This window comes from Pseudomonas sp. GW821-FHT01D09, from assembly GCF_059422465.1.
The window spans coordinates 1-40,646 of record NZ_JBWKWY010000042.1 but is presented as its reverse complement, the minus strand read 5'-3'; the positions used below and the strand labels follow the sequence as shown (position 1 = coordinate 40,646).

The 40,646-nt window shown below is 60.2% G+C and carries 35 protein-coding genes; 26 read left to right on the top strand and 9 right to left on the bottom strand.

From position 1 onward, the window contains the following. Positions 1-149 precede the first annotated feature (149 nt). Both clpA and clpS read right to left on the bottom strand, forming a co-directional pair. Complete coding sequence (gene clpA, locus AC07W7_RS24915; protein WP_070995983.1) at positions 150-2,420, bottom strand: ATP-dependent Clp protease ATP-binding subunit ClpA; 2,271 nt, start codon at positions 2,418-2,420, stop codon at positions 150-152. Between the two features lie 29 nt (positions 2,421-2,449). Continuing rightward, positions 2,450-2,818 carry an ATP-dependent Clp protease adapter ClpS gene (gene clpS / locus AC07W7_RS24910; RefSeq protein WP_029293391.1) on the bottom strand — a complete coding sequence of 123 codons (369 nt, stop codon included), beginning with the start codon at positions 2,816-2,818 and terminating at the stop codon, positions 2,450-2,452. 224 nt (positions 2,819-3,042) lie between these two features. On the opposite strand from clpS, the gene cspD reads away from it, so the two are divergent. Then, entirely contained in the window at positions 3,043-3,339 is a 297-nt protein-coding gene (gene cspD / locus AC07W7_RS24905) for a cold shock domain-containing protein CspD (RefSeq protein WP_076963821.1), read from the top strand. 78 nt (positions 3,340-3,417) lie between these two features. Here cspD and icd read toward each other — a convergent pair whose 3' ends face one another. Next, a complete protein-coding gene (icd, locus tag AC07W7_RS24900) occupies positions 3,418-4,674 on the bottom strand; it encodes an NADP-dependent isocitrate dehydrogenase (protein ID WP_076963861.1) in 1,257 nt (418 codons plus the stop codon). A gap of 495 nt (positions 4,675-5,169) precedes the next feature. On the opposite strand from icd, the gene AC07W7_RS24895 reads away from it, so the two are divergent. The 24 genes from AC07W7_RS24895 (at position 5,170) to AC07W7_RS24780 (ending at position 32,242) form a co-directional block, all read left to right on the top strand. After that, positions 5,170-7,395, top strand: coding sequence for an NADP-dependent isocitrate dehydrogenase (locus AC07W7_RS24895; RefSeq protein ID WP_495040303.1), 2,226 nt, complete (start codon positions 5,170-5,172; stop codon positions 7,393-7,395). Positions 7,396-7,611: 216 nt separating this feature from the next. Next, positions 7,612-8,058 (top strand): NUDIX hydrolase, encoded by a 447-nt coding sequence (locus AC07W7_RS24890; RefSeq protein ID WP_076963816.1) that lies wholly within the window; start codon positions 7,612-7,614, stop codon positions 8,056-8,058. Positions 8,059-8,117: 59 nt separating this feature from the next. Continuing rightward, positions 8,118-9,242, top strand: coding sequence for a tRNA 2-thiouridine(34) synthase MnmA (gene mnmA, locus AC07W7_RS24885; RefSeq protein WP_099169379.1), 1,125 nt, complete (start codon positions 8,118-8,120; stop codon positions 9,240-9,242). Further along, positions 9,239-9,862, top strand: a complete 624-nt coding sequence (gene hflD, locus AC07W7_RS24880) for a high frequency lysogenization protein HflD (protein ID WP_076963814.1) — start codon at positions 9,239-9,241, stop codon at positions 9,860-9,862. Before mnmA ends, hflD begins: the two co-directional genes overlap by 4 nt. Before the next feature lie 125 nt (positions 9,863-9,987). Continuing rightward, positions 9,988-11,358, top strand: coding sequence for an adenylosuccinate lyase (gene purB / locus AC07W7_RS24875; protein ID WP_076963813.1), 1,371 nt, complete (start codon positions 9,988-9,990; stop codon positions 11,356-11,358). Between the two features lie 84 nt (positions 11,359-11,442). Beyond that, complete coding sequence (locus AC07W7_RS24870) at positions 11,443-12,612, top strand: ribosomal protein uL16 3-hydroxylase (RefSeq protein WP_076963812.1); 1,170 nt, start codon at positions 11,443-11,445, stop codon at positions 12,610-12,612. Beyond that, positions 12,605-13,027 carry a GNAT family N-acetyltransferase gene (locus tag AC07W7_RS24865; protein ID WP_029293368.1) on the top strand — a complete coding sequence of 141 codons (423 nt, stop codon included), beginning with the start codon at positions 12,605-12,607 and terminating at the stop codon, positions 13,025-13,027. The genes AC07W7_RS24870 and AC07W7_RS24865 overlap by 8 nt, the downstream gene beginning before the upstream one ends. Positions 13,028-13,265: 238 nt before the next feature. Continuing rightward, positions 13,266-14,006 (top strand): secretin N-terminal domain-containing protein, encoded by a 741-nt coding sequence (locus AC07W7_RS24860; RefSeq protein WP_076963810.1) that lies wholly within the window; start codon positions 13,266-13,268, stop codon positions 14,004-14,006. A gap of 480 nt (positions 14,007-14,486) precedes the next feature. Continuing rightward, positions 14,487-15,812, top strand: a complete 1,326-nt coding sequence (gene aceA, locus AC07W7_RS24855; RefSeq protein ID WP_003219577.1) for an isocitrate lyase — start codon at positions 14,487-14,489, stop codon at positions 15,810-15,812. 591 nt (positions 15,813-16,403) lie between these two features. Next, entirely contained in the window at positions 16,404-16,817 is a 414-nt protein-coding gene (locus tag AC07W7_RS24850) for an NADH-quinone oxidoreductase subunit A (protein WP_003219575.1), read from the top strand. 10 nt (positions 16,818-16,827) lie between these two features. After that, entirely contained in the window at positions 16,828-17,502 is a 675-nt protein-coding gene (locus AC07W7_RS24845) for a NuoB/complex I 20 kDa subunit family protein (protein ID WP_012724951.1), read from the top strand. 72 nt (positions 17,503-17,574) lie between these two features. Beyond that, positions 17,575-19,359 (top strand): NADH-quinone oxidoreductase subunit C/D, encoded by a 1,785-nt coding sequence (nuoC, locus tag AC07W7_RS24840; protein WP_033896875.1) that lies wholly within the window; start codon positions 17,575-17,577, stop codon positions 19,357-19,359. 8 nt (positions 19,360-19,367) lie between these two features. Next, positions 19,368-19,865, top strand: coding sequence for an NADH-quinone oxidoreductase subunit NuoE (nuoE, locus tag AC07W7_RS24835; protein ID WP_029293358.1), 498 nt, complete (start codon positions 19,368-19,370; stop codon positions 19,863-19,865). Continuing rightward, complete coding sequence (nuoF, locus tag AC07W7_RS24830; RefSeq protein WP_076963809.1) at positions 19,862-21,217, top strand: NADH-quinone oxidoreductase subunit NuoF; 1,356 nt, start codon at positions 19,862-19,864, stop codon at positions 21,215-21,217. Before nuoE ends, nuoF begins: the two co-directional genes overlap by 4 nt. A gap of 135 nt (positions 21,218-21,352) precedes the next feature. Continuing rightward, positions 21,353-24,067 carry an NADH-quinone oxidoreductase subunit NuoG gene (gene nuoG / locus AC07W7_RS24825; RefSeq protein WP_495040302.1) on the top strand — a complete coding sequence of 905 codons (2,715 nt, stop codon included), beginning with the start codon at positions 21,353-21,355 and terminating at the stop codon, positions 24,065-24,067. After that, positions 24,064-25,071 (top strand): NADH-quinone oxidoreductase subunit NuoH, encoded by a 1,008-nt coding sequence (nuoH, locus tag AC07W7_RS24820; protein WP_017737147.1) that lies wholly within the window; start codon positions 24,064-24,066, stop codon positions 25,069-25,071. The genes nuoG and nuoH overlap by 4 nt, the downstream gene beginning before the upstream one ends. Before the next feature lie 11 nt (positions 25,072-25,082). Next, positions 25,083-25,631 (top strand): NADH-quinone oxidoreductase subunit NuoI, encoded by a 549-nt coding sequence (gene nuoI / locus AC07W7_RS24815; RefSeq protein ID WP_014718911.1) that lies wholly within the window; start codon positions 25,083-25,085, stop codon positions 25,629-25,631. A 9-nt stretch (positions 25,632-25,640) separates the two neighbouring features. Continuing rightward, positions 25,641-26,144: an NADH-quinone oxidoreductase subunit J gene (gene nuoJ / locus AC07W7_RS24810; RefSeq protein WP_003219561.1), complete on the top strand. Its 504-nt coding sequence runs from the start codon at positions 25,641-25,643 to the stop codon at positions 26,142-26,144. A 2-nt stretch (positions 26,145-26,146) separates the two neighbouring features. Beyond that, the gene (nuoK, locus tag AC07W7_RS24805) at positions 26,147-26,455 is read left to right on the top strand and encodes an NADH-quinone oxidoreductase subunit NuoK (protein ID WP_003174727.1); all 309 of its coding nucleotides are present in this window, start codon (positions 26,147-26,149) and stop codon (positions 26,453-26,455) included. Further along, entirely contained in the window at positions 26,452-28,305 is a 1,854-nt protein-coding gene (nuoL, locus tag AC07W7_RS24800; protein WP_495040301.1) for an NADH-quinone oxidoreductase subunit L, read from the top strand. The genes nuoK and nuoL overlap by 4 nt, the downstream gene beginning before the upstream one ends. Before the next feature lie 39 nt (positions 28,306-28,344). Then, a complete protein-coding gene (gene nuoM, locus AC07W7_RS24795) occupies positions 28,345-29,877 on the top strand; it encodes an NADH-quinone oxidoreductase subunit M (protein WP_057445263.1) in 1,533 nt (510 codons plus the stop codon). A gap of 7 nt (positions 29,878-29,884) precedes the next feature. Continuing rightward, positions 29,885-31,348, top strand: a complete 1,464-nt coding sequence (gene nuoN, locus AC07W7_RS24790) for an NADH-quinone oxidoreductase subunit NuoN (protein WP_029293335.1) — start codon at positions 29,885-29,887, stop codon at positions 31,346-31,348. Between the two features lie 238 nt (positions 31,349-31,586). Beyond that, positions 31,587-31,931 carry a type II toxin-antitoxin system RelE/ParE family toxin gene (locus tag AC07W7_RS24785; protein WP_076963860.1) on the top strand — a complete coding sequence of 115 codons (345 nt, stop codon included), beginning with the start codon at positions 31,587-31,589 and terminating at the stop codon, positions 31,929-31,931. Then, positions 31,928-32,242 (top strand): helix-turn-helix domain-containing protein, encoded by a 315-nt coding sequence (locus AC07W7_RS24780; protein ID WP_076963806.1) that lies wholly within the window; start codon positions 31,928-31,930, stop codon positions 32,240-32,242. Before AC07W7_RS24785 ends, AC07W7_RS24780 begins: the two co-directional genes overlap by 4 nt. 86 nt (positions 32,243-32,328) lie before the next feature. Here AC07W7_RS24780 and AC07W7_RS24775 read toward each other — a convergent pair whose 3' ends face one another. The 6 genes from AC07W7_RS24775 to AC07W7_RS24750 form a co-directional block, all read right to left on the bottom strand. Then, positions 32,329-34,071: an ABC transporter substrate-binding protein gene (locus AC07W7_RS24775; protein WP_169865107.1), complete on the bottom strand. Its 1,743-nt coding sequence runs from the start codon at positions 34,069-34,071 to the stop codon at positions 32,329-32,331. Between the two features lie 75 nt (positions 34,072-34,146). Then, positions 34,147-34,419: a DUF2160 domain-containing protein gene (locus AC07W7_RS24770; RefSeq protein WP_076965278.1), complete on the bottom strand. Its 273-nt coding sequence runs from the start codon at positions 34,417-34,419 to the stop codon at positions 34,147-34,149. 10 nt (positions 34,420-34,429) lie between these two features. Continuing rightward, complete coding sequence (locus AC07W7_RS24765; RefSeq protein ID WP_076965279.1) at positions 34,430-35,230, bottom strand: carbohydrate ABC transporter permease; 801 nt, start codon at positions 35,228-35,230, stop codon at positions 34,430-34,432. 10 nt (positions 35,231-35,240) lie between these two features. Continuing rightward, positions 35,241-36,107 (bottom strand): carbohydrate ABC transporter permease, encoded by an 867-nt coding sequence (locus tag AC07W7_RS24760; RefSeq protein WP_029293322.1) that lies wholly within the window; start codon positions 36,105-36,107, stop codon positions 35,241-35,243. Then, positions 36,104-37,201, bottom strand: coding sequence for an ABC transporter ATP-binding protein (locus AC07W7_RS24755; RefSeq protein WP_076965280.1), 1,098 nt, complete (start codon positions 37,199-37,201; stop codon positions 36,104-36,106). The genes AC07W7_RS24760 and AC07W7_RS24755 overlap by 4 nt, the downstream gene beginning before the upstream one ends. Continuing rightward, positions 37,201-38,295, bottom strand: coding sequence for an ABC transporter ATP-binding protein (locus tag AC07W7_RS24750; protein ID WP_076965281.1), 1,095 nt, complete (start codon positions 38,293-38,295; stop codon positions 37,201-37,203). Before AC07W7_RS24750 ends, AC07W7_RS24755 begins: the two co-directional genes overlap by 1 nt. Before the next feature lie 328 nt (positions 38,296-38,623). Between AC07W7_RS24750 and AC07W7_RS24745 the strand changes: the two genes are divergently transcribed. After that, positions 38,624-40,444 carry a sigma-54-dependent Fis family transcriptional regulator gene (locus AC07W7_RS24745; RefSeq protein WP_495040300.1) on the top strand — a complete coding sequence of 607 codons (1,821 nt, stop codon included), beginning with the start codon at positions 38,624-38,626 and terminating at the stop codon, positions 40,442-40,444. The last annotated feature ends 202 nt before the right edge of the window (positions 40,445-40,646 follow it).

Sequence of the window (40,646 nt, the reverse complement as noted above, 5' to 3'; positions counted from 1 at the left end):
GTGGAGAAGAGACAGGTGTCAGCCAACAGGCCTGTGACTGACACTCCGCTATCGCAGGCAAGCCAGCTCCCACATTTGATCTTCATTGACTGGGATTTGGCGGGCAGCAAAAAGGCGCCTTTCGGCGCCTTTTCTATTGCTGTCAAGCATCAGGCCATTTCGGCCGTGGTCTCGAACTCGAAGGTCAGCTCGCCGTCCTTCAAGTCGATATGCACCACGCCACCATGGTCGGAAAGCTCGCCAAACAGGATCTCTTCGGCCAGTGGCCGCTTGATCTTGTCCTGGATCAGGCGCGCCATTGGGCGGGCGCCCATTGCCGCGTCGTAGCCGCCCTCGGCGATCCAGCTGCGTGCCGCTTCCGTCACCTCCAGCTGCACACGCTTGTCTTCCAACTGCGCCTGCAGCTCGGTAAGGAACTTGTCCACCACGCTCTTGATCACCTCATGGCTGAGGCGACCAAACTGGATAATGGTGTCCAGGCGGTTACGGAATTCCGGCGTGAAGCTCTTCTTGATCACTTCCATCGCATCGGAAGAGTGATCCTGATGAGTAAAGCCAATGGAAGCCCGCGCGGCCGTCTCGGCACCGGCGTTGGTGGTCATGATCACGATGACGTTGCGGAAGTCCGCCTTGCGCCCGTTGTTGTCGGTCAGGGTCCCGTGGTCCATGACCTGCAGCAGCAGGTTGAAGACTTCCGGGTGGGCCTTTTCGATTTCATCGAGCAGCAGTACGCAATGCGGCTGCTTGGTGATCGCCTCGGTCAACAGGCCGCCCTGGTCGAACCCGACATAGCCCGGAGGCGCACCGATCAGGCGCGACACGGTATGCCGCTCCATGTATTCGGACATGTCGAACCGCACCAGCTCAATGCCCATGGCCTTGGCCAACTGCCGCGCCGCTTCGGTCTTGCCGACGCCGGTAGGGCCGGCGAACAGGAACGAACCCACCGGCTTATCCGGCGACTTGAGGCCGGCCCGGGATAGCTTGATCGCCGTCGACAGCGAATCAATCGCCGCATCCTGGCCAAACACCGTCAGCTTGAGGTCGCGCTCCAGGTTACGCAGCAGCTCCTTGTCGGAACTGGTGACGTGTTTTGGCGGAATTCGCGCAATTTTCGCCACGATATCCTCGACCTGCGCCACTTCAATGCGCTTCACCCGCTTCTCGACCGGCTGCAGGCGCTGGTAAGCCCCCGCTTCGTCGATCACATCGATGGCCTTGTCCGGCATATGCCGGTCATTGATGTAGCGCGACGCCAGCTCAGCGGCCGCACGCAACGCCTCATCGCTGTACTCGATGCCGTGGTGCGCCTCGAAACGCCCTTTGAGCCCACGCAGGATACCAATGGTGTCTTCGACCGACGGCTCGGACACATCGACTTTCTGGAAGCGACGCGCCAGGGCACGGTCTTTCTCGAAGATCCCGCGAAACTCCTGGAACGTGGTCGAGCCGATGCAACGGATATCCCCCGAAGACAACAACGGCTTGAGCAGGTTGGACGCATCCATCACCCCACCGGAAGCCGCACCGGCGCCAATGATCGTGTGGATCTCATCAATGAACAGGATCGCCTGCGGACGCTTTTTCAGCTCGCCAAGCAATGCCTTGAAACGCTTTTCAAAGTCACCACGGTACTTGGTCCCGGCGAGCAACGCGCCCAGGTCAAGGGAGTACACAACGCTATTGGCCAGCAGGTCAGGCACCTGGTTATCAACAATGCGCTTGGCCAGGCCTTCGGCAATCGCGGTCTTGCCCACGCCTGCCTCGCCCACCAGCAGCGGGTTGTTCTTGCGACGGCGCGCGAGGATCTGCGCAACACGCTCAACTTCCATCTCGCGCCCCACCAGCGGGTCGATCCGCCCCTGGCGCGCCAGTTCGTTGAGATTGCTGGCGTAGGCATCCAGCGGGTTGCTTGAAGAAGAAGACTCACCGCCCTCGTCGTCCTGCATATCCTGCTCACCCTCGGAGTGATCGCCATGCCCTGGCACTTTCGAGATGCCATGGGCGATGTAGTTGACGACATCGATACGCGCCACGCTCTGCTGCTTGAGCAGGAACACTGCCTGGCTTTCCTGCTCGCTGAAGATGGCAACCAATACATTGGCGCCGGTCACTTCACGTTTGCCGGAGCTCTGCACATGGAACACGGCGCGCTGCAACACCCGCTGGAAGCCCAGGGTTGGCTGGGTCTCACGGTCCTCGTCATGCACGGGGATCAGTGGCGTGGTGGAGTCGATGAACTCCTGCAGGTCATGCTTGAGCTTGTCGAGGTTGGCGCCACACGCACGCAGAACCGTGGCGGCAGCTTCGTTATCCAAAAGTGCCAGCAGCAGGTGCTCGACGGTCATGAATTCATGACGCTTCGAGCGGGCCTCCTTGAAGGCAAGATTGAGGGTGACTTCGAGCTCGCGGTTTAACATAGCTTCACCTCATACCCAAGTGGTCGGCGTTAACCGTCCTTCTCGATTTCACAGAGTAGCGGATGCTGGCTTTCCCTGGCGTACTGGTTGACCTGCATGGCCTTTGTCTCGGCGATGTCACGGGTAAACACTCCACATACTGCCCGTCCTTCTGTATGAACGGCCAGCATTACCTTGGTCGCCAACTCGCGGTTCAGATTAAAAAACACCTCGAGTACTTCGACGACGAAATCCATCGGCGTGTAGTCATCATTGAACAAAACCACCTTGTACATCGGTGGTGCCTGTAAAGCAGGCTTGGCCTCCTGAACAGCGATGCCTGCAGAACCGTCATCGTCTTCTAGATGATCCGGGCGATCCTGATTGAATGTTAGTCGAATCTGGCTGAATGCATGCATGGAAAGAAAGGTTCGTCAGTTGTGCATTTACAGTGATGGGGGCGACCTGTCAGAAATTCAACTCCGACCGACTGGTCACCTTGACTATCGGCAAAACGGTGTTACAACCAATAGAACCCACAGTGGGTAAAAAAGGTCCGCGCAGTCAACCTTATTTATTCGGGTTAGGACGGATAAACTGGATGATACTCCAGTGATGGAGTCTGGTGCAGAGGGATATGGGTATGTCTGGCGTCAAGATCAGTGGCAAGGTCAAATGGTTCAATAATGCCAAGGGCTACGGTTTCATTAATGAAGACGGCAAGGAAGAAGACCTTTTTGCGCATTACTCGGCGATCACCATGGAGGGTTACAAAACGCTGAAAGCAGGCCAACTGGTGACCTTTGAAGTCATCCAGGGCCCCAAGGGCCTGCATGCTGTCGAAATTTGTGCAGCAACGGCTCCGCCTGGAAAATCCCACGAAGACAAGCACGACAAGGCAGACAACTGCGCTCATTCCAAAAAGAAGCAAACGGCCTGATCAGCCACTGAGTAGCAACCCTGCAAAAAAAACGGCCATCCCGAGCAATCAGGATGGCCGTTTTTTATAGCTTTGGACTTACATATGCGAAATCAACGCATCGCCGAAGCCCGACGACGACACCAGCTTGGCGCCCTCCATCAAGCGCTCGAAGTCATAGGTCACGGTCTTGGCCGAAATCGCCCCGTTGGTGCCCTTGATGATCAGGTCAGCCGCTTCGGTCCAGCCCATATGGCGCAGCATCATTTCCGCCGACAGGATCAGTGAACCCGGGTTGACCTGGTCCTTGCCGGCATATTTTGGTGCCGTGCCGTGGGTGGCTTCAAACATGGCCACGGTGTCAGACAGGTTGGCGCCCGGTGCAATACCGATGCCCCCCACTTCTGCCGCCAGGGCGTCGGACAGGTAGTCGCCGTTGAGGTTCAGGGTGGCGATCACATCGTATTCGGCCGGACGCAGCAGGATCTGCTGGAGCATGGCGTCGGCAATCGCATCCTTGACCACCACATTGCGGCCGGTGCGCGGGTTCTTGAACTGCATCCACGGCCCGCCATCGAGCAGGGTCGCACCGAACTCTTCGGCCGCCACTTCGTAGGCCCACTCCTTGAAGGCACCTTCGGTGAACTTCATGATGTTGCCTTTGTGCACGATGGTCAGCGACTCACGGTCGTTATCCACCACATATTGCAGGGCCTTGCGCGCCAGGCGCTTGGTGCCCTCCTTGGAAACCGGCTTGACGCCAATCCCGCAATCCTGGTCGAAACGGATCTTGGTGACGCCCATTTCCTCTTTGAGGAACTTGATGACCTTGATGGCTTCCGGCGAACCGGCCTTCCACTCGATGCCGGCGTAAATATCCTCGGAGTTCTCACGGAAGATGGTCATGTCCACATCGCCAGGCTTCTTGACCGGGCTTGGCACACCTTCAAACCAACGCACCGGGCGCAGGCAGACATACAGGTCCAGCTGCTGGCGCAGGGCCACGTTCAGCGAGCGGATACCGCCCCCGACCGGCGTGGTCAGCGGGCCCTTGATGGAAACCACGTAATCCTTGACCGCGTCCAGGGTTTCCTGGGGCAGCCAGGTGTCCTGGTCGTAAACCTGAGTGGCCTTCTCGCCGGCATACACCTCCATCCAGGAGATTTTGCGCTTGCCGCCGTAGGCCTTGTTAACAGCTGCATCGACCACCTTGATCATCACCGGGCTGATGTCGACGCCAATACCGTCACCTTCGATGAAAGGGATGATCGGGTTGTCAGGAACATTGAGAGAATGGTCTGCGTTGACGGTGATTTTGTCGCCGACTGCCGGAACCTGAATCTTCTTGTATCCCATGCTGAACTCCGTTTGTGGATTGAACATCTGGCTGTGCCCGAGCCTACTCCAGTTGAATGTGGACTGGAACCTTGCGCCCGGCACATTTGCTGCGAAAAACCTAGATTTAGTGGTCTACAACCTTGAAACAAAAGGGAAAAACGCCAAACTTGAGCACTACGTGCGACTTTAGGCGCAATCCGGTCCCTGCGACCTTTAGACCAATGGACGACCCACCTTTTGTATGAAGGCTCGGCGTAAGCATAGCGACCTATGTATAATGCCGCCGCTGACCAAAGAGTCACGATGGCCGACCGCTCTATATCGAGCACCTGCGCCTGAAAAAGCCGGGCTGCCACCGTAGCCCACCCGCTTGACGCTCGACTGATGCAACCCAACATCACCGCGAAGAAACATCGACATTCGGCTCATGGATGACTTTGAACGAACGCGCTTTACCCGGCGCATCTCGAGTTTCCGCGCACGCTTTTAGCAAAGAAGAGAGTTAATCCGAATATGCCCACCCGCTCGAAGATCATCTATACCTTCACCGACGAAGCCCCAGCCCTCGCCACCTATTCACTGCTGCCTATCGTAGAGGCCTTCACCGCTTCCGCTGATATTGAAGTGGAAACCCGCGATATCTCCCTCGCAGGGCGCATCCTCGCAAGCTTCCCCGAGCAACTGGGCACCAAGGCCGTTGCGGACCACCTCGCCGAACTGGGCGCCCTGGCCGTAACCCCTGAAGCCAATATCATCAAGCTGCCCAACATCAGCGCCTCGACCCCGCAGCTGCAAGCCGCGATCAAGGAACTGCAGGCCCAGGGCTACGCCCTGCCGGACTACCCGGAAACCGTAACCACCGACGCGGAAAAAGAAACCCGTGCACGTTACGACAAGGTCAAGGGCAGCGCCGTGAACCCGGTCCTGCGCGAAGGCAACTCCGACCGCCGCGCGCCCCTGTCGGTCAAGAACTACGCCCGCAAGCACCCGCACAAAATGGGCGCCTGGGCCGCTGACTCCAAGTCCCACGTGGCTCACATGAGCAACGGCGACTTCTACGGCAGCGAAAAAGCCGTACAGATCGAAGCGGCCGATGCTGTCAAAATCGAGCTGGTCGGCAAGGATGGCAGCACCACCGTCCTGAAAGAAAAGACCAGCGCACTGGCCGGCGAAATCCTCGACAGCGCCGTGCTGAGCAAGAACGCCCTGCGCGCGTTCATTGCCGCAGAAATCGAAGACGCCAAGCAACAGGGCGTGCTGCTGTCGGTTCACCTCAAAGCCACCATGATGAAGGTCTCCGACCCGATCATGTTCGGCCAGATCGTTGCCGAGTTCTATAAAGACGCCCTGGCCAAGCACGCGACCGTGCTGGAACAGATCGGCTTCAACCTGAACAACGGCATCGGCGACCTGTACGCCCGCATCAAGGCCCTGCCGGCCGACCAGCAAGCGCAGATCGAAGCCGACATCCAGGCGGTCTACGCCGCTCGCCCATCGCTTGCGATGGTCAACTCCGACAAAGGCATCACCAACCTGCACGTGCCGAGCGACGTGATCGTCGACGCCTCGATGCCAGCCATGATCCGTGATTCCGGCAAGATGTGGGGCACTGACGGTCAGTTGCACGACACCAAGGCCGTGATCCCGGACCGCTGCTACGCCACCATCTACCAGGCGGTCATCGAAGACTGCAAGGCCCATGGCGCCTTCGACCCTACCACCATGGGCAGCGTGCCAAACGTTGGCCTGATGGCGAAGAAGGCCGAAGAGTATGGCTCCCACGACAAGACGTTCCAGATCAAGGCTGACGGCGTCGTCCGCGTCACCGACAGCAAGGGCAAGCTGCTGATGGAACAGTCGGTTGAAGCAGGCGATATCTTCCGCATGTGCCAGACCAAAGACGCGCCGATCCAGGACTGGGTCAAACTGGCCGTCAACCGCGCCCGCGCCAGCAACACCCCGGCCATTTTCTGGCTGGACCCACTGCGCGCCCACGACGGCGTCGTGGTCGAGAAAGTCCAGGCCTACCTGAAAGACCACAACACCGAAGGCCTGGACATCCGCATCATGTCGCCGGTCGACGCGATGAAGTTCACCCTGGAACGCACCCGCAAGGGCCTGGACACCATCTCGGTGACCGGCAACGTACTGCGCGACTACCTGACTGACCTGTTCCCGATCATGGAACTGGGCACCAGCGCCAAGATGCTGTCGATCGTACCGCTGATGAACGGTGGCGGCCTGTTTGAAACCGGCGCTGGCGGTTCGGCGCCAAAGCACGTGCAGCAACTGCTGGAAGAAAACTTCCTGCGCTGGGACTCCCTGGGCGAATTCCTGGCCCTGGCAGCCTCCCTTGAGCATTTGGGTGTGAACTACAACAACCCGAAAGCCCTGGTACTGTCCAAGACCCTGGACCAGGCCACCGGCCAGTTCCTCGACAACAACAAATCGCCATCGCGCAAAGTCGGCAACATCGACAACCGCGGCAGCCACTTCTACCTGGCACTGTACTGGGCCCAGGCCCTGGCCGCCCAGACTGAAGATACCGCGCTGCAAGGGCAATTCGCTCAACTGGCAAAAACCCTGGCCGAGAACGAAGCAACCATCGTTGCCGAACTCAACGCCGTACAGGGCAAGCCAGTGGACATCGGCGGCTACTACGCACCGAATCCTGAGCTAACCAGCAAGGCTATGCGCCCGAGTGCTACGCTCAATGCTGCGATTGCTGCGTTGAAGTAATGCTGTAAGGATGCAAAAAAAACCCGGCCCCGCGCCGGGGTTTCTCTTTGTGCCCAGCACCGTTTTCAATGAAGAAACCCAAGCAAATGTGGGAGCTGGCTTGCCTGCGATAGCAGTCTGCCATCCGTTACAGATGTAGCTGAGTCACCGCCATCGCAGGCAAGCCAGCTCCCACACTGATTGGGTTCCACCAGCCACCCCGGAGTCGAAGCCGCTATGACCTGGCAACCCCACATCACCGTCGCCACCATCGTCGAAGACAATGGCCGCTTCCTCATGGTCGAAGAGCTCAAGGGCGGCCGCGCCGTGCTCAACCAGCCTGCCGGCCATCTCGACCCGCACGAAACCCTGACCGAAGCCGCCGTGCGCGAAACCCTTGAAGAAACCGGCTGGGACGTCGAAGCCACCGGTGTCGTCGGCCTCTACCTATATACCGCCCCCAGCAATGGCGTGACCTACCAGCGGGTCTGCTTCATTGCCAAAGCCCTGCAACACCACCCGGACTATCAGCTCGACGAAGGTATCGTGCGCGCCCGCTGGCTGAGCCGTGACGAGCTGATGGCCCTGCGCGACGACTGGCGCAGCGAGTTGATCATTCGCTGTATCGATGATTATCTGGCCGGTCACTGCCACAGTCTCGAATTGATCCGCCCTTCTCTTTAGCCTTGCGGGCTCGGGCCTGCTAGAATCGCGTCCTTTTTCAAGACACCCGTTGAAATCCTATGCGTGATCCAGCCCCTTCTGACACACAAAAGAAGCGCGTCATCGTCGGTATGTCCGGCGGCGTGGATTCTTCCGTTTCCGCCGTTCTGCTCATGGAGCAGGGTTATGAGGTGGAAGGCCTGTTCATGAAGAACTGGGAGGAAGACGATGGAACGGAATACTGCACCGCCATGGACGACCTGGCCGACGCCCAGGCCGTGTGCGACAAGATTGGCATCAAGCTGCACACCGCCAACTTCGCCGCCGAGTACTGGGACAATGTGTTCGAGCACTTCCTGGCCGAATACAAGGCCGGCCGCACGCCGAACCCGGACATCCTGTGCAACCGCGAAATCAAGTTCAAGGCGTTCCTCGATTACGCCATGATCCTCGGCGCCGACCTGATTGCCACTGGCCACTATGTGCGCCGTCGCGATATCGAGGGCCACACCGAATTGCTCAAGGGCCTGGACCCGAACAAGGACCAGAGCTACTTCCTGCACGCCGTGGGCGGTGAACAGATCGCCAAGACCCTGTTCCCGGTAGGTGAGCTGGAAAAACCCGAAGTGCGCAAGATCGCCGAGAAACACGGCCTGGCCACCGCCAAGAAGAAGGACTCCACGGGGATCTGCTTTATTGGCGAGCGCCGCTTCAGTGACTTTCTCAAGCAGTATCTGCCGGCACAGCCGGGCGAGATCAAGACCACCGAAGGCGAAGTCATCGGCCGTCACCACGGCCTGATGTACCACACCATCGGCCAGCGCCAGGGCCTGGGCATCGGCGGCCTGAAAGACGCCGGTGACGAGCCGTGGTACGTGCTGGTCAAGGACCTGGCAAATAACGTGCTGATCGTCGGCCAGGGCAACGAGCATCCGCTGTTGTTCTCCGGTGCGCTGCTGGCCTCGGAGATCTATTGGGTCAACCCGATCGACCTGAGCAGCCCGCGCCGTCTGACCGCCAAGGTGCGCTACCGCCAGAGCGACCAGCCCTGCACCCTGGAAAAGACCGCCAATGGCTACCGCGCCACGTTCGATGACCCGCAACGCGCGGTCACGCCCGGCCAGTCCGTGGTGTTCTACGACGGTGAGATCTGCCTGGGAGGCGGCGTGATTGAAGTCGCCGAACCCTGGAGCACTCCGGCATGAGCCCGACCCAGGAGCAATTGACGGCACTGGGCGGTGTATTTCTCGCCGCCGTGCTGGTGGACAAGATCGCCAAGACCGGCCAGGTGACCGAGGCCGGCATGACCTGCATGCTCGGCAGCCTGCTGGTGGTCGACCCGAAGGACACCCTGGACGTGTACGGCGGCGATGACCTGAGCCTGCGCGAAGGTTATCGCGCCCTGATCGGCGCCCTGGAGCGCGACCCGAGCACCCTGCAGCGCGAGCCACTGCGCTATGCCTTGTCGATGCTCGGTCTTGAGCGGCAACTGGCCAAGCGCGACGACCTGCTGGAAACCATCGGCAAGCGCCTGCCGCAGATCCAGTCCCAGGTCGAGCACTTCGGCCCGGCCCACGAGAACGTGATCGCCGCCTGTGGCGCTTTGTACCAGGACACCTTGAGCACCTTGCGCCAGCGGATCCAGGTCCACGGCGACATGCGCAACCTGCAACAGCCCAACAACGCCTCGAAAATCCGCGCCCTGCTGCTGGCCGGTATTCGTTCGGCGCGGTTGTGGCGGCAGTTGGGTGGTCATCGTTGGCAGTTGGTCATCAGCCGTCGCAAATTGCTCAAAGAGCTTTACCCGTTGATGCGCAACGAATAAGTCGCAGCCACGGGCCATTTTCAAGCCGTTACGCGTAATACGCCGGTCAGTTGGCAACGGACCGGCGGATTTTTTCATGTATGATACGCGCCCCATTTCGTTGCCCGACTGTCCGAGAACACCCCATGCAGCTCTCTTCGCTCACTGCGGTTTCCCCTGTTGACGGCCGCTACGCCGGCAAAACCCAGGCCCTGCGCCCTATTTTCAGCGAATACGGCCTGATCCGTGCTCGTGTACTGGTTGAAGTGCGCTGGCTCCAGCGCCTGGCCGCTCACCCCGCCATCAGCGAAGTGCCGGCGTTCTCCGCCGAGGCTAACGTTGTACTGAACACCCTGGCGGAAAACTTCTCCCTGGAGCACGCCGAGCGTGTGAAAGAGATCGAGCGCACCACCAACCACGACGTCAAGGCCATCGAGTACCTGCTCAAAGAGCAAGCGGCCAAGCTGCCGGAACTGGCCCAGGTCAGCGAGTTCATCCACTTTGCCTGCACCAGCGAGGACATCAACAACCTGTCCCACGCCCTGATGCTGCGCGAAGGCCGTGATGACGTGATGCTGCCCCTGATGCGCCAGACCGCCAACGCCATCCGCGAACTGGCCATCCGCTTCGCCGACGTGCCGATGCTGTCGCGCACCCACGGCCAGCCGGCCTCGCCGACCACCCTGGGCAAAGAACTGGCCAACGTGGTGTACCGCCTGGAGCGCCAGATCGCGCAAGTGGCCGCCGTGCCATTGCTGGGCAAGATCAACGGCGCCGTGGGCAACTACAACGCCCACCTGTCGGCCTACCCTGAGATCGACTGGGAAGCCAACGCCCGCGCCTTCATCGAAGACGAGCTGGGCCTGGGCTTCAACCCGTACACCACGCAGATCGAACCCCACGACTACATCGCCGAGCTGTTCGACGCCATTGCGCGCTTCAACACCATCCTGATCGACTTCGATCGCGATATCTGGGGCTACATCTCCCTGGGCTACTTCAAACAGCGCACCATCGCGGGCGAAATCGGCTCGTCGACCATGCCGCACAAAGTCAACCCGATCGACTTTGAAAACTCCGAAGGCAACCTGGGCATCGCCAACGCCTTGTTCCAGCACCTGGCCAGCAAGTTGCCGATCTCCCGCTGGCAGCGCGACCTGACCGACTCCACCGTACTGCGCAACCTCGGCGTGGGCTTTGCCCATAGCGTGATCGCGTACGAAGCCAGCCTCAAAGGCATCAGCAAACTGGAACTCAACGCGCAGAAAATCGCCGCTGACCTGGACGCTTGCTGGGAAGTCCTGGCCGAGCCGATCCAGACGGTGATGCGTCGCTACAACATCGAAAACCCGTACGAAAAGCTGAAAGAGTTGACACGCGGCAAGGGCATCAGCCCCGAGGCGCTGCAAACTTTCATCGACGGCCTGGACATGCCAGCCGCGGCCAAGGCCGAGCTGAAACTGCTGACCCCGGCCAACTACATCGGCAACGCTGTAGACCAAGCCAAACGCATCTGATTGCGGCTTGACCCCTTGAGACGCCCGGCAGCGCCGGGCGTTTTTATTCCCGTCTGAAAAGTGCTTTTTTTCAATAGGTTACACATGAATCCTGATATTCCTCTTCAACTTCTGGGCGGCATCACGGCACGGGAATTCCTGCGCGACTACTGGCAGAAAAAACCGCTGCTGATCCGCCAAGCCATCCCTGATTTCGAAAGCCCGATCGATGCCGACGAACTGGCCGGCCTGGCGCTGGAAGAAGAAGTCGAGTCGCGCCTGGTGATCGAGCACGGCGAGCGCCCATGGGAACTGCGCCGCGGCCCGTTTGCCGAAGACGCCTTCAGCACCCTGCCCGAGCGCGAGTGGACCCTGCTGGTGCAGGCGGTCGACCAGTTCGTACCGGAAGTGGCCGAGCTGCTGGAGCAGTTCCGCTTCCTGCCAAGCTGGCGCATCGACGACGTGATGATCAGCTTTGCCGCCCCCGGTGGCAGCGTAGGTCCGCACTTCGATAACTACGACGTGTTCCTGCTGCAAGCCCAGGGCAAGCGCAACTGGAAGATCGGCCAGATGTGCAGCTCGGAAAGCCCACTGCTGCAACACGCTGACCTGCGCATCCTCGCCGAATTCGAGGAGAGCGCCGAATGGGTCCTGGAACCGGGTGACATGCTCTACCTGCCGCCGCGCCTGGCGCACTTCGGCATCGCTGAAGATGACTGCATGACCTACTCGGTTGGCTTCCGTGCACCAAGCGCGGCCGAAGTGCTGACCCACTTCACCGACTTCCTCAGCCAGTACCTGACGGATGAAGAGCGCTACACCGACGCCGACGCCCAGCCCGTCAGCGACCCGCACCAGATCCAGAGCGACGCCCTCGACCGCCTGAAAAGCCTGCTGGCCGAGCACATGAGCGACGAGCGCATGCTGCTGACCTGGTTCGGCCAGTTCATGACCGAGCCGCGCTACCCGGAACTGGTCGCCGGCCCCGAAGAATTGGCGCAGGATGAAGTCATCAGCAGCCTGGAAGACGGTGCAGTACTGATCCGCAACCCAAGCGCGCGCCTGGCCTGGTCGGAAGTGGACGACGACGTACTGCTGTTCGCCAGCGGCCAGAGCCGTTACCTGCCGGGCAAACTGCGCGAACTGCTGAAGATGATCTGCGCTGCCGATGCCCTGCACGTGGACAATCTGGGTCCGTGGCTGGCCGATGAAGATGGCCGCGACCTGCTGTGCGAACTGGTCAAGCAAGGAAGCCTGGGGTTTGCCGATGAATAAAATTCACGTAAGTGTCGCGGACTGGCAAAAGGATATCGCCGAGATTCGGCGCATTCGTGAAGCGGTGTTTATCGCTGAACAATCGGTCCCGCCTGAGCTGGAATGGGACGCAGACGACGCCGGGGCCATGCATTTCCTCGCGTTTGAAGGCGACTTTCCCATTGGCACCGCTCGCTTGCTGCCCAGCGGCGAGATCGGTCGCGTGTCGGTCCTCAAGGACTGGCGCGGGCTGAAAGTCGGCGACAAGCTGATGGAAGCGGTGATTGGCGAGGCCGAGAAACGCGGCCAGACCCGGCAGTTCCTCAGCGCGCAGGTGTATGCCGCGCCGTTTTATGAGCGACTGGGCTTCAAGATCGTCAGCGGAGAATTCCTGGAAGTCGGGATTCCCCATGTTGATATGGAACGCGAGGGTTGATTTAAGACCGTGGCGCGTCCATCGCAGGCAAGCCAGCGCCCATATTTGACCACATATGTCTTGAGCAACGCGGTCGGTGTGGGAGCTGGCTTGCCTGCGATGACCATATCAGCAACACCCCAAAAGGCCCTGCCATCCCCCGATGCCAGGGCCTTTTGCCGTCTACGATTCAACTTGCGCCCCGCCAGGCCGATAAACTGGCACCATCAAGCCCAAATGACTTGCAGAGATCACGGACATGTCCCTACGCACCCTAGTCGCCAGCCTGCTCATGACCGTCAGCTTTTCGGCAATGGCGGCCACCGAAGTCGTCCCCCTGAACAACCGCACCAGCGCCGACCTGCTACCCGTGGCGCAGAATTTCATTGGCAAGGACGGCACGGTCAGCGCCTACGGCAATCAATTGATCGTCAATGCCGAGCCGGACAAGATCCAGGGCTTGCGCGCCCTGCTCGCACAGCTGGACACCCCCTCCAAACGCTTGCTGATCACCGTCGACACCAACGAGAACAACCAGCAAACCAATAGCCACATCATCACCTACAGCACCGAAAGCCGAGACGGCGGGATCCAGCAGATCCAGGCCAGCGAAGGCGTACCTGCGCTGATCCAGGTCGGTCAGAGCGTGCCATTGACCACCACCCAGCCCGATGCCTATGGTCGCCCGCAAAACCAGACCCAGTACCGCAACGTCACCCAGGGCTTTTACGTCACGGCCAGCGTCACCGGCGAGACCGTACACCTGAGCATCAGCACCAATCGTGACCGTATGAGCCAGGAACGTCCCGATGTAGTGAATGTGCAAAGTACCGACACAACCGTCAGCGGGCGCCTGGGCGAGTGGATCACCCTGGCCGGTATCAATCGCCAGACCCAAGCCGACAAACAGGGCGCAACCCGCAGCTACTCGACCCAGGGCCGGGATGACCTGACACTGAGGGTCAAAGTCGAGACCTTGAACTCAAGCACCAAAAACTGACTGATTAGTCGTATTAGACCAAAGATGTAGTGCCACAAAAAAAGCACTACAAAACATTTGACGATCCAAAAAAGCATGGGCATGATGGCCTCGCTCCCGCTAATCAGGGGCCCTGGCAAGGGCCTTCGGATCGTCGCTCCAAGCTACCCACCCGAGCCGATTCGTGTCTGTACCGCCCACAAGGCGTGTTTGACGAGGTTGCGACTGGAACGAAGTTGTCCCGAGGGACGGAAGCTAACCAGGTAACCCGGCAACACACTGATGGATCGTACCAAGGCCCACGACGCCCGAAGACTGTTCTCGGTTCGCCTCTACCTGCTCACTTTCTCCCTTGAGCCCATCGTTCATCCCGTCGCCTTCCCCGCCAAGCCCAACTTGACCGCCTAAGCTTCTGGTCAGCGAGCAGCCAATCCCACGCACTGAATACGTGGCTGGCAAACGGAATTTTCCACCCAGACCTATGCGACGAGGTTTTTCCCCATGGCACTGACACGCGAACAGCAAATTGCAGCCCTTGAAAAAGACTGGGCTGAAAACCCACGCTGGAAAGGCGTGACTCGCGCTTACTCCGCTGCTGACGTCGTCCGCCTGCGCGGCTCGGTTCAACCTGAGCACACCTTTGCAAAACTGGGCGCCGAGAAGCTGTGGAAGCTGGTTACCCAGGGCGCCAAGCCGTCCTTCCGCCCCGAGAAAGATTTCGTCAACTGCATGGGCGCCCTGACCGGCGGCCAGGCTGTGCAACAGGTCAAGGCCGGTATCCAGGCAATCTACCTGTCCGGCTGGCAAGTGGCGGCGGACAACAACTCCGCCGAGTCCATGTACCCTGACCAATCGCTGTACCCGGTGGACTCCGTACCAACCGTGGTCAAGCGCATCAACAACTCGTTCCGCCGCGCCGACCAGATCCAGTGGAAAGCCGGCAAAGGTCCGGGCGACGAAGGCTACATCGACTACTTCGCGCCAATCGTGGCTGACGCCGAAGCCGGTTTCGGTGGCGTCCTGAACGCCTACGAGTTGATGAAGAGCATGATCGAGGCAGGCGCTGCCGGCGTGCACTTTGAAGACCAACTGGCGTCCGTGAAAAAATGCGGCCACATGGGCGGCAAGGTACTGGTTCCGACCCAGGAAGCCGTACAGAAGCTGACCGCTGCCCGCCTGGCCGCTGACGTGGCCGGCACGCCGACCATCATCCTGGCCCGTACCGATGCCAACGCCGCTGACCTGCTGACCTCGGACTGCGACCCGTACGACCAGCCGTTCGTGACTGGCGAGCGCACCCAGGAAGGTTTCTACAAGGTGCGTGCAGGCCTGGACCAAGCCATTGCCCGTGGCCTGGCCTACGCACCGTACGCCGACCTGATCTGGTGCGAAACCGCCAAGCCAGACCTGGACGAAGCCCGTCGCTTCGCCGAGGCGATCAAGAAGGAATACCCGGACCAACTGCTGTCCTACAACTGCTCGCCTTCCTTCAACTGGAAGAAAAACCTGGACGACGCGACTATCGCCAAGTTCCAGCGCGAACTGTCCGCCATGGGCTACAAGCACCAGTTCATCACCCTGGCCGGCATTCACAACATGTGGCACAGCATGTTCAACCTGGCGCACGACTACGCCCGCAACGACATGACGGCCTACGTGAAGCTGCAGGAGCAGGAATTCGCTGACGCCGCCAAAGGCTACACCTTTGTGGCGCACCAGCAGGAGGTGGGCACTGGCTACTTCGACGACATGACCACCGTGATCCAGGGCGGCACCTCGTCCGTGACCGCGCTGACCGGCTCGACCGAAGAAGAACAGTTCCACTAAGTCGCTGAGTACACGGCCATTGCGGGCCCGATAGAAAGCTAACCGCAGTGCCGCACGATCTGACGCCCCGACTGGTTCGGGGCGTTTTTTATCCTGAAAAAATCTCTCCTGACCCAGCGAAGATCAAAATGTGGGAGTGGGCTTGCTCCCACAATGAAAATGCGCTCAGCCTGATGTTTTTGCGCAAAACCTTGATCCAGGGCGGTATTCGCTTAGGAAAAATCCGTTAAAAGTTGCGCGCTGGCAACTTGCGCCAAACGGGCAAGTAACAACAACTTTCCCCGCGACGCACCCAACACCCGCTTAAAACTCTCGCAAACAATATTCATTATCATTTAGAGCAATAAAACTTCGTTACACCCTAAACAAAACACAATTGATTAAAATCAAGCTAATGCCCGCAGCGTCTGGGCTACAGCCCCATAAAGGTGCACTATGTCCTTATTTCAGCGAATAATTTAGCTACGGGAATTTTACTTGCTAGGTGTTTAGCCATAAAATCACCCTGATTGATTGCGCTGCGACATATCGTCACTGCGCCGTTACTTTTTCGAGCTCAGAGACCTTTGCTCTCTGTTAAGGATTTCCAGCATGACCGAAGCGACAGGACTCATGGCCCACAACTGGGGCTTTGCCATTTTCCTCCTCGGTGTTGTCGGCCTCTGCGCCTTCATGCTCGGTGTTTCCAGCCTCCTTGGGTCAAAAGCCTGGGGCCGCAGCAAAAACGAACCGTTCGAGTCCGGCATGCTACCTACAGGTGGCGCCCGCTTGCGGCTCTCAGCCAAATTCTATCTGGTCGCGATGCTGTTCGTGATCTTCGATATCGAAGCCCTCTTTCTCTTTGCCTGGTCTGTGTCCGTCCGCGAAAGCGGCTGGACCGGATTCGTCGAAGCTCTCGTTTTCATAGCAATTCTGTTGGCAGGTCTTGTCTACCTGTTCCGAGTAGGCGCCCTTGACTGGGCTCCAGAAGCTCGTCGCAAGCGGCAAGCGAAGCTGAAACAATGAGGCTTTGGCGATGCAATACAATCTCACCAGGATCGACCCGGATGCTCCTAACGATCAGTACCCCATCGGCGAACGGGAAACCGTCTCCGATCCGTTAGAAGACCAAGTCCACAAAAACATCTACATGGGCAAGCTGGAAGACGTGCTGAGTGGCGCGGTCAACTGGGGGCGCAAGAATTCCCTGTGGCCGTACAACTTCGGCCTTTCGTGCTGCTACGTGGAAATGACCACCGCCTTCACGGCGCCCCACGACATCGCGCGCTTTGGCGCCGAGGTTATCCGGGCATCGCCGCGCCAGGCGGATTTCATGGTTATCGCCGGCACCTGCTTTATCAAGATGGCGCCGATCATCCAGCGTCTCTACGAGCAAATGCTCGAGCCGAAGTGGGTTATCTCCATGGGTTCGTGCGCCAACTCCGGTGGCATGTACGACATCTACTCCGTGGTCCAGGGGGTGGACAAGTTCCTGCCCGTGGACGTCTACGTGCCTGGCTGCCCGCCCCGCCCAGAAGCATTCCTGCAAGGCTTGATGCTGCTGCAGGAGTCGATTGGCAAGGAGCGTCGCCCACTGTCCTGGGTCGTCGGCGATCAAGGCGTGTACCGCGCCGAGATGCCTTCGCAAAAGGAACAGCGCCGCGAACAGCGAATCGCAGTCACCAACCTGCGCAGCCCCGACGAAGTCTGATCCAGCACGCTTCTTTCTATAGAACGAAAACCTGGCCTCATTCTTTACGTTGACCGAAAGCGATAAAAAACCATGACTACAGGCAGTGCTCTGTATATCCCGCCTTATAAGGCAGACGACCAGGATGTGGTCGTCGAACTCAATAACCGTTTTGGCCCTGACGCCTTCACCGCCCAGGCCACACGCACCGGTATGCCGGTGCTGTGGGTGGCGCGCGCCAAGCTCGTCGAAGTCCTGACCTTCCTGCGCAACCTGCCCAAGCCGTACGTCATGCTCTATGACCTGCATGGCGTGGACGAGCGTCTGCGCACCAAGCGCCAGGGGCTGCCGAGCGGCGCCGACTTCACCGTGTTCTATCACCTGATGTCGCTGGAACGTAACAGCGACGTGATGATCAAGGTCGCCCTCTCGGAAAGCGACCTGAGCATCCCGACCGTGACTGGTATCTGGCCGAACGCCAGCTGGTACGAGCGCGAAGTCTGGGACATGTTCGGGATCGACTTCCCGGGCCACCCGCACCTGACGCGCATCATGATGCCGCCGACCTGGGAAGGTCACCCGCTGCGCAAGGACTTCCCTGCCCGCGCCACCGAATTCGATCCGTTCAGCCTCAACCTGGCCAAGCAGCAGCTTGAAGAAGAAGCGGCGCGCTTCCGCCCGGAAGACTGGGGCATGAAGCGTTCCGGCACCAACGAGGACTACATGTTCCTCAACCTGGGCCCCAACCACCCCTCGGCCCACGGTGCCTTCCGTATCATCCTGCAACTGGACGGCGAAGAAATCGTCGACTGCGTACCGGACATCGGCTACCACCACCGTGGTGCCGAGAAGATGGCCGAGCGCCAGTCCTGGCACAGCTTCATCCCGTACACCGACCGTATCGACTACCTCGGCGGCGTGATGAACAACCTGCCGTACGTGCTCTCGGTCGAGAAGCTGGCCGGCATCAAGGTCCCGGACCGCGTCGACACCATCCGCATCATGATGGCCGAGTTCTTCCGTATCACCAGCCACCTGTTGTTCCTGGGTACCTATATCCAGGACGTCGGCGCCATGACCCCGGTGTTCTTCACCTTCACCGACCGTCAGCGTGCCTACAAGGTCATCGAAGCCATCACGGGCTTTCGCCTGCACCCGGCCTGGTACCGCATCGGCGGCGTGGCCCACGACCTGCCAAATGGCTGGGAACGCCTGGTCAAGGAATTCATCGACTGGATGCCCAAGCGTCTGGACGAGTACCAGAAAGCCGCCCTGGACAACAGCATCCTCAAGGGGCGGACCATTGGCGTCGCGCAGTACAACACCAAGGAAGCCCTGGAATGGGGCGTCACCGGTGCCGGCCTGCGTTCCACCGGTTGCGATTTCGACCTGCGCAAGGCGCGCCCGTACTCCGGCTACGAGAACTTCGAGTTTGAAGTCCCGCTGGCAGCCAATGGCGATGCCTACGACCGTTGCATCGTGCGCGTCGAAGAAATGCGCCAGAGCCTGAAGATCATCGAGCAGTGCATGCGCAACATGCCGGCAGGCCCGTACAAGGCGGATCACCCGCTGACCACGCCGCCGCCTAAAGAGCGCACCCTGCAGCACATCGAAACCCTGATCACGCACTTCCTGCAAGTCTCGTGGGGCCCGGTGATGCCGGCCAACGAGTCCTTCCAGATGATCGAAGCGACCAAGGGTATCAACAGTTATTACCTGACGAGCGATGGCGGCACCATGAGCTACCGCACCCGGATTCGTACCCCAAGCTTCGCGCACTTGCAGCAGATCCCTTCGGTGATCAAAGGCGAGATGGTCGCGGACTTGATTGCGTACCTGGGTAGTATCGATTTCGTTATGGCCGACGTGGACCGCTAAGCATGAGCATGAACAGCACGCTTATCCAGACAGACCGTTTCACCTTGAGTGAAACCGAGCGCTCGGCCATCGAGCACGAGCTGCATCACTACGAAGACCCGCGCGCGGCGTCGATCGAAGCCTTGAAGATCGTCCAGAAGGAACGTGGCTGGGTGCCCGACGGCGCCCTCTACGCCATCGGCGAGATTCTCGGCATCCCAGCCAGCGATGTGGAAGGCGTGGCCACGTTCTACAGCCAGATCTTCCGCCAGCCGGTCGGCCGCCACATCATTCGCGTGTGCGACAGCATGGTCTGCTACATCGGCGGCCACGAGTCGGTGGTCGACGCGATCCAGAGCAAGCTGGGCATTGGCCTGGGCCAGACCACTGCAGACGGGCGCTTCACACTGCTGCCGGTGTGCTGCCTGGGCAACTGCGACAAGGCGCCGGCGTTGATGATCGACGACGACACATTCGGCGACGTCCAGGCCTCTGGCGTCACCCAATTGCTCGAGGGCTACCCATGACCCTGACTTCCTTTGGTCCCGCCAACCTGATCAAGCGTTCGGCCGAGACTCACCCGCTGACCTGGCGCCTGCGCGACGACGGCGAGGCGGTATGGCTTGACGAGTACCAGGCCAAGAACGGTTACGCCGCCGCACGCAAAGCCTTTGCCGACATGGCCCAGGACGATATCGTCCAGACCGTGAAGGACGCCGGCCTTAAAGGCCGCGGTGGTGCAGGCTTCCCCACGGGGGTGAAGTGGGGCCTGATGCCCAAGGACGAATCCATCAACATCCGCTACCTGCTGTGCAACGCGGATGAAATGGAGCCCAACACCTGGAAAGACCGCATGCTGATGGAGCAACTGCCCCATCTGCTGATCGAAGGCATGCTGATCAGTGCCCGCGCACTGAAAACCTACCGTGGCTACATCTTCCTGCGGGGCGAATACACCACCGCCGCCAAGCACCTGAACCGTGCCGTGGCAGAAGCCAAGGCCGCCGGCCTGTTGGGCAAGAACATCCTCGGCTCGGGGTTCGACTTCGAGCTGTTCGTGCACACCGGTGCCGGGCGTTATATCTGCGGTGAAGAAACCGCCCTGATCAACTCCCTCGAAGGCCGCCGCGCCAACCCGCGCTCCAAGCCGCCCTTCCCTGCTGCCGTTGGCGTGTGGGGCAAGCCGACGTGCGTGAACAACGTCGAGACCCTGTGCAACGTGCCGGCGATCATCGCCGACGGCGTGGACTGGTACAAATCCCTGGCCCGCGAAGGCAGCGAAGACATGGGCACCAAGCTCATGGGCTTCTCCGGCAAGGTCAAGAACCCCGGCCTGTGGGAACTGCCCTTCGGCGTGACCGCCCGCGAGCTGTTCGAGGACTACGCCGGCGGCATGCGCGATGGCTACACCCTCAAGGCCTGGCAGCCAGGCGGCGCCGGCACCGGTTTCCTGCTGCCCGAGCACCTCGACGCACAGATGTATGCCGGCGGCATCGGCAAGGTGGGCACCCGGATGGGGACCGGCCTGGCGATGGCGGTGGACAACACCGTGAACATGGTCTCGCTGCTGCGCAACATGGAGCAGTTCTTCGCCCGCGAATCCTGTGGTTTCTGCACCCCGTGCCGCGATGGCCTGCCATGGAGCGTCAAGCTCCTGATGGCGATCGAGAACGGCGAAGGCCAGCCGGGGGATATCGAGACCCTGCTGGGCCTGGTGGGTTTCCTCGGCCCGGGCAAGACCTTCTGTGCTCACGCACCGGGCGCCGTGGAGCCACTGGGCAGTGCAATCAAGTACTTCCGCTCGGAGTTCGAAGCCGGCATCGCGCCCAAAAGCGCCGCCGTCCCGCCTCTGGCAAAGCCGATCGTAGTCGGCGCGTAACGCTTCAATAGGCGAAGGGTCCGTGCCCTTCGCCTTGTCATGTGCTGACGCCGTGAAGGCTGTGTTGATGCACATGAATAACAAGATTCCATTAGCCACGCCCGCTGACAACGGGCCAACGAAGAACTTTGAACCATGGCCACTATCCACGTAGACGGCAAAGCGCTCGAAGTCGATGGGGCAGACAACCTGTTACAGGCGTGTCTGTCACTAGGCCTCGACATCCCTTATTTCTGCTGGCACCCCGCGCTTGGTAGCGTCGGTGCCTGTCGCCAGTGTGCGGTCAAGCAGTACACCGACGAAAACGACACCCGTGGTCGTATCGTCATGTCCTGCATGACGCCGGCCACCGACAACACCTGGATTTCCATCGACGATGATGAATCCAAGGCGTTCCGCGCCAGCGTTGTCGAATGGCTGATGACCAACCACCCCCACGACTGCCCGGTCTGTGAGGAAGGCGGTCACTGCCACCTGCAAGACATGACGGTGATGACCGGCCACAACGAGCGCCGTTATCGCTTCACCAAGCGCACCCACCAGAACCAGCAACTGGGCCCGTTCATTTCCCACGAGATGAACCGCTGCATCGCCTGCTATCGCTGCGTACGCTTCTATAAAGACTACGCCGGCGGCACCGACCTGGGCGTATTCGGCGCCCACGACAACGTGTACTTCGGTCGCGTTGAAGACGGCGTTCTGGAAAGCGAGTTCTCCGGCAACCTCACCGAGGTCTGCCCGACCGGCGTGTTCACCGACAAGACCCACTCCGAGCGCTACAACCGCAAGTGGGACATGCAGTTCTCGCCGAGCATCTGCCATGGCTGCTCCAGCGGGTGCAACATCTCCCCGGGCGAGCGCTACGGCGAACTGCGTCGCATCGAAAACCGCTTCAACGGTTCGGTCAACCAGTACTTCCTGTGCGACCGTGGCCGCTTCGGCTATGGCTACGTCAACCGCGAAGACCGTCCGCGCCAGCCATTGCTGGCCGATGGCGCCAAGCTGAGCCTGGACGCGGCACTGGATAAAGCCGCCGACCTGCTGCGCGGGCGCAACATCGTCGGTATCGGTTCGCCACGCGCCAGCCTCGAAAGCAACTACGCGTTGCGCGAGCTGGTGGGGGCCGAGCACTTCTACAGTGGTATCGAAGCCGCTGAGCTGGAGCGCATCCGCCTGGTCCTCCAGGTGCTGAACGACAGCCCGCTGCCAGTGCCAAACATGCGCGACATCGAAGACCACGACGCAATCTTCGTACTCGGTGAAGACCTGACCCAGACCGCCGCGCGTATCGCCCTGTCGCTGCGCCAGTCGGTCAAAGGCAAGGCCGAAGAAATGGCCGACGCCATGCGCGTGCAACCTTGGCTCGACGCCGCGGTGAAAAACATCGGCCAGCACGCGCTGAACCCGCTGTTTATCGCCAGCCTCGCTGAAACCAAGCTCGATGATATCGCCGAAGAATGCGTGCACGCCGCGCCCGACGACCTGGCGCGCATCGGTTTCGCCGTGGCCCACGCCCTCGACGCCAGCGCCCCTGCCGTCGAAGGCCTGGACGCAGAAGCCGCAGCCCTGGCCCAACGCATCGCCGACGCCCTGCTGGCGGCCAAGCGTCCACTGATCATTGCCGGCACCTCGTTGGGTTCCAAGGCGCTGATCGAGGCCGCCGCCAACATCGCCAAGGCCCTGAAGCTGCGCGAGAAGAACGGCTCCATCAGCCTGGTCGTGCCGGAAGCCAACAGCCTTGGCCTGGCCATGCTCGGTGGCGAGTCCCTGGACAACGCCCTGCAAGCGGTGATCGACGGCAATGCCGACGCCATCGTGGTGCTGGAAAACGACCTGTACACCCGCACCGATGCGGGCAAGGTCGATGCTGCGCTGAGTGCTGCCAAAGTACTGATCGTCGCCGATCACCAGAAGACCGCGACCAGCGACCGTGCCCACTTGGTGCTGCCAGCCGCAAGCTTCGCCGAAGGCGACGGGACCCTGGTCAGCCAGGAAGGCCGCGCCCAGCGCTTCTTCCAGGTGTTCGATCCGAAGTACATGGACGCCAGTATCCTGGTTCACGAAGGCTGGCGCTGGCTGCATGCCCTGCGCGCAACCCTGCTGAACCAGCCGATCGACTGGACCCAGCTCGACCACGTCACCACAGCCGTCGCCGCGAGCGCCCCGCAACTGGCGCGTATCGTCGATGCCGCACCGTCCGCCGCGTTCCGTATCAAGGGCATGAAACTGGCCCGTGAGCCGCTGCGTTATTCCGGGCGTACCGCCATGCGCGCTGATATCAGCGTGCACGAACCGCGTACCCCGCAAGACAACGACACCGCGTTCGCCTTCTCCATGGAAGGTTACTCGGGTTCGGTCGAGCCGCGTCAGCAGGTGCCGTTTGCCTGGTCGCCGGGCTGGAACTCGCCGCAGGCCTGGAACAAGTTCCAGGACGAAGTCGGTGGGCATATCCGCGCTGGCGACCCGGGCACCCGCCTGATCGAAAGCAGCGGTGATTCGCTGAACTGGTTCACCGCCGTACCGCGTCCGTTCAACCCGGCCCAGGGCACCTGGCAGGTTGTGCCGTTCTTCCACCTGTTCGGCAGCGAAGAGACCTCTTCCAAGGCCGCGCCGGTACAAGAGCGCATTCCACAAGCCTACGTGTCCGTGGCCAAGTCCGAAGCCGATCGCCTGGGTGTCAACGACGGTGCCCTGCTCAGCCTGAACGTGGCCGGCCAGACCCTGCGTCTGCCGCTGCGCATCAACGATGAGCTGGGTGCTGGCCTGGTTGCACTGCCAAAAGGCCTCGCCGGGATTCCGCCTGCGATCTTTGGCCAAACCGTTGACGGTCTGCAGGAGGCAGCGCAATGACCTGGTTCACCCCTGAAGTGATCGACGTGATCATCTCGGTCGTCAAGGCCATCGTGATCCTGTTGGCCGTGGTCGTCGCGGGCGCCCTGCTCAGCTTCGTCGAACGTCGCCTGCTGGGCTGGTGGCAGGACCGTTACGGTCCGAACCGCGTTGGCCCATTTGGTATGTTCCAGATCGCTGCCGACATGCTGAAAATGTTCTTCAAGGAAGACTGGACCCCGCCGTTTGCCGACAAGGTGATCTTCACCCTGGCACCGGTCGTGGCCATGAGCGCCTTGCTGATCGCCTTCGCGATCATCCCGATCACCCCGACCTGGGGCGTGGCGGACCTGAACATCGGCTTGCTGTTCTTCTTCGCCATGGCCGGTTTGTCGGTCTACGCGGTGCTGTTCGCCGGCTGGGCCAGTAACAACAAGTTCGCCCTGCTGGGCAGCTTGCGGGCCTCGGCCCAGACTGTGTCCTACGAAGTGTTCATGGGCCTGGCGCTGATGGGCATCGTGGTGCAGGTGGGCTCATTCAACATGCGCGACATCGTCGAGTACCAGGCGCAGAACCTGTGGTTCATCATTCCGCAGTTCTTCGGCTTCTGTACCTTCTTCATTGCTGGCGTGGCCGTGACTCACCGTCACCCCTTCGACCAGCCGGAAGCGGAGCAGGAACTGGCCGACGGTTACCACATCGAATACGCCGGCATGAAATGGGGCATGTTCTTCGTCGGTGAGTACATCGGCATCATCTTGATCTCGGCCCTGCTGGTCACGCTGTTCTTCGGCGGCTGGCACGGTCCGTTCGGTATCCTGCCGCAGTTGGCGTTCTTCTGGTTCTTCCTCAAGACCGCGTTCTTCATCATGTTGTTTATCCTGCTGCGCGCTTCCATTCCGCGTCCACGATACGACCAGGTGATGGATTTCAGCTGGCGCTTCTGCCTGCCGCTGACCCTGATCAATTTGCTGGTGACTGCTGCCGTTGTGTTGTTGAACACGCCAGCGGGCGCGGTTCAGTGAGGATTTGACCCATGTTCAAATATATTGGCGACATCGTTAAGGGTACCGGTACCCAGTTGCGAAGCCTGGTGATGGTGTTCGGTCACGGCTTTCGCAAACGCGACACCCTGCAATACCCGGAAGAAGCGGTGTACCTGCCGCCGCGCTATCGCGGCCGCATCGTACTGACCCGCGACCCCGACGGCGAAGAGCGTTGCGTAGCCTGCAACCTGTGCGCCGTGGCGTGCCCGGTGGGTTGCATCTCCCTGCAGAAAGCTGAAACCGAAGACGGTCGCTGGTACCCGGACTTCTTCCGCATCAACTTCTCGCGCTGCATTTTCTGCGGCCTCTGCGAGGAAGCTTGCCCGACCACCGCGATCCAGCTGACACCGGATTTCGAGATGGCCGAGTTCAAACGTCAGGACCTGGTGTACGAGAAAGAAGATCTTTTGATCGCAGGTACCGGTAAAAACCCTGATTACAACTTCTATCGTGTTGCAGGTATGGCCGTTGCCGGTAAGCCGAAAGGCGCCGCACAAAACGAAGCCGAGCCGATCAACGTGAAGAGCTTGCTGCCTTAAGGAAGAAAGATGGAATTCGCTTTCTATTTCGCATCGGGTATTGCAGTGGTGTCCACGCTTCGCGTGATCACCAACACCAACCCCGTGCACGCCCTGCTCTACCTGATCATTTCGCTGATCGCCGTGGCCATGACCTTTTTCAGCCTCGGCGCACCGTTTGCCGGTGTCCTGGAAGTGATCGCCTACGCTGGCGCCATCATGGTGCTGTTCGTGTTTGTGGTGATGATGCTCAACCTGGGGCCGGCTTCGGTCGCCCAGGAGCGCGTCTGGCTCAAGCCCGGCATCTGGCTTGGCCCAGTGATCCTGGCAGCGCTGCTGCTGGGTGAACTGCTGTATGTGCTGTTCGCTCACCAGAGCGGCCAGGCCATCGGCCACACCACCGTAGACGCCAAGGCCGTGGGCATCAGCCTGTTCGGCCCGTACCTGCTGGTGGTCGAACTGGCTTCGATGCTGCTGCTCGCCGCAGCCATCACGGCCTTCCACTTGGGCCGCAACGAAGCCAAGGAGCAATGACGATGCCTGCTATCCCTTTGGAGCATGGTCTGGCGGTCGCCGGCATCCTGTTCTGCCTTGGCCTGGTCGGCCTGATGGTTCGCCGTAACATTCTGTTCGTGTTGATGAGCCTGGAAATCATGATGAACGCTGCGGCACTGGCCTTCATCGTGGCGGGTGCGCGTTGGGGCCAGCCGGATGGGCAAGTGATGTTCATCCTGGTGATCAGCCTGGCAGCCGCCGAGGCCAGTATTGGCCTGGCGATCCTGCTGCAACTGTATCGTCGCTTCCACACGCTTGATATCGACGCTGCCAGTGAGATGCGCGGATGAACATGATCTTTCTGACTTTCGTATTCCCCCTGATCGGTTTCCTGCTGCTGTCGTTCTCCCGTGGACGCTGGTCGGAAAACCTCTCGGCCCTGGTCGGCGTGGGTTCCATTGGCCTGTCGGCGATTGTCGCCGCCTACGTCATCTGGCAATTCAACGTTGCACCACCCGAAGCCGGTCACTACACCCTGGTGCTGTGGCAGTGGATGGCGGTCGAAGGCTTCAAGCCTGACTTCGCCCTCTACGTCGACGGCCTGTCGATCACCATGCTCGGCGTGGTGGTGGGCGTGGGTTTCCTGATCCACCTGTTCGCGTCCTGGTACATGCGTGGCGAGGCCGGTTACTCGCGCTTCTTTGCCTACACCAACCTGTTTATCGCCAGCATGCTGTTCCTGGTGCTGGGCGATAACCTGTTGTTCCTGTACTTCGGCTGGGAAGGCGTGGGCCTGTGCTCGTACCTGTTGATCGGTTTCTACTACAGCAACCGCAACAACGGTAACGCGGCCCTCAAGGCCTTTGTCGTGACCCGGATCGGCGACGTGTTCATGGCCATCGGCCTGTTCATCCTGTTCCAACAGCTGGGCACGCTGAATATCCAGGAACTGCTGGTGCTGGCACCGCAGAAGTTCCAGGTCGGCGACTTCTGGATCACCCTGGCGACCCTGATGCTGCTGGGCGGCGCTGTCGGTAAATCGGCACAACTGCCACTGCAAACCTGGCTGGCAGACGCCATGGCCGGTCCTACCCCGGTGTCGGCACTGATCCACGCCGCCACCATGGTGACCGCCGGTGTCTACCTGATCGCCCGTACCCACGGCCTGTTCACCCTGGCGCCGGAAATCCTGCACCTGGTGGGCCTGGTGGGCGGCGTGACCCTGGTGCTGGCCGGCTTTGCCGCGCTGGTGCAGACCGACATCAAGCGCATCCTCGCCTACTCGACCATGAGCCAGATCGGCTACATGTTCCTGGCCCTGGGCGTCGGTGCCTGGGACGGCGCAATCTTCCACCTGATGACCCACGCCTTCTTCAAGGCCCTGCTGTTCCTGGCGTCCGGTGCGGTGATCGTTGCCTGCCACCACGAGCAGAACATCTTCAAGATGGGCGGCCTGTGGAAGAAACTGCCGTTGGCCTACGCCAGCTTCATCGTCGGCGGCGCGGCGCTTGCAGCCCTGCCACTGGTGACCGCAGGTTTCTACTCCAAGGACGAAATCCTCTGGGAAGCCTTTGCCAGCGGTAACCAAGGCCTGCTGTACGCCGGTCTGGTGGGTGCGTTCATGACCTCGCTGTACACCTTCCGCCTGATCTTCATCACGTTCCACGGTGAAGCCAAGACCGAAGCCCACGCAGGCCACGGCATTTCTCACTGGCTGCCGCTGTCGGTGCTGATCATCCTGTCGACCTTCGTCGGCGCCATGATCACCCCGCCACTGGCTGGCGTACTGCCACAAAGCGTCGGGCATGCCGGCGGCGATGCCAAGCACAGCCTGGAAATCGCCTCGGGCGCCATCGCCATCGCCGGGATCCTGCTGGCGGCCCTGTTGTTCCTCGGCAAGCGTCGCTTCGTCACCGCCGTGGCCAACAGTGGCATTGGCCGCTTCCTTTCGGCCTGGTGGTTCGCTGCCTGGGGCTTCGACTGGATCTACGACAAACTGTTCGTCAAGCCTTACCTTGCGATCAGCCATGTACTGCGCAAAGACCCGCTCGACCAAACCATCGGTTTGATCCCGCGTGCCGCCAAGGCTGGCCACACCGCCCTGAGCCGCACCGAGACCGGCCAATTGCGTTGGTATGCAGCTTCCATGGCGGCTGGTGCCGTGCTGGTGATCGGCGCCATCGTAGTGGTAGCGGTCTGATATGAACTTTGCGAACTTGCGAAAGGAAACGAGCCCGTCATGATTCTGCCCTGGCTAATCCTGATCCCCTTTATCGGCGGCCTGCTCTGCTGGATGGGCGAGCGCTTCGGCGCTACCCTGCCCCGCTGGATTGCGTTGCTGACCATGTCCCTGGAACTCGCACTCGGCCTCTGGCTGTGGGCCCATGGCGACTATTCATTTGCTCCGGCACCGGGTGTCGATCCAACCTTCGCGCTTGAGTTCAAGCACGTCTGGATCGAACGCTTCGGCATCAATGTGCACCTGGCCCTCGACGGCCTGTCGCTGTTGATGATCCTGCTGACCGGCCTGCTGGGTATCCTCTCGGTACTCTGCTCCTGGAAAGAAATCGAGCGTCACGTGGGTTTCTTCCACCTGAACCTGATGTGGATCCTGGGCGGCGTAGTCGGCGTGTTCCTCGCCCTCGACCTGTTCATGTTCTTCTTCTTCTGGGAAATGATGCTGGTGCCGATGTACTTCCTCATCGCGCTCTGGGGTCACAGCTCTTCGGACGGCAAGAAAACCCGGATCTACGCGGCGACCAAGTTCTTCATCTTCACCCAGGCTTCCGGCCTGATCATGTTGGTGGCGATCCTGGGCCTGGTCCTGGTCAACTTCAACAACACCGGCGTGATTACCTTCAACTACGCCGACCTGTTGAAAACCAAGATGTCGATGACCACCGAGTACATCCTCATGCTCGGTTTCTTCATCGCCTTCGCGGTGAAACTGCCGGTGGTGCCGTTCCACTCCTGGTTGCCTGACGCTCACGCCCAGGCGCCCACCGCAGGTTCCGTGGACCTGGCCGGTATCCTGTTGAAGACGGCGGCCTACGGCCTGCTGCGTTTTGCCCTGCCGCTGTTCCCGAATGCTTCGGCCGAGTTTGCGCCGATCGCCATGACCCTGGGCCTGATCGGGATCTTCTACGGTGCATTCCTGGCCTTCGCGCAAACCGACATTAAGCGTCTGATTGCCTTCTCGTCCGTTTCCCACATGGGTTTCGTACTGATCGGCATCTACTCCGGCAGCCAACTGGCGTTGCAAGGCGCAGTGATCCAGATGCTGGCCCACGGTGTTTCAGCCGCCGCACTGTTTATCCTCAGTGGCCAACTGTACGAGCGCCTGCACACCCGTGACATGCGTGAAATGGGCGGCATCTGGTCGCGTATCGCCTACCTGCCGGCAATCAGCCTGTTCTTTGCCGCTGCGTCCCTGGGCTTGCCGGGTACCGGCAACTTCGTCGGTGAGTTCCTGATCCTGATGGGCAGCTTCGTCAGTGCGCCATGGATCACCGCGATTGCCACCTCCGGCCTGGTGTTCGGTTCGGTCTACTCGCTGATCATGATCCACCGCGCCTACTTCGGCCCGACCAAGTCGGACGCCGTCCTCAAAGGGATGGATGCTCGCGAACTGATCATGGTGCTCGGCCTTGCGGCATTGCTGGTGTATATCGGCGTGTATCCGCAACCGTTCCTCGACACCTCTGCCGCCACGATGCATGGCGTGCAGCAGTGGTTGAGCACCGCCTTCACTCAACTCGCTTCGGCCCGGTAAGAGCGCTATGGAATTCACGATCCAACACTTTATCGCGCTTGCGCCGCTGCTGATTACCAGCCTCACCATTGTGGTGGTGATGCTGGCAATCGCCTGGCGCCGCAATCACTCACAGACGTTCCTGCTGTCCACCGCAGGCCTGAACCTGGCCCTGCTGTCGATTATCCCGGCACTCAAGGTTGCCCCGCTGGCGGTGACCCCGCTGGTGATGATCGATGACTTCGCGCTGCTGTACACCGCGTTGATCCTCGTGGCGACACTGGCCTGCGTCACCCTCGCCCATGCCTACCTCGGCGAAGGCGGCACCGGCTACCCGGGCAACCGCGAAGAGCTGTACCTGCTGATCCTACTGGCGGCGGCCGGCGGTATCGTGCTGGTCAGCGCGCAGCACCTGGCCGGCTTGTTCATCGGCCTGGAACTGCTGTCGATCCCGACCTACGGCCTGGTGGCCTACGCCTTCTTCAACAAGCGCTCCCTGGAAGCCGGCATCAAGTACATGGTGCTGTCGGCTGCAGGTTCCGCGTTCCTGTTGTTCGGTATGGCCCTGCTCTACGCCGAAGCCGGCAGCCTGAGCTTCAGCGGTATCGGCCACGCCCTGGCCACCACCAGCATGCCTGCGCCAATCGCCCAACTGGGCCTGGCCATGATGCTGATCGGCCTGGCGTTCAAGCTGTCGCTGGTACCGTTCCACCTGTGGACCCCAGACGTGTACGAAGGCGCCCCGGCGCCGGTAGCCGCGTTCCTGGCTACTGCGTCGAAGGTTGCAGTGTTTGCGGTGATGGTGCGTCTGTTCCAGATCTCCCCGGCCGCCAACACCGGTGTGCTGAGCGACGTGCTGACCGTGATCGCCATTGCGTCGATCCTGTTCGGCAACCTGCTGGCCCTGACCCAGAACAACCTCAAGCGTCTGCTGGGTTACTCGTCCATCGCCCACTTCGGCTACCTGCTGATCGCCCTGGTGGCGAGTAAGGGCCTGGCGGTGGAAGCGATTGGCGTGTACCTGGTCACCTACGTGATCACCAGCCTCGGCGCGTTCGGCGTGATCACCCTGATGTCCTCGCCTTATAAAGGCCGTGACGCCGACGCCCTGTACGAATACCGCGGCCTGTTCTGGCGCCGTCCGTACCTGACCGCCGTACTGACCGTGATGATGCTGTCCCTGGCTGGTATCCCGCTGACCGCAGGCTTTATCGGCAAGTTCTACATCGTCGCGACCGGTGTCGAAGCCCACGAATGGTGGCTGGTGGCATCCCTGGTACTGGGCAGCGCCATCGGCGTGTTCTACTACCTGCGCGTGATGGTCACCCTGTACCTGATCGAGCCAAACCTGCGCCGTGTGGACGCCGAGCTGCACTGGGAACAGAAAGCCGGTGGCGTGATGCTGCTGGCCATTGCCCTGCTGGCGTTCTTCCTGGGTGTCTACCCACAACCGTTGCTCACCCTGGTGCAGCATGCGGTGATGGCGGGTTGATTACCTAGCAGCCAGCAGTAAACAGAACGGCACCTGAGGGTGCCGTTTTGCGTTTCTGGCAAAGGTTAAAGTTCCCTGCCCGGCTCAAGGAATGTTCCTTACGAAAATGCCTCTGTGTCTGGCATCTATCTGCCTGAGCCACTCGTATGGTGTATGCGCTTTAGGAAGAATCCCACGTCATGGTCACTTGACCCTTGGCAGAGGGGCCACCAAACTATACGCAGGCTACGTACAGAACATGGATGCTCTATTTATTGAACTGCCGCCCTTTGAGCGGTACCGCAAGGACTACCTGACTGACGAACTGTTTCACGGCTTTCAGCAAGAACTCATGAAGAACCCCGAAGCGGGGGCCGTGATGGAAGGGACCGGTGGGTTACGCAAGCTGCGCTTCGTCGATGAACGACGAAACAAAGGCAAGCGGGGTGGATTACGAGTCATCTATTACTGGTGGTCGGGCGGCACTCAATTTTGGCTGTTCACGCTGTACGGCAAGCACGAGCAGAGCGACTTGAGCCCACAACACAAACACGCCCTCAAGCACATGCTGGACAGGGAAATCAAAGCGAGAGGATTCACATGAAACGTGACATTTTTTCCGAACTGGTCGAAGGCTTCGATGCATTGGCCAACGAGCGCCAAGGCAAGGTCACACTCCGGACTCATACCGTGCAGCAAAACAAACTGGCCCTTCTCACCGCTGAAGACGTCATTGCAGTACGACAACAGCTCAATCTTTCCCGTGCTGTATTTGCCATGTATCTACGCACCAATACACGCACCCTGGAAAACTGGGAGCAAGGCCGAGCACGACCCAATGCCCAGGCCGCCACACTGATTCGGCTGGTATCAAAATTTCCGGATACAGTGGAACGATTGGCACTGCTAAGCTGATCGCATGCCTTAAAGGCTGCTGAAGCGGTCTTTTACACTGCAACAAAAACGGCACCTCACGGTGCCGTTGTGCTATCCGCCCTCCCTCACTTACGCGCCGCCTCCCACGACTTGAGCAAGTCCGCATAGTTCACGGTTTCACCCTTGGGCTTCTCGTTCGCCAATTTCGGCTTGGGCGCACCCGGCTGGTCGAACCAGTACTGGGCATCGCGCTCGGGGTTCATCTTCGGCCCGCAGATCGGTTGCACCTTGGAGCGCTCCAGGCGCGTCATGATCGCGTCCTGGTCCTTGGCCAGGCCATCCAGCGCCTGTTGTGGGGTTTTCTCGCCACTGGCGGCTTCCGAGATATGGCTCCACCACAATTGGGCCAGGCGTGGATAGTCCGGCACGTTGGTGCCGGTCGGCGTCCATTGCACCCGCGCCGGGCTGCGATAAAACTCCACCAGGCCGCCAAGTTTCGGTGCCAGGTCGGTCATGGCCTGGGAGTTGATGTCCGATTCGCGGATCGGCGTCAGGCCGACAATGGTTTTTTTCAAGGACACGGTTTTCGAGGTGACGAACTGCGCATAGAGCCAGGCCGCCAGTTTCTGTTTCTCTGGCGTGGATTTGAGGAAGGTCCAGGAGCCCACGTCCTGATACCCCAGCTTCATACCCTCCTCCCAATACGGACCGCGTGGTGACGGGGCCATGCGCCATTTCGGCGTGCCATCGGCGTTCATCACCGGCAAGCCCGGCTTGGTCATATCGGCGGTAAAGGCGGTGTACCAGAAAATCTGCTGCGCGATATTACCCTGGGACGGCACCGGCCCGGACTCGGAGAAGGTCATGCCCGCCGCTTCCGGTGGCGCATAGGCGCGCATCCAGTCGACATACTTCTGTGTGGCAAACACTGCGGCCGGGCCATTGGTGTCGCCGCCACGGGTCACGCTGGAACCCACCGGGTGGCAGTCCTCGACCCGGATCCCCCACTCGTCCACTGGCAAGCCGTTGGGCAGGCCCTTATCGCCGCCACCGGCCATGGAGAACCAGGCATCGGTAAAGCGCCAGCCCAGGGACGGATCCTTCTTGCCATAGTCCATATGGCCATACACGCGCTTGCCGTCGATTTCCTTGACGTCTTCGCTGAAGAACTTGGCGATATCCTCATAGGCCGACCAGTTCACCGGCACGCCCAGCTCATAGCCGTACTTTTCCTTGAACTTGGCCTTCAGATCGGCCCGCTCGAACCAGTCGGCACGGAACCAGTACAGGTTGGCGAATTGCTGGTCGGGCAACTGATAGATCTTGCCGTCCGGCGCAGTGGTAAAGGAGATGCCAATAAAGTCCTTGAGGTCCAGGGTCGGCGAGGTGAAGTCCTTGCCTTCATTGGCCATCAGGTCGGTAATCGATTCGGTCTTGCCATAGCGAAAGTGCGTACCGATCAGGTCGGAATCGTTGACCCAGCCGTCATAGATATTTTTGTCCGACTGCATCTGGGTCTGCAGCTTCTCCACCACGTCGCCTTCCTGCAGCAGGTCGTGGGTCAGCTTGATCCCGGTGATTTCACTGAAGGCCTTGGCCAGCACCTTGGATTCGTACTCGTGGGTGGTGAGGGTTTCTGACACCACATTGATCTTCATCCCACGAAACGGCTCGGCGGCCTTGATAAACCACTTCAGTTCTTCAAGCTGCTGGGCCTGCGTCAGGGTGGACGGTTTGAACTCGCTGCCGATCCACTTCTTCGCGGCATCTTCATAGGCATCGGCCCAGGCCGCAGCACTCAAACCGCTGAGGGCCAAGACGGCGGCCAATGAAATGCTATGTCGCAGCTTATTGTTTTTATCGAACATAGAGACCTCCTGGTTGATTTCAAACGGGTCCGACAGATGCCCCGCCTCGCTCCTACAAGGGAACAGGCCATCGCATCAGCCCCAACGCATCACAGACAACAGCCACACCACAGACAGCGCGGACGCCACCCAGATGCTCCAGCCGGTTACGCCAATCACCAGCAGATGCAGGTAGGCGCTCCCGAGAAGACCGATAAACAAGCGATCACCACGGGTGGTGCTGATCGGTAACAAGCCGCGCCGGGGAATGCTCGGCGAGCGCAGTTCCCACGTGGTCATGCCCGCCAGCAACAGGGCAATCGCCACAAAGAACAGGGCAGTCGGGGTGGTCCAGGCCATCCATTCCATCATCGATTCCTCAGACCCGGCCCAGGGCAAAGCCCTTGGCCACATGGTTGCGAACAAACCAGATCACCAGCATGCCCGGCAGGATAGTCAGTACCCCGGCGGCCGCCAGCACCCCCCAGTCAATCCCGGACGCTGACACGGTGCGGGTCATCACGGCAGCAATCGGCTTGGCATTGACGGACGTCAGGGTGCGCGCCAGCAGCAGTTCGACCCAGGAAAACATAAAGCAGAAAAACGCGGTGACACCAATCCCCGAGCCAATCAGCGGGATAAAGATCTTCACGAAAAACTTCGGAAAGCTATAGCCGTCGATGTAGGCCGTTTCGTCGATCTCCTTGGGCACCCCCGACATAAAGCCTTCCAGGATCCACACCGCCAGCGGCACGTTGAACAGGCAGTGGGCCAGGGCCACGGCGATATGCGTATCGAACAGGCCAATGGACGAATACAACTGGAAAAACGGCAATAGAAACACCGCCGGCGGCGCCATGCGGTTGGTCAGCAACCAGAAGAACAGGTGCTTGTCGCCCAGGAAGCGATAGCGCGAAAACGCGTAGGCCGCTGGCAGCGCCACCGTCAGGGAAATCACGGTGTTCAGGCTCACGTAATACAGTGAGTTGAGATAGCCGGTGTACCAACTGGGGTCGGTGAAGATCACCTTGTAGTTGGCCAGGGTGAATTCCTGCGGAAACAGCGTCAGGCCGCCGAGGATTTCGGTGTTGCTCTTGAAGGACATGTTCAGCAGCCAGTAGATCGGCACCAGCAGGAACAGGATGTAGATCAACAGCGGAATGACCTTGCGCTTGCTCATGTTGGCGGCCTCAGCGGTTGGCGTCGGAGTGGGTCATGGCGGTGTAGAACAGCCAGGACACCAACAGGATGATCAGGAAATACACCAGGGAAAACGCCGCCGCCGGGCCCAGGTCGAATTGACCGACAGCCATCTGGGTCAGGGTCTGACTGAGAAAGGTCGTCGCATTCCCCGGCCCACCGCCGGTCAGTACAAAAGGCTCGGTATAGATCATGAAACTGTCCATGAAGCGCAGCATCACCGCGATCAGCAGCACGCTCTTCATCTTCGGCAACTGGATATGTCGGAATACTGCCCAGGCCGACGCACGATCAATCCGCGCGGCCTGGTAGTACACATCCGGTATGGCCCGCAGCCCCGAGTAGCACAGCAGCGCCACCAGGGAGGTCCAGTGCCACACGTCCATCACTAACACCGTGACCCAGGCGTCCATGGTGTTGGCGGCATAGTTGTAGTTGATGCCCATGGCATTCAGGCTCGAGCCCAGCAGGCCGATATCGGCACGGCCGAAGATCTGCCAGATGGTGCCGACCACGTTCCACGGGATCAGCAGCGGGATGGCCATCACAATCAGCACCAGGGACGACCAGCGCCCCTTGGTGGGCATGGTCAAGGCAATGGCAATGCCCAGCGGGATCTCGATCAGCAACACACACGCGGAATAGATGAACTGGCGCAACAGCGAGTCATGCAGGCGCGGGTCCAGCAACACCTGCTTGTACCAGTCGGCCCCGACGAAATAGCGGCTGGACTGGTCGAAAATGTCCTGCACCGAGTAATTGACCACGGTCATCATCGGGATCACCGCGCTGAACGCCACCAGCAGGAACACCGGCAGCACCAGCCACCAGGCCTTGTTGTTCTGCACCTTGTTCATGGCCGCGCCTCCAGCAGGTAATCGTCGGCATACACCATCAGCCATTGCGCCGGAAAGCTGATCGACACCCGGCCTTCGGGCACTGGTTTGTCTTCGGCCAGGCGTACTTTCAACGGCGCGCCGTCGAGGTTGAGGGTCAGGATTTTGTAGGTGCCGAGGTCTTCGATATGTATGACGTCGGCCTGCAACGCGTCAGGAGTGGACTCGTCCCACACATGAATAAACTCGGGACGAATACCGACCTGGAGTTTCTTGTAGTTCTTTTCCGCGATCTGCCGTTGCTGCACCTCGGACAACGCCAGATGTGTCCCGGCAAACCGCACCCCACCGGCATCGGCCTGCACCTCAATCAGATTCATCCCAGGGCTGCCGATGAAATAGCCGACAAAGGTATGGCTGGGACGCTCGAACAACTCCCGCGGCGTGCCGAACTGCACAATCTGCCCGCCGTACATCACCGCGATCTTGTCGGCAAAGGTCGAGGCCTCCAACTGATCGTGGGTGACGTAGACCATGGTGATATTGAACTGCTCGTGGATTTGCTTGAGCTTGCGCCGCAGTTTCCACTTCAGGTGCGGGTCGATCACCGTCAGCGGCTCGTCGAACAGGATCGCCGATACGTCATCGCGTACCAGCCCACGGCCCATCGAGACCTTTTGCTTTTCATCGGCGCTGAGGTTGCGGGCTTTTTTGCCCAGCAGGTTCTGCAGGTCGAGCACCTCGGCAATTTCCTGCACCTTGCTGTGCACTTTCGCCTCGGCCATGCCCTGGTTGCGCAGGGGGAATGCCAGGTTATCGAACACGCTCATGGTGTCGTAGACCACCGGGAACTGGAACACCTGGGCGATATTGCGTTTTTCCGGGGTCAGGTCATTCACCACCTTACTGTCGAACAGCACCTGGCCTTCCGAAGGGCTAAGCAGGCCGGAGATGATGTTGAGCAAGGTCGACTTGCCGCAGCCCGAGGGACCGAGCAAGGCGTAGGCGCCGCCCTGCTCCCAGATGTGGTTCATTTCGCGAATGGCGTAGTCTTCAGGCCCCACAGGTGTAGGGCTGTAGCTATGCGCCAGGTTCTGCAAATGGATCTCGGCCATCAGGCAACCCTCGCGACACGGCGCCCGGGGGCCTGGAGCAAACGGCCCTGGCCATCGAACACAAACAGTTTATGGGTTGGTATGTAGATCCTGATCGGCGCATCCACGTCGTATTCGTGTACCCCAGGCAAGTGCAACACCAGCAAAAAATGCTCGCTGCGCACATGCAGGAAGGTTTCCGAGCCGCTGATCTCCGCCACTTCCACGGTCACTGCCAGTTCCAGGTCATCGTCGTTGCTGGGCACCAGGCTGATATGGCTGGGACGCACGCCAAAGCGGAACTCGCCCTCGCCAATCGGCCGCAGGTCCACGTTCAACGGGAAGTGCACATCGTTGGCGAAGCTCACTTCATTGCCGCTGATGCGCCCCGGCATCAGGTTGATCGGCGGCTCGGAAAACAGCTCGGCCGCCAATACCGTCTGCGGTTGGTGATAGACCTCGGCGGCCCTGCCGCTCTGGATCACCCGGCCTTCGTGGAGGATGGTCGTAGTGCCGCCCAGCGCCAGGGCCTCGTTAGGCTCGGTGGTGGCGTAGATGGCAATGGTGTTGCGGGCCTTGAACAGCTCGCGCATTTCCTGACGCAGCTCTTCGCGCAGTTTGTAGTCCAGGTTGACCAGGGGTTCGTCGAACAGAATCAGCTCGGCATCCTTGACCAGCGCCCGGGCCATGGCCGTGCGTTGCTGCTGGCCACCGGACAGCTCCAGGGGATGACGTTGCAGGAACTTGTCGATGCGCAACATCTGCGCGGTTTCCAGCACCTTGCTGTGGATCAGTTCGTTGGAGGCCCCGGCCTGGCGCAGCGGCGAGGCGATATTCTCGAACACGGTCATGGTCGGGTAGTTGATGAACTGCTGGTACACCATCGACACATTGCGCAAGCGCACCGGCTTGTGGGTAACGTCGACGCCGTTCATCAGGATGCGCCCGTGGTCCGGCTTGTCCAGGCCGGCCATCAGGCGCATCAGACTGGTCTTGCCGGACAACGTGCGCCCTAGCAGGACATTGAAGGAACCGGCTTCAAAGCGCAGGTTGGCGTCATCGATCCAGGTCTGGCCTTCGACAACGCGGGTCACATGTTCCAGGGTCAATGACATGACACGCCCTTTTTCTTATTGGAATTGTTCTTCCAGGGGCAGAGCGAGTTTCGTGCCAATAACAAAAAATATTTATTTACCAAAGGCTTAGGCAGAACTGCTGCTCGGTACTGAACAGAAATGAACATTCACAACTGAACAATTGAACAACCGCCGGGTTGACAATGAACAGTTCTGAACAACACTAAGTAAGCCCAGTAAAACCGTTCAACCTGTGGGAGCTGGCTTGCCTGCGATAGCGATCTCACGGACGCCATCGCAGGCAAGCCAGCTCCCACAAGGTGAGCGGTGCACGGTTCATAACAACAATAAAAAGAAGGTCACCACCATGGCCGCAGCAGCCCCGCTTTTGCCCCACGACACCATCATCCAGGACTCCTGGCGCCGCTGCCGTGCCTTTGGCCTGGATCACCAAAGCACCCCCAGTTTCGACCAACTGCCCGCCGAGGGCATCAGCCAACTGCTGGAGAGCCAGCATGCACTGGTCCAGACCACCCACCAGGAAGTGCTGCCCTATTACGAGAACATCCTAAGCAATTCCAACTGCCTGATCATGCTGGCCGACAACCAGGGCCAGGTCCTGACGTCCTGGGGCACCCAGCGCTTTATCGAACCCAAGCTCGCCCGTGGCTTCAGCGCCGGGGCCAGTTGGATGGAGCGCGCCACCGGCACCAACGCCATCGGCACCGCGCTGGCCTGCGCCCAGGCGGTGCATATCGAGCATGACGAGCATTTCCTCAAGGCCAACCGTTTCATGACCGGTTCGGCCGCGCCGATCTTTGATGCCAAGCGCGAAATCATTGCGGTGCTGGATGTGTCCAGCGACAGCTACCTACCGCCCTCCCACACCCTGGGCATGGTCAAGATGATGAGCCAGACCGTGGAAAACCGGCTGATCCTCAACCTGTTTGGCGGCGAACACTTCCAACTGACCTTCAATACCGGCCTGAACAACCTCGACAGCCAATGGGCCGGCCTGCTGATCTTCGATGAAAGCGGCCAGGTGCTGTCGGCCAACTGCCGCGCCGACAACCTGCTGGGCATCAGCCTGTCGCGGGTAATGATCGACAGCCTGTTCAAGGTCTCGCTGCTGGAGCTGCTCAACCAGCCCGAAGGCCTACCCTTCGCCCTACAAGCTGCCGGGCGCAATCGTTTCCAGTGCCTGCTCAAACGCCCCAAGCAGGTGCCGGTGCAGGCCAGGGTCTTTAGCCCTCCGGCCCCCGCGGCCATTGGCCTCAAGACCCTGCATTTTGGCGACAGCCGCGTGGAAAAGGCTGTGCGCCAGGCCGAACGCCTGCTGGAAAAAGACATCCCGCTACTGATCCACGGCGAAACCGGGGTGGGCAAGGAAGTTTTCGTCAAAGCCCTGCACCAGGCCAGTTCCCGCAGCCAGCAAGCATTTATCGCCGTCAACTGTGCGGCGATTCCGGCGGAGCTGGTGGAATCGGAGTTGTTTGGCTACGAAAAAGGCGCATTTACCGGTGCCAATCAAAAAGGCAGCATCGGCCTGATCCGCAAGGCGGACAAAGGCACGCTGTTTCTCGATGAAATCGGCGACATGCCCCTGCCCACTCAGGCCCGGCTGCTGCGGGTACTGCAAGAGCGTTGCGTGCAACCGGTGGGTAGCAGCGAATTGTTCCCGGTGGACCTGCGGATTATCTCGGCCACCAACCGCTCGCTGCGCGAACAGGTGCAGATCGGACGGTTTCGTGAGGATTTGTACTACCGCATCGGCGGCCTGACCCTGGAACTGCCGCCCCTGCGCGAACGCAGTGACAAGCAGGCGCTGTTCAAGCAACTGTGGCAACAGCACCGCGAACCCACGCAATGGGCCGGGCTCAGTTCCGACGTCCTGGCGTTATTCGAGCAACACCCCTGGCCGGGCAACCTGCGCCAGGTCAGCAGCGTGATCCAGGTAGCGCTGGCCATGGCCGAAGACCAACCGATCCGCCCGGAACACCTGCCGGATGACTTTTTTGTCGACCTGGGGCAAGCCGTACCCAGTGCGCCGGTGGTGATGGGCGATCTGGAGGATATCCAGGGCCTTAAGCAACGGTTGGCGGCGGTCGGCGGCAATATCTCCCATTTGGCTCGGGAGCTGGGGGTTAGCCGTAATACGTTGTACAAGCGATTACGTGCCGCTCCATAGCCGTAAATCTTGTATTTGCCTTTAGGACCGCTCGCCAATTGAGGTGGCCTTAAACGGAAGTCCAACCGGGAAATTTTTCCCTGCGCGTAAGCCCATTCTGATTTAACGGCCCACACCTCTAACCGCCCTTTTCCTGCGGCATTCTCCGACGCCTTTCTTTTGCAGAGACGTCATGGATGCCAGCCCCTGCCCCTGATTCATC

Excerpts from the sequence above, each read along its gene's own strand:
- AC07W7_RS24760 (WP_029293322.1), bottom strand. The coding sequence starts at position 36,107 with ATGAACAAGGTGCAGAACAACAAGGCCTGGTGGCTGGTGCTGCCGGTG.
- AC07W7_RS24865 (WP_029293368.1), top strand. The coding sequence starts at position 12,605 with ATGAATAAAATTCACGTAAGTGTCGCGGACTGGCAAAAGGATATCGCC.
- AC07W7_RS24780 (WP_076963806.1), top strand. The coding sequence starts at position 31,928 with ATGAAACGTGACATTTTTTCCGAACTGGTCGAAGGCTTCGATGCATTG.
- AC07W7_RS24745 (WP_495040300.1), top strand. The coding sequence starts at position 38,624 with ATGGCCGCAGCAGCCCCGCTTTTGCCCCACGACACCATCATCCAGGAC.
- clpS (WP_029293391.1), bottom strand. The coding sequence starts at position 2,818 with ATGCATGCATTCAGCCAGATTCGACTAACATTCAATCAGGATCGCCCG.
- AC07W7_RS24890 (WP_076963816.1), top strand. The coding sequence starts at position 7,612 with ATGACCTGGCAACCCCACATCACCGTCGCCACCATCGTCGAAGACAAT.
- AC07W7_RS24765 (WP_076965279.1), bottom strand. The coding sequence starts at position 35,230 with ATGAGCAAGCGCAAGGTCATTCCGCTGTTGATCTACATCCTGTTCCTG.
- AC07W7_RS24850 (WP_003219575.1), top strand. The coding sequence starts at position 16,404 with ATGACCGAAGCGACAGGACTCATGGCCCACAACTGGGGCTTTGCCATT.
- AC07W7_RS24860 (WP_076963810.1), top strand. The coding sequence starts at position 13,266 with ATGTCCCTACGCACCCTAGTCGCCAGCCTGCTCATGACCGTCAGCTTT.
- AC07W7_RS24755 (WP_076965280.1), bottom strand. The coding sequence starts at position 37,201 with ATGGCCGAGATCCATTTGCAGAACCTGGCGCATAGCTACAGCCCTACA.
- AC07W7_RS24770 (WP_076965278.1), bottom strand. The coding sequence starts at position 34,419 with ATGGAATGGATGGCCTGGACCACCCCGACTGCCCTGTTCTTTGTGGCG.
- purB (WP_076963813.1), top strand. The coding sequence starts at position 9,988 with ATGCAGCTCTCTTCGCTCACTGCGGTTTCCCCTGTTGACGGCCGCTAC.
- nuoJ (WP_003219561.1), top strand. The coding sequence starts at position 25,641 with ATGGAATTCGCTTTCTATTTCGCATCGGGTATTGCAGTGGTGTCCACG.
- nuoN (WP_029293335.1), top strand. The coding sequence starts at position 29,885 with ATGGAATTCACGATCCAACACTTTATCGCGCTTGCGCCGCTGCTGATT.
- AC07W7_RS24870 (WP_076963812.1), top strand. The coding sequence starts at position 11,443 with ATGAATCCTGATATTCCTCTTCAACTTCTGGGCGGCATCACGGCACGG.
- AC07W7_RS24775 (WP_169865107.1), bottom strand. The coding sequence starts at position 34,071 with ATGTTCGATAAAAACAATAAGCTGCGACATAGCATTTCATTGGCCGCC.
- aceA (WP_003219577.1), top strand. The coding sequence starts at position 14,487 with ATGGCACTGACACGCGAACAGCAAATTGCAGCCCTTGAAAAAGACTGG.
- mnmA (WP_099169379.1), top strand. The coding sequence starts at position 8,118 with ATGCGTGATCCAGCCCCTTCTGACACACAAAAGAAGCGCGTCATCGTC.
- nuoE (WP_029293358.1), top strand. The coding sequence starts at position 19,368 with ATGAACAGCACGCTTATCCAGACAGACCGTTTCACCTTGAGTGAAACC.
- nuoL (WP_495040301.1), top strand. The coding sequence starts at position 26,452 with ATGAACATGATCTTTCTGACTTTCGTATTCCCCCTGATCGGTTTCCTG.
- AC07W7_RS24845 (WP_012724951.1), top strand. The coding sequence starts at position 16,828 with ATGCAATACAATCTCACCAGGATCGACCCGGATGCTCCTAACGATCAG.
- AC07W7_RS24895 (WP_495040303.1), top strand. The coding sequence starts at position 5,170 with ATGCCCACCCGCTCGAAGATCATCTATACCTTCACCGACGAAGCCCCA.
- cspD (WP_076963821.1), top strand. The coding sequence starts at position 3,043 with ATGTCTGGCGTCAAGATCAGTGGCAAGGTCAAATGGTTCAATAATGCC.
- nuoK (WP_003174727.1), top strand. The coding sequence starts at position 26,147 with ATGCCTGCTATCCCTTTGGAGCATGGTCTGGCGGTCGCCGGCATCCTG.
- AC07W7_RS24750 (WP_076965281.1), bottom strand. The coding sequence starts at position 38,295 with ATGTCATTGACCCTGGAACATGTGACCCGCGTTGTCGAAGGCCAGACC.
- icd (WP_076963861.1), bottom strand. The coding sequence starts at position 4,674 with ATGGGATACAAGAAGATTCAGGTTCCGGCAGTCGGCGACAAAATCACC.
- nuoI (WP_014718911.1), top strand. The coding sequence starts at position 25,083 with ATGTTCAAATATATTGGCGACATCGTTAAGGGTACCGGTACCCAGTTG.
- nuoC (WP_033896875.1), top strand. The coding sequence starts at position 17,575 with ATGACTACAGGCAGTGCTCTGTATATCCCGCCTTATAAGGCAGACGAC.
- AC07W7_RS24785 (WP_076963860.1), top strand. The coding sequence starts at position 31,587 with ATGGATGCTCTATTTATTGAACTGCCGCCCTTTGAGCGGTACCGCAAG.
- nuoH (WP_017737147.1), top strand. The coding sequence starts at position 24,064 with ATGACCTGGTTCACCCCTGAAGTGATCGACGTGATCATCTCGGTCGTC.
- nuoG (WP_495040302.1), top strand. The coding sequence starts at position 21,353 with ATGGCCACTATCCACGTAGACGGCAAAGCGCTCGAAGTCGATGGGGCA.
- hflD (WP_076963814.1), top strand. The coding sequence starts at position 9,239 with ATGAGCCCGACCCAGGAGCAATTGACGGCACTGGGCGGTGTATTTCTC.
- nuoM (WP_057445263.1), top strand. The coding sequence starts at position 28,345 with ATGATTCTGCCCTGGCTAATCCTGATCCCCTTTATCGGCGGCCTGCTC.
- clpA (WP_070995983.1), bottom strand. The coding sequence starts at position 2,420 with ATGTTAAACCGCGAGCTCGAAGTCACCCTCAATCTTGCCTTCAAGGAG.
- nuoF (WP_076963809.1), top strand. The coding sequence starts at position 19,862 with ATGACCCTGACTTCCTTTGGTCCCGCCAACCTGATCAAGCGTTCGGCC.